At 49.6% G+C, this 57,671-nt stretch carries 50 protein-coding genes (2 of these 50 cut by a window edge); 31 read left to right on the top strand and 19 right to left on the bottom strand.

Going from position 1 to position 57,671, the window contains the following annotated elements; all coding sequences use genetic code 11:
• The 8 genes from K331_RS29115 to K331_RS0108245 all read right to left on the bottom strand — a co-directional run.
• Window positions 1-6,041: part of a non-ribosomal peptide synthetase coding region (locus tag K331_RS29115; RefSeq protein WP_036634407.1), annotated on the bottom strand (this coding region is incomplete at its 3' end). Its footprint begins 11,029 nt before the window's first position; the window shows 6,041 of its 17,070 annotated nt.
• A 76-nt stretch (window positions 6,042-6,117) separates the two neighbouring features.
• Entirely contained in the window at window positions 6,118-6,534 is a 417-nt protein-coding gene (locus K331_RS0108275) for a 3-hydroxyacyl-ACP dehydratase FabZ family protein (RefSeq protein WP_028589926.1), read from the bottom strand.
• A 3-nt stretch (window positions 6,535-6,537) separates the two neighbouring features.
• Window positions 6,538-7,776, bottom strand: a complete 1,239-nt coding sequence (fabF, locus tag K331_RS0108270; protein ID WP_028589925.1) for a beta-ketoacyl-ACP synthase II — start codon at window positions 7,774-7,776, stop codon at window positions 6,538-6,540.
• A 28-nt stretch (window positions 7,777-7,804) separates the two neighbouring features.
• Window positions 7,805-9,499, bottom strand: a complete 1,695-nt coding sequence (locus K331_RS0108265; RefSeq protein WP_028589924.1) for a thiamine pyrophosphate-binding protein — start codon at window positions 9,497-9,499, stop codon at window positions 7,805-7,807.
• A complete protein-coding gene (locus tag K331_RS0108260) occupies window positions 9,496-10,719 on the bottom strand; it encodes an aldehyde dehydrogenase family protein (protein ID WP_028589923.1) in 1,224 nt (407 codons plus the stop codon). The genes K331_RS0108265 and K331_RS0108260 overlap by 4 nt, the downstream gene beginning before the upstream one ends.
• Before the next feature lie 26 nt (window positions 10,720-10,745).
• On the bottom strand, window positions 10,746-12,206 hold the full coding sequence (locus K331_RS0108255; protein ID WP_028589922.1) for a class I adenylate-forming enzyme family protein: 1,461 nt from the start codon (window positions 12,204-12,206) through the stop codon (window positions 10,746-10,748).
• 12 nt (window positions 12,207-12,218) lie between these two features.
• Window positions 12,219-13,001, bottom strand: a complete 783-nt coding sequence (gene fabI / locus K331_RS0108250) for an enoyl-ACP reductase FabI (RefSeq protein WP_036632359.1) — start codon at window positions 12,999-13,001, stop codon at window positions 12,219-12,221.
• A 345-nt stretch (window positions 13,002-13,346) separates the two neighbouring features.
• Window positions 13,347-13,877 (bottom strand): membrane protein, encoded by a 531-nt coding sequence (locus K331_RS0108245; protein WP_028589920.1) that lies wholly within the window; start codon window positions 13,875-13,877, stop codon window positions 13,347-13,349.
• 368 nt (window positions 13,878-14,245) lie between these two features.
• On the opposite strand from K331_RS0108245, the gene K331_RS0108240 reads away from it, so the two are divergent.
• The 3 genes from K331_RS0108240 (at window position 14,246) to K331_RS0108230 (ending at window position 17,373) form a co-directional block, all read left to right on the top strand.
• The gene (locus tag K331_RS0108240; RefSeq protein WP_028589919.1) at window positions 14,246-14,845 is read left to right on the top strand and encodes a TetR/AcrR family transcriptional regulator; all 600 of its coding nucleotides are present in this window, start codon (window positions 14,246-14,248) and stop codon (window positions 14,843-14,845) included.
• A 338-nt stretch (window positions 14,846-15,183) separates the two neighbouring features.
• Window positions 15,184-15,894, top strand: a complete 711-nt coding sequence (locus K331_RS0108235) for an MBL fold metallo-hydrolase (protein ID WP_028589918.1) — start codon at window positions 15,184-15,186, stop codon at window positions 15,892-15,894.
• Between the two features lie 138 nt (window positions 15,895-16,032).
• A complete protein-coding gene (locus tag K331_RS0108230; protein ID WP_028589917.1) occupies window positions 16,033-17,373 on the top strand; it encodes a cryptochrome/photolyase family protein in 1,341 nt (446 codons plus the stop codon).
• 219 nt (window positions 17,374-17,592) lie between these two features.
• Here the strand turns inward: K331_RS0108230 and K331_RS0108225 are convergent, their stop codons facing one another.
• Window positions 17,593-19,044, bottom strand: a complete 1,452-nt coding sequence (locus K331_RS0108225) for an alpha-amylase (protein WP_028589916.1) — start codon at window positions 19,042-19,044, stop codon at window positions 17,593-17,595.
• 492 nt (window positions 19,045-19,536) lie between these two features.
• On the opposite strand from K331_RS0108225, the gene K331_RS29110 reads away from it, so the two are divergent.
• Window positions 19,537-20,349, top strand: coding sequence for an HNH endonuclease (locus K331_RS29110; RefSeq protein WP_036634401.1), 813 nt, complete (start codon window positions 19,537-19,539; stop codon window positions 20,347-20,349).
• Window positions 20,350-20,600: 251 nt separating this feature from the next.
• Here K331_RS29110 and K331_RS0108215 read toward each other — a convergent pair whose 3' ends face one another.
• Window positions 20,601-21,011, bottom strand: coding sequence for a rhodanese-like domain-containing protein (locus K331_RS0108215; RefSeq protein WP_028589914.1), 411 nt, complete (start codon window positions 21,009-21,011; stop codon window positions 20,601-20,603).
• Window positions 21,012-21,618: 607 nt separating this feature from the next.
• Between K331_RS0108215 and K331_RS0108210 the strand changes: the two genes are divergently transcribed.
• The 6 genes from K331_RS0108210 to K331_RS0108185 all read left to right on the top strand — a co-directional run bounded on the left by K331_RS0108210 (window position 21,619) and on the right by K331_RS0108185 (window position 28,347).
• On the top strand, window positions 21,619-22,050 hold the full coding sequence (locus K331_RS0108210) for a DUF1641 domain-containing protein (RefSeq protein ID WP_018883918.1): 432 nt from the start codon (window positions 21,619-21,621) through the stop codon (window positions 22,048-22,050).
• A gap of 36 nt (window positions 22,051-22,086) precedes the next feature.
• The gene (locus K331_RS0108205) at window positions 22,087-23,268 is read left to right on the top strand and encodes an NAD(P)/FAD-dependent oxidoreductase (RefSeq protein ID WP_028589913.1); all 1,182 of its coding nucleotides are present in this window, start codon (window positions 22,087-22,089) and stop codon (window positions 23,266-23,268) included.
• 222 nt (window positions 23,269-23,490) lie between these two features.
• Complete coding sequence (locus tag K331_RS0108200) at window positions 23,491-24,036, top strand: PadR family transcriptional regulator (RefSeq protein ID WP_028589912.1); 546 nt, start codon at window positions 23,491-23,493, stop codon at window positions 24,034-24,036.
• A gap of 594 nt (window positions 24,037-24,630) precedes the next feature.
• The gene (locus tag K331_RS0108195) at window positions 24,631-25,284 is read left to right on the top strand and encodes an HlyD family secretion protein (RefSeq protein WP_028589911.1); all 654 of its coding nucleotides are present in this window, start codon (window positions 24,631-24,633) and stop codon (window positions 25,282-25,284) included.
• Between the two features lie 15 nt (window positions 25,285-25,299).
• Entirely contained in the window at window positions 25,300-26,838 is a 1,539-nt protein-coding gene (locus K331_RS0108190) for a DHA2 family efflux MFS transporter permease subunit (protein WP_028589910.1), read from the top strand.
• A 45-nt stretch (window positions 26,839-26,883) separates the two neighbouring features.
• On the top strand, window positions 26,884-28,347 hold the full coding sequence (locus K331_RS0108185) for an efflux RND transporter periplasmic adaptor subunit (RefSeq protein WP_028589909.1): 1,464 nt from the start codon (window positions 26,884-26,886) through the stop codon (window positions 28,345-28,347).
• A 174-nt stretch (window positions 28,348-28,521) separates the two neighbouring features.
• On the opposite strand, the gene K331_RS0108175 is transcribed toward K331_RS0108185, so the two are convergent.
• Window positions 28,522-29,589: a stalk domain-containing protein gene (locus tag K331_RS0108175; RefSeq protein WP_028589908.1), complete on the bottom strand. Its 1,068-nt coding sequence runs from the start codon at window positions 29,587-29,589 to the stop codon at window positions 28,522-28,524.
• Between the two features lie 496 nt (window positions 29,590-30,085).
• On the bottom strand, window positions 30,086-30,262 hold the full coding sequence (locus K331_RS31410) for a CsbD family protein (RefSeq protein ID WP_081750272.1): 177 nt from the start codon (window positions 30,260-30,262) through the stop codon (window positions 30,086-30,088).
• A gap of 164 nt (window positions 30,263-30,426) precedes the next feature.
• On the opposite strand from K331_RS31410, the gene K331_RS0108165 reads away from it, so the two are divergent.
• Both K331_RS0108165 and K331_RS0108160 read left to right on the top strand, forming a co-directional pair.
• Window positions 30,427-30,942: a DUF2179 domain-containing protein gene (locus K331_RS0108165; RefSeq protein ID WP_018883926.1), complete on the top strand. Its 516-nt coding sequence runs from the start codon at window positions 30,427-30,429 to the stop codon at window positions 30,940-30,942.
• A gap of 242 nt (window positions 30,943-31,184) precedes the next feature.
• Window positions 31,185-31,394, top strand: a complete 210-nt coding sequence (locus K331_RS0108160; RefSeq protein WP_018883927.1) for a cold-shock protein — start codon at window positions 31,185-31,187, stop codon at window positions 31,392-31,394.
• Between the two features lie 83 nt (window positions 31,395-31,477).
• On the opposite strand, the gene K331_RS29105 is transcribed toward K331_RS0108160, so the two are convergent.
• The 3 genes from K331_RS29105 to K331_RS0108145 all read right to left on the bottom strand — a co-directional run bounded on the left by K331_RS29105 (window position 31,478) and on the right by K331_RS0108145 (window position 34,961).
• Window positions 31,478-32,485, bottom strand: a complete 1,008-nt coding sequence (locus K331_RS29105) for a substrate-binding domain-containing protein (RefSeq protein ID WP_084165399.1) — start codon at window positions 32,483-32,485, stop codon at window positions 31,478-31,480.
• A gap of 113 nt (window positions 32,486-32,598) precedes the next feature.
• Entirely contained in the window at window positions 32,599-33,789 is a 1,191-nt protein-coding gene (locus K331_RS0108150; RefSeq protein WP_028589907.1) for a glycoside hydrolase family 130 protein, read from the bottom strand.
• Window positions 33,786-34,961: an AGE family epimerase/isomerase gene (locus K331_RS0108145; RefSeq protein ID WP_028589906.1), complete on the bottom strand. Its 1,176-nt coding sequence runs from the start codon at window positions 34,959-34,961 to the stop codon at window positions 33,786-33,788. Before K331_RS0108145 ends, K331_RS0108150 begins: the two co-directional genes overlap by 4 nt.
• A gap of 201 nt (window positions 34,962-35,162) precedes the next feature.
• Here K331_RS0108145 and K331_RS0108140 point away from each other — a divergent pair, with 201 nt between their 5' ends.
• The 12 genes from K331_RS0108140 to K331_RS0108085 all read left to right on the top strand — a co-directional run bounded on the left by K331_RS0108140 (window position 35,163) and on the right by K331_RS0108085 (window position 48,313).
• Entirely contained in the window at window positions 35,163-36,476 is a 1,314-nt protein-coding gene (locus tag K331_RS0108140) for an ABC transporter substrate-binding protein (RefSeq protein WP_028589905.1), read from the top strand.
• A gap of 42 nt (window positions 36,477-36,518) precedes the next feature.
• A complete protein-coding gene (locus tag K331_RS0108135; RefSeq protein ID WP_028589904.1) occupies window positions 36,519-37,400 on the top strand; it encodes a carbohydrate ABC transporter permease in 882 nt (293 codons plus the stop codon).
• A gap of 2 nt (window positions 37,401-37,402) precedes the next feature.
• Window positions 37,403-38,236: a carbohydrate ABC transporter permease gene (locus K331_RS0108130; RefSeq protein ID WP_028589903.1), complete on the top strand. Its 834-nt coding sequence runs from the start codon at window positions 37,403-37,405 to the stop codon at window positions 38,234-38,236.
• A gap of 47 nt (window positions 38,237-38,283) precedes the next feature.
• Entirely contained in the window at window positions 38,284-39,318 is a 1,035-nt protein-coding gene (locus tag K331_RS0108125) for a glycoside hydrolase family 130 protein (protein ID WP_028589902.1), read from the top strand.
• A 51-nt stretch (window positions 39,319-39,369) separates the two neighbouring features.
• Window positions 39,370-40,335, top strand: coding sequence for an acetylxylan esterase (locus K331_RS0108120; protein ID WP_028589901.1), 966 nt, complete (start codon window positions 39,370-39,372; stop codon window positions 40,333-40,335).
• Between the two features lie 401 nt (window positions 40,336-40,736).
• Window positions 40,737-41,462: a HEAT repeat domain-containing protein gene (locus tag K331_RS0108115; RefSeq protein WP_226383561.1), complete on the top strand. Its 726-nt coding sequence runs from the start codon at window positions 40,737-40,739 to the stop codon at window positions 41,460-41,462.
• A 259-nt stretch (window positions 41,463-41,721) separates the two neighbouring features.
• A complete protein-coding gene (locus K331_RS32175) occupies window positions 41,722-41,895 on the top strand; it encodes an RAxF-45 family protein (RefSeq protein ID WP_169718310.1) in 174 nt (57 codons plus the stop codon).
• Between the two features lie 132 nt (window positions 41,896-42,027).
• Window positions 42,028-44,085, top strand: a complete 2,058-nt coding sequence (abc-f, locus tag K331_RS0108105; protein WP_028589899.1) for a ribosomal protection-like ABC-F family protein — start codon at window positions 42,028-42,030, stop codon at window positions 44,083-44,085.
• Window positions 44,086-44,285: 200 nt separating this feature from the next.
• Window positions 44,286-45,242, top strand: coding sequence for a nucleoside hydrolase (locus K331_RS0108100; RefSeq protein ID WP_018883939.1), 957 nt, complete (start codon window positions 44,286-44,288; stop codon window positions 45,240-45,242).
• A 185-nt stretch (window positions 45,243-45,427) separates the two neighbouring features.
• Window positions 45,428-45,910 carry a signal peptidase II gene (gene lspA, locus K331_RS0108095; protein ID WP_028589898.1) on the top strand — a complete coding sequence of 161 codons (483 nt, stop codon included), beginning with the start codon at window positions 45,428-45,430 and terminating at the stop codon, window positions 45,908-45,910.
• Window positions 45,911-46,276: 366 nt separating this feature from the next.
• Window positions 46,277-46,783, top strand: a complete 507-nt coding sequence (locus tag K331_RS0108090; RefSeq protein ID WP_084165396.1) for a sigma-70 family RNA polymerase sigma factor — start codon at window positions 46,277-46,279, stop codon at window positions 46,781-46,783.
• 24 nt (window positions 46,784-46,807) lie between these two features.
• A complete protein-coding gene (locus tag K331_RS0108085) occupies window positions 46,808-48,313 on the top strand; it encodes a DUF4179 domain-containing protein (RefSeq protein ID WP_028589896.1) in 1,506 nt (501 codons plus the stop codon).
• A 201-nt stretch (window positions 48,314-48,514) separates the two neighbouring features.
• On the opposite strand, the gene K331_RS0108080 is transcribed toward K331_RS0108085, so the two are convergent.
• From K331_RS0108080 to K331_RS0108070, 3 genes are read right to left on the bottom strand one after another with little or no spacing between them, the layout of a single operon-like run.
• Complete coding sequence (locus K331_RS0108080) at window positions 48,515-49,474, bottom strand: hypothetical protein (RefSeq protein ID WP_028589895.1); 960 nt, start codon at window positions 49,472-49,474, stop codon at window positions 48,515-48,517.
• Window positions 49,431-50,024: an RNA polymerase sigma factor gene (locus K331_RS0108075; RefSeq protein WP_028589894.1), complete on the bottom strand. Its 594-nt coding sequence runs from the start codon at window positions 50,022-50,024 to the stop codon at window positions 49,431-49,433. The genes K331_RS0108080 and K331_RS0108075 overlap by 44 nt, the downstream gene beginning before the upstream one ends.
• A 58-nt stretch (window positions 50,025-50,082) precedes the next feature.
• On the bottom strand, window positions 50,083-50,967 hold the full coding sequence (locus tag K331_RS0108070) for a hypothetical protein (RefSeq protein ID WP_028589893.1): 885 nt from the start codon (window positions 50,965-50,967) through the stop codon (window positions 50,083-50,085).
• 186 nt (window positions 50,968-51,153) lie between these two features.
• On the opposite strand from K331_RS0108070, the gene K331_RS0108065 reads away from it, so the two are divergent.
• From K331_RS0108065 to K331_RS0108045, 5 genes are all read left to right on the top strand, one after another.
• On the top strand, window positions 51,154-52,860 hold the full coding sequence (locus K331_RS0108065; protein WP_028589892.1) for a GAF domain-containing sensor histidine kinase: 1,707 nt from the start codon (window positions 51,154-51,156) through the stop codon (window positions 52,858-52,860).
• Between the two features lie 5 nt (window positions 52,861-52,865).
• On the top strand, window positions 52,866-53,567 hold the full coding sequence (locus tag K331_RS0108060; protein ID WP_028589891.1) for a response regulator: 702 nt from the start codon (window positions 52,866-52,868) through the stop codon (window positions 53,565-53,567).
• 361 nt (window positions 53,568-53,928) lie between these two features.
• Window positions 53,929-54,480, top strand: coding sequence for an NADPH-dependent FMN reductase (locus K331_RS0108055; protein ID WP_028589890.1), 552 nt, complete (start codon window positions 53,929-53,931; stop codon window positions 54,478-54,480).
• 36 nt (window positions 54,481-54,516) lie between these two features.
• On the top strand, window positions 54,517-54,972 hold the full coding sequence (locus K331_RS0108050) for a VOC family protein (RefSeq protein WP_028589889.1): 456 nt from the start codon (window positions 54,517-54,519) through the stop codon (window positions 54,970-54,972).
• A 2-nt stretch (window positions 54,973-54,974) separates the two neighbouring features.
• On the top strand, window positions 54,975-55,616 hold the full coding sequence (locus K331_RS0108045) for a VOC family protein (RefSeq protein ID WP_028589888.1): 642 nt from the start codon (window positions 54,975-54,977) through the stop codon (window positions 55,614-55,616).
• 177 nt (window positions 55,617-55,793) lie between these two features.
• Here the strand turns inward: K331_RS0108045 and K331_RS0108040 are convergent, their stop codons facing one another.
• On the bottom strand, window positions 55,794-56,795 hold the full coding sequence (locus K331_RS0108040; RefSeq protein ID WP_028589887.1) for an acrylyl-CoA reductase family protein: 1,002 nt from the start codon (window positions 56,793-56,795) through the stop codon (window positions 55,794-55,796).
• A gap of 200 nt (window positions 56,796-56,995) precedes the next feature.
• On the opposite strand from K331_RS0108040, the gene K331_RS0108035 reads away from it, so the two are divergent.
• Together K331_RS0108035 and K331_RS0108030 are read left to right on the top strand one after the other, a co-directional pair.
• Window positions 56,996-57,541 carry a hypothetical protein gene (locus K331_RS0108035; protein ID WP_028589886.1) on the top strand — a complete coding sequence of 182 codons (546 nt, stop codon included), beginning with the start codon at window positions 56,996-56,998 and terminating at the stop codon, window positions 57,539-57,541.
• A gap of 81 nt (window positions 57,542-57,622) precedes the next feature.
• Window positions 57,623-57,671 carry the beginning of a hypothetical protein gene (locus K331_RS0108030; protein WP_028589885.1) on the top strand. The gene runs 644 nt beyond the window's last position, so the window shows 49 of its 693 coding nt (coding positions 1-49); it begins with the start codon at window positions 57,623-57,625; the stop codon falls past the right edge of the window.

Here is a 57,671-nt window from a genome sequence, read left to right as displayed (position 1 = left end):
GCCAGTGCTTGCTCTACCGCAGTCCGTGGTGCCACATATTCATTTCCGGTATGAACGTTAACCTCAGGAGCAGGCAGCATCCTGCGATCGACCTTCCCATTGGCTGTCAGTGGCAATTGCTCGATCTGCACGAAATAGGATGGAATCATGTAGCTAGGCAGCTTGCTGCCCAATGTGCTCCGTAGCTCACGTGCGTTCAGCCGGCTATCGGCTGCGAAGTAGGCACACAGCTGTTTTTGTCCATGATCGTCTTCACGTGCAATGACGACAGCCTCCTGGATGTCCTCCAGTTGTAGCAGCTGTGCCTCAACTTCGCTTAGCTCAATCCGATAGCCACGAATTTTCACCTGCTCATCTATCCGACCTTTGAATTCAAGCGTGCCGTCAGGCCGCCAGCGCACCAGGTCTCCGGTACGATAGCAGCGTTCGCCTGCTCGAATCGGGTCTTGTAGGAACTTCTCTGCTGTCAGCTCCGGACGATTCAAGTATCCACGTGCTACACCATCCCCGCCGACGATCAGCTCACCCCAGGCCCCAATAGGGACAAGCTTCATCATGCTATCTACAACATAAGCTGTAGAATTGTTAATGGGGTGTCCAATTGGTGCTGATTCCGTGAGCAGGTCAGGGATCTGATAGGTAGTCGAGAAGGTTGTATTCTCAGTCGGGCCGTAGCCGTTCACAATGTGGAGTGCTGGATTGTCCTGGAGTACCCGGTTAATATGTTGCACGGAGAGTACATCCCCGCCGCTAATCAATGTCTTCATAGAACGGAACATCTGGCTGTTCTGCTGCGACAGCTGATTGAAGAGAGGGGAGGTCAGCCACATTGTCGTAATGCCATAATCCTCAATGGTCTGTTGCAGCTTGTAGGCGTCCAGGATGACATCTTTGTTAGTCAGATAGAGCTGACCGCCATTGAGCAAAGCTCCCCATATTTCAAAGGTAGACGCATCAAACGTAATCGCACCTGTCTGCAATATACGTGTGTTGTCATCAAGCACAGCATAATTCGTATTTTTCACCAGACGCACGACATTCCGGTGTTCAATCATGACGCCTTTGGGCTGGCCAGTTGTTCCTGAAGTATAGATTACGTAAGCCAAATCAGTAGGCATATTCACGGAGTCAAGGTTCGATCCGTCTTGTGCGTAGATCTCAGTGTCATTCAAATGAAGTACTTGGCCAACAAAGTTAATATTTGTACAATCCAGATCATGACCAGGGGTAAGCAGAAGCTGTGCTCCCGAATCCTCCAGTATGTAGCTGATACGCTCGGCTGGATAATCAGGATCAATAGCTACATAAGCTCCTCCGGCCTTGAGAATGGCTAGAATACCAACCATCAGCTCAGTCGAGCGATGGGCCGCGATCGCTACAGGCTGATCCCGAACGACGCCATGCTCTCTAAGTGTTCGCGCTAGCTGGTTAGCTTGACTGTTAAGCTCGTGGTATTGAAGCTCTGCACCCTCATATACGAGAGCAACCTGCGTACCATTAAATAAGGTCTGCTCCTCGAATAGCTGGTGAACTGTACTACTGCGTGGATAGTCTGCTGCAGTTGCATTGAACTGCTCCACGATCTGTACCCGTTCCTGAGGTGTAATGATCTCAATCGCTGACAGCTTCGTCTCGGGTCTAGCTATGATAACGTCAATCAACTGCTGCAGGTGCCGCGCCAACCGTTCCACAGTACCTTGCTGGAATAGCGAGGTAGCATATTCCATGCTGCATGCCAGCTCGCTGGCGTCCTCGGTGATCTGGAGTGTCAGATCGAACTTGGCTGTCTGATGTGAATGAGGATAGGGCTTGAATTGTAAGCCATCGAGCTCCTGCGTATCTTGCTCAACATTTTGCAGCACAAATAAAGTATCAAACAGGGGATTACGACTTAGATCGCGCCGGAGATCCAGTTTGTCTACAAGCTCCTCGAACGGATAATCTTGATGCTCAAAGGCTTTTAGTGAGGCTTCCTTTGTTTCCTGTACATACTGAACGAAGGTCTTGTCTGCAGCAGGATAACTACGGATTGCCAGTGTATTCACGAACATTCCGATGATGCCGTCCAGATCAGCATGTGGTCTGCCAGCAATGGGCGTGCCTACTATGATGTCTTCTTGTCTCGTGTATTTATGAAGTAATGCAGTGTAAGCCGAGAGAAGTACCATGAACAAGGTAGAGCCAGTCTGTGTAGCAAGCTGCTGCAATGCCGCCGTACGGGTCTGATCTAATACAAATTCCACTGAGCTCCCGGCGAAGTTCTGGACAGGTGGTCTTGTAAAATCTGTTGGCAGCTCCAACACCGGTAATTCATCCTGGTACAAATTCAGCCAATATGCCTCTTGTGTGCTCATACGGTCAGTGTGTGCCTGCTTCAATTGCCAGCCTGCGTAGTCCTTGTACTGTATTCGTAGCGCAGGCAGACCCAGTCCCTCGTACAGGCGATTGAATTCATCCACCAGAATACGAATGGATACTCCATCGGAAATAATGTGATGCATGTCAAAGAGCAGCAAATGACGGTTCATGTCCAGTTCGACCAATCCTACACGGAGAAGAGGAGCCGTCTGAAGATCGAATGCTCTAATGAAACGATTAATGCAGACTTCTGCGTCTTGCTCCTTCGCTTGAGTGTACTCGACGGCAAATGGAACTTCTGTGTGTACACGCTGTACGGGCTCTCCACCAACTACGTCAAAGCTCGTTCTTAATGTTTCGTGCCGCTGAATCAGCTGTTGGAAGGCCTTCTCCACACGCTTACGGTCCAGGTTACCCTCAACGAGCATCACACCAGGCATGTTATAGCTAATCTCTCCACCCTCAAGCTGGCTCAACAGATACAGCCGCTTTTGAGCCGAAGAGACCGGGTAATACGCCTGTGTCTCAATAACAGGAATAGCTGTGTATACGCTATGCTCTCTTCCTTCCAATAACTGAGCCATTTGCTCAATAGTCGGTGCCTGGAATACCTCTCGCAAAGAGAGGTTCAAGTTCAATTCTTTCTGTATACGGGCGGTCATCAGCGTAGCGCGTAGGGAATGACCCCCAATCTCGAAGAAATTATCCTTCACGCCAACAGCTGTTAACCCCAGAATATCTTCCCAGATCCGTGCAAGCTGTGCCTCACGTTCATTGCGAGGTGCTATATAAGCTTCACCCGTGTTCATATGGCCTTCAGGCGCTGGCAGTGCCCTGCGGTCAATCTTTCCATTGGATGTTAACGGCATGCTCGGAAGCTGTATGAAGTAGCCCGGGAGCATATAGGCTGGTAAATTCTCCGAAAGTCTGTCTTTGAGCTCTCCAACAGTCAGAGGCCGACTTGCCACGAAGTATGCGCATAGCTGCTTTTCTCCGTGAGTATCTTCCTTGGCCAATACAACGGCCTCCTGAATCTCCTCCACTTTGGCGAGCTGCGTCTCCACTTCTCCTAGCTCAATCCGATAGCCACGAATTTTCACCTGATGGTCAATGCGTCCCAGATACTCGATGTTACCGTCCGGCAGCCAGCGAGCCAGGTCACCGCTACGATACATTCGTTCTCCGGGCTCAAAGGGATTGTCCACGAATTTCTCCGCGGTCAATTCCGGGCGGTTCAGGTAACCACGCGCAAGTCCATCTCCAGCTACATACATCTCCCCAGCTACGCCAATCGGCAACAGTCTTCGGTGCTCATCAAGTACGTACACCTTTAGCGTCGGAATAGGACCGCCGATATTGCTCTTTGCCTGCTCAATCTCGACTTCGGTAATTTCTTTGTATGTAACGTGGACCGTTGTCTCTGTAATTCCATACATGTTGATCAGCTGTGTATTCGGATAGGCAGCCCGCCATTCTTTCAAGAGCTGTGGACTCAGGGCCTCGCCTCCGAAGATCACTTGGCGCACCCTCAGCTTTTGCTGCGGAGCAGCCAGCGCCTCGCGCAACAACTGATAGAAATACGTAGGTGTCTGGTTCAGGATCGTGATCTCCTGCTCTTCCAGCAGCTTCAGGAACTGTGCCGGATTCTTGGCAGTAAGGGATGGTACCATGACCAGCTTTCCGCCGTATAGTAGGGCTCCGTACATTTCCCAGACCGAGAAGTCGAAGCAGAAGGAGTGGAACATGGTCCATGAATCGGTTGGTCCGAATGCGAAGCGATTGTGACTGTTAAAGAGAAGACGTACCACATTTTTATGCTCAATAAGCGTACCCTTTGGCTTGCCCGTCGTTCCTGATGTATAGATGACATAAGCAAGGTCGGCTGGAGTGTTGATAGATGGCAGATTGGTATCATCCTCGTTGCTATAGGTCACATCCTCCAGGAATACGATACGTCCGGCAAACTGCACACGATCCTGCAAATGACCCTGCAGCAGCAGCAGCTCTGCCCCGGAATCCTCCAGCATGTAATGGATACGTTCCTCCGGGTATTCTGGGTCAATAGGAACATAAGCTCCGCCAGCCTTCAAAATAGCCAGAATACCTACGATCATATCAAGTGAGCGCTCTGCCATCAGACCAACGAGCTGATCCGCATGGACACCTTGCTGTCTCAGCATACGGGCGAGCTTGTTCGCACGGGCATTCAGCTCCCGGTAGGTGAGGCTGTTGTCGCCGAGTATGACGGCTACTTGCTCCGGGGTCAGCATGACTTGCTCCTCGAATATACGATGAATGGTATGCTCTCTAGGAAAGTCCGCTTGAGTATCATTAAATACCGTCAATATGGTATTGGCTTCTTGCTCATCAATTAGGGATATCTCTGAGATGCTGTGCTCGGGATTGTGCACAATATAGCCAGATATGGACATAAGCTGCCGAATGATGTAGGCAATCTCCTCAGCGTCAAACAGGTGAATGCGATAATCGACATGCAGCACCAATTGATCTTCATCCAGCAGTTCTGCAATATGCAGCACGAGATCATTAACCTCGTCTCCACCAAAATCATAATCTGTATGAATGCGAACATCATCCAGGTCCACCCAGCTCACCGGGCGATATTCCATAGATACTCCGAACAAGCGCTGAATGTCCTTGTGGTGCTGAGAGGATCTTAAATCCTGAATGAGAAGGTTATAAGGATACTTTTGATGGCGTAGCAGAGCCATTTGCTCCTTGGCTACGTTTAATACAAAGCTCATCAAATCGATCCCAGGGTCGACAAGGGATCTAGCAGCGATGGTGCTGACGAACATACCTACCGTATTTTTTTCCTTCTTGGTCGAACGGTTGGCAAAGGAGGTGCCAATGGCGATGTCCTTCTCGCCAGTCGCCTTATGAATATAGATGTACATGGCCGCCATAAAAAATTGAAACAAGCTGACCCTGTTCTCCTGACAGAATTTCTGAATCTGCATATATAATTCACGGTCTACTGTGAAGTGTTCTCTACGGGCAGCGGTACTGAGCAGTAAGGGATTGTACGGCTTCAGTCCTGTCATGTCTGGAAGCTCCGCAAATTTATCGTTCCAGAACGCCTTATCCTTGGCGAAGCGATCAGACTGCACGTATGTATTCTCCGCCTCGATATATTCGATATAGGAGTGCTGCTCGCCCAGGGATGGAGCCATGCCCCGGATGAATTCGATATAATATTCCGTCAGCTGATTGCCGAATAGCACCATCGATATGCCATCCGAAATAATGTGATGCATCTTGACGCTCAACCAGTACTCATCATCACTGATTTTTATGAATAGGAAATGGAAGAGTTCATTCTCCAGAAGCTCAAATGGTGTCTGGATATGACGCTCCAGCCAGGCATTCAGTTCGTCTGCTCCAGCAAAATCGGCTGCATCCAGACAAGTGAACTCCTTATATTCAAAAGGAACGACATATTGCAGAGGTATCCCGTTCTCGGACGTAATGCGGATGCGAAATGCATCGTATTGCTCTATCACCATATTAATGGAGCGCATCAAGGCATCCAGATTCATGTTTCCTTTGAATTTTACAGTCCCTAGAAGTAGAGAGACGGAGGTATTCGGATACAGCAGCTCGGTATACCAAATTCGCTGTTGGGCATTGGTTAACGGGAATAATTGAACATCATCATGCATAAATATTACACCCATCCTCTCGATTGTAAGGTGCCATCATCGTCATGCAGGTATGTGTTATGAATGGAGGTTGCCTTCAGTCTGCTTTTGGCGTGTATGACACGATTTCTTCAGCTTTGACAATAATACGATCTCCTACCGTAGCCAGGCCTTTGCCTACCAAAAATCCTCTTTTTCGCTTCGTTACTTCAAAATAAAGATCCAGTCGGTCTCCAGGAACAGCCTTCTCGTGCATCTCTACTTGGTTCAATGAGGTCAACAGGGATATTCCCGTCTCATCCAGAGAGGCAAAAGCCCCGAGCTGTGCCAGAGCTTCAATGACCATGGTATGGGGCATGTAAGGATTCGCTTCCGTGATGAACCAGTCGTTCCAGGTGACATTCTTATAGCCACGAGCCCATTTCGATAGCTCATAGCCTGTAACGTGATCCAGCATGATAAAAGGGTAACGGTGTGGTAGCACATCAAGTATGCGTACGTTATCCGGGCTCATAGATTATTCCCCCCATTTACGCACAGCCAGACATACGTTATGACCACCGAACCCGAAGGAGTTGCTTATCGCTGCCAGCACCTCGCGCTCCTGATACACGTGCGGTACAAAGTTCAATTCGGGATCTTCAGGGTCGTGACAGTTCAGGGTCGGAGGCACTTTGTTATGAATCATGCTTTGCACAGTGGCTACGAGCTCGACGGCACCTGCTCCACCCATTAAGTGTCCTGTCACAGATTTGATGGAACTGATCGCCAGGGAGGGAGCGTGTGGGCCAAATACGGTCTTGATCGCATTAATCTCCATCTGGTCATTGAAGGGTGTACTGGTACCATGGGCATTAATGTATTGAATGTCGGTCGTGTCCAGGCCTCCATCCCTTAATGCATTACGGATAGCTTCGGCCGGCCCGGAGCCGCTCGGGTCAGGGGCTGTAATGTGAAAGGCATCGGTGGTACAGCCATAGCCAACCAGCTCGGCCAATATGGTAGCACCCCTGTCGAGTGCATGCTGAAGCTCCTCAAGTACTACGATGCCAGCTCCTCCACCAATGACAAAGCCGTCCCGGTTACGGTCAAAAGGACGACTGGCTTGCTGTGGTGCATCGTTTCGTCTGGAGAGGGCATGGATATTAGCGAAGGAGGCCAGATCCAATGTGCTGAAGTTCGCCTCCGAGCCGCCTGCAATCATCACATCTGACGTACCATATTGAATGGTGCGCATCGCCTCGCCTATGGCGTTGCTGCCTGTGGCGCAGGCTGTGACCACTGCGAAGGAGGGGCCTTTGGCTCCTGTCGCAATCGCAATCTCTCCGGGTGCAGAATTAATCATCATCGACGAGACATAGTAAGGGCTGACACGTTTCGGACCATGCTGATTCAGCCGCTTGAAGTTCTCTTCGACAACATCGAGTCCACCAGCTCCTGAACCGACCACAACCCCGATTCGGTGTGCGTTGCTATCATTTACTACAAGGCCGGACTGCTCCATGGCCTGCTTGGTTGCAGCCACGGCAAACTGCGTGAACTGCGCCCATTTACTGGCGTCCTTTTTACTCATATATTGCAATGGATCGAAATCCTTAACCTGTGCACCAATCTTGGTGGGCATATCGGTGGTGTCGAATCCCGAGATAGGGGCAATGCCGCTGTGTCCTTCAATCAGAGAGGTCCAAAAATCGTTAACATTAAGTCCAACCGGAGTTATTACACCTTGGCCTGTAATTACTACTCTTCTCTTCAACGAAACCCCACCTTTTGTCATACTGGAACTACATGATCTGATTTTCAAATACAGGAAAGTCGCCGTATATGTTACGAATCTTCTGATGCACATCCTCAAGTGCAACCTTGACCATGACAATCACCAATTTGTTCATTCGGTATCTCGTAAGTGCCAATGTGAGTTGGGATTCCAGCTCGGACTTCTCTTGAATGTGGATCATCTCGATGAAGTCATGATTGCTCCAATTCATATGCTCAAGTGGGGCATCTGTCACGAACTGAAATGGGCGCCCCTCGAAGTTGTATTGATTGAGTTGATATTGCAGCCATCCGTAGCCGCCGTTATTCATCACGATATAGATGAGCGGAATGTGGTGCTGGATAGCTGTAATCAGGTCTGACTGGAACAAATTGAATGCACCATCTCCTACAAGCGCTACGACAGGGCGGTGATCTGCAAGACTTGCCCCGACGGCAGCAGCGGCTCCGAAGCCAAGGCTGGTCTGATCGCTAGGGACGATTGATAGACTATTGTCCTCAAACTGATAGAAGGGATAAAAATATGACCACATGTCCTGTAGTCCATTCTCTTGTACTAAAATGCATGGCTCCGTTAATTGAGACTGAAGTGTATCAAGTACTTCCGATACATGAACTGATGGGAAGCCCTTAATCTCGTGCAGACAGGCCTCCCGATTGCGGAAGGCTTCGCGCTTACAGTGGGAAATGAGTTCAAGCCAGCTGGAGTCAGCCTGCTGTGCAAGCAGGGATAACCATGCTTGCACAGCTGCGTCACCGTCTCCAAGCAGCTTCATTCCCCGATACTGGTGTGAGAAATCCTCGATACTGACATTCACCTGAATCAAGGGCGTGTGCTCAAGAAAGGTGTCCCACTCGAAGGTGGCCGTCTCCTCCAAACGGCTACCCAGCGTCAGTACGGTATCTGCTTCCTCCCAGATTGTTCTTATGCTGGGATCTGTGTAGAGACCTGCGATACCACAAAACAAAGGATGGCTCTCGTTAATAGCCGTTCTGCCAGAGGCCGTGGCAAATATAGCAGCACCTAATCGCGCTGCCAATGGCTCAATGACTCCTTTAATTCCAGACTTCATTCCTCCGCCAACCACGATAATAGGCTTGTGGGCTTCACGGAGCACCTCAGCTGCCATCTCTAGTTCGTGGGTTGACGGTGCGCAGTTCAATCTCACCAGCTGCTGAAAAGGATGCTGAACCGTCACGGTCTCTTCGGCAATCTGCTCTGGCAGCTCCAGATAGACGGGCCCCCTGCTGCCATTCATGGCAAGGAATGCGGCCCTCTCCAGCGCCCATACCAATCGGCTCGAATGCTCGATTCGATATGCCCATTTGACTAGAGGCTTCACCAGCGTTAGCTGATCGGCTTCCTGAAAGGCTTTGGTACCCAGTTTTTCACTGCTGGTACCAAGAGCAATTAACAGTAGGGGCACCCCTGAATGCTGTGCTTCAAGCAAGCCTGTTAAGGTATTGGTTAATGCAGGACCTTTGCCAACGATGCACACCCCCAGGCGATTCGAGGCGAGCGCATAACCAGAAGCCATGAACATGCAATTTCTTTGATCCCTGCCCATAATGAAGCGTACGGACGAGTTCTGAAGTGCGGTGAGTACCTTCAGATCGTCACTCGGAAGCCCAAAAATATGGTCTGTGCCAATGGACTCGATATAGTGAATAACCGTCTCCCATGCGTGCATGGTCTGTGTCATACTTCTGCCCTCTTTTCGGTGAGAAACTCAGCAACTACTTCTGAGATCAGGATCGGCTTTGAGATCAGCTGCATGTTGTAATAAATATAGTTGGACATGGTTCCATAGCCCCCGAAGGCCTTGTTTCCTTGCTCGACATCCTCCAGCGTCTGATTGATGGTCAAGGTATGCTTTCTTCGCAGGACGTCAGCCAAATGAAGGGAGCCGTAAAGACTGCAGCCCATGGCCCGTTCACTAAAGTAGCTCGAACGAATGCGCTTGAGTAGCTGCTCATCATCCTGATAGCTGACCACGTTGAAGATCGGAGAGAAGTACTCCATAATCTCAAGATCTTCATCCAAGGCGCTGTATAAAATAGTCGGTTCCATTTTCTTTGTCCGGAAATCAATGCCTCCTCCATAAGCAATGTACTTGTCGTTATTGTTCAAATATTCCGATACGGTGATTAAGGTGTCCTTATAATAGATTGGGCAGTAGTTGGCTTCGGGATCGTCATTCGCACCGAAGGATAGCCCTTGTATGGCTTGAGTGAGTTGGTCTCGGAAGGTGTCGCTGATATTCTCGTGCACCAGGATAATATCTGGACCTAGGCAATCCTGTCCTGAGTTGAACAGCCTCATGCGAATCACGTCATTAACCGCAAGTGGGATATCTGCGTCTGGACCAATAATGAACGGATTGATACCTTGTCCGAAGAATATGTAGAGCTGTTCTTTCCTGATTTGTTTCTTGATCTGCTCCGCATTCGTGTAGCTTCCAGTGAACACGACGATGTCAGCAGGATGAACGGATTGCTCCAGGAATTTTTTCTGACTGACCTTCATGTTTTCAACGGGCAATTGATGAACGGCACTGAGCTTCTCATGCAGTAGAGCGACGAATTCGACGACATGTGAGGAAGCCCGGAATTCAATCTTTTCTACATATAAAGAGGGGATTAGCAGGTACAGAGCATAGGAATACAAAATTACGTTAGACGGCATGAACACAGCCATGGATTGCTGCCAGCCAGGTCGGTAGGCCTCAACTTCCCCGAGGGCCCCCTGCAGCGTCGTAATGGTGGAGTCTATCTCGGCATTCGCTGCCCGGCATGATGAGATATTAAGGAGAATACTCATCACTTCATCACGGTTGGTCGTTAAGTAGTCCAGGCATCTGCGAATGGCTTCACACCTTTGCGCGAATACAACGTTTTCTTGCGACAACAGGTTCATATTCATTTGCCTCATCCTCTCTTATTGTGCATTTACCCTACATCATGAATGGTTCTTTGATACGCCAGACGTTCCAATTCCAGTCGGTCTACCTTGCCATTTCGATTCAAAGGGAATGAATCAACGACAAGTAAGGTGTCAGGATACATATAGGTGGGAAGCAAGCGGTTGATATCTTTTCGGAGAGAAGAAAGCTCTTGCCCGTCATTTCTCTCGACAAAGACGATTAGTGAAGCGCCCTTCCTCTCATCATCCAGGGCAATGACGCAAGAGCGATAGCCCAGGCGGCTGATCTGGTTCTCAATATAAACAGGCGAGAAGGTATAACCCATACGGGTGACAGACTTACCTGCGCGTCCAATGACATATAGCATTTCTTCCTTCAGAAAGCCCAGGTCACCTGTCTTGAACCATCCGTCCTGCAACACCTCCTGTGTCAAATCTGGTTGGTGTAAGTAGCCTTCCATACACCCAGGTGTACGAATCCATATTTCGCCAATCCCCTGTTCCAGCTTATCTACTGAATTTCGAGTTTGAATTCTCGCTTCGACTCCGGGCAGAAGGCGACCGCAGCCCATAGGGCTAGCGAGCGTTCCCATAGAAACGTTCCCCAGCTCTGAAAGACCATAACCATTAAGCAGTGGTTGTCCGACAATGTCCATGAAGCTCTCCTCCAAGTCATTCGTAAGAGGAGATCCACCGACGCACCACATGCGAACAGGTGATTGCTTCAATCGTTCGAGAAGCTCGGGCTTTCTTTCTAGCATCCGTAGAATCATATAATAGGCAGATGGATTGGCATCTATGACGGTGGCCTTGTCCTGATCTAGCCAGGTGATGACGCTCCATAGATTTTTAGGCTTGCAAATGAGAATAGAGCATTGGGTGAACCACCAGGAAAAAATAAGCGAGATTCCATAAAAGTGCGAGTAGGGTACAACAGGGAGGAGACAATCGTCAGACTTGTACGTCATAGCTTGGACGGATAGCTTGATATTGTCGATGAATGAACGGCCTGACTTGACAATCCCTTTCGGTTTTCCAGTCGTGCCAGAAGAATAAAGAATCAGTGCATCATTTTTGTGCATCCATGGGTCGAGATTAATAAGGAACGAATGATCCTTACCGTACAGGTATTGGTATAATTCCAATTCCTCTTGCAGGGTGCTGAACAATAACGTGTTGGCCTGTGGAAGTTCCAGCTCATGGTCCGTTACGATACAACAGGCTTCGACCTCGTGATAAATGTTCTCTAATTCATCTGTCTGGATCTGCTCATCAACGACAGTAATCGAGGCAGCGAGCTGACAGAGAGAGAATAGAGATACTATGAACCAGTATGAATTTTCTGCCTTGAGAATAACACGACTCTCTTCATGAATACCGTTGATATGCATCAAGTGCGAGAAGCCCAAGACATCCCTCTGAAACTCTGCCTGGTCTATCAACTTCTGAGAGGTGATGATCTGGCCATGCATTTGAGTTACAGGCATGCTGTTCACTCCTTACATTCCCGTGATATGGTATCCTGCATCTACATGAATCACTTCCCCAGTGATCCCTCTTGCCAGCTGGGATAGTAAAAATAGAGCAGTGTCTCCCACTTCCGAGGTGTCTACCGTCTTGCGCAGCGGGGCAATGTCCTCGATCTTTTTGAGTGCGGTCTGAAAATCCTTAATGCCATAAGCAGCTAATGTCCGGATTGGGCCTGCAGAGATGGCGTTAACCCTGATGCCGTGCTGTCCTAAATCATGTGCCAGATAACGAACACTGGCTTCCAAGGATGCCTTCGCCACGCCCATGACGTTGTAATTTTGAATCGCACGCTCGGCTCCAATGTAAGTCATGGTCACAATACTTCCTCCCTCGCTCATTAACGGGAGGATTCGTTGGGTTACAGCGGCTAGTGAGTATGCGCTAATGTCCTGTGCGATGCGGAATCCCTCGCGAGAGGTCTCGACAAACGTCCCTTCCATATCTTCACTTTGGGCGTAAGCGATGCTGTGAAAGTAACCATGGAGGACCCCGACATGCTCTCTTAGAAAGAGCTGCAAGCGATCAATCTCGGTATCTTCAGCCACATTGCATGGGAACAGCAAAGAACCCGGTAATGTCTCTGCGAGCTTGCTTACTCGTTCTTCTACCCGTTCGTTCTCATACGTGAAAATAAGCCTGGCTCCAGCAGAGGAGAGGGACTGCGCGGTTCCCCAGGCAATGCTCCGGTTATTGGCTACGCCCATAACCAGCACATTTTTTCCATCCAACAAATGATTAGTCAGAAGTATCATCCTTTCCAATGCTTTGGCGATATTATTTATGTTTTGGTTATTATGTAATAAATTGAAATAAAATAAATAATAATAGAATAAAAAGGAATATTTATGTATTTTCGTTCTAGATAATACCATATCATTATACAAAATGTATACTAGGATCTTACATTTTTTTGTACTGATTGTGTAAAAAATACATATATATACTTTGTTTACATGGGTTTATATGTAAAAAGACGCTTCTATCCCATATGAAAGGGAGAAAGCGTCTATGTTGGCAGCTAGTAGCATCTGTAACGGAATATCATTTTATGGTATGGAAGAGTAGATTATAAATTCGGCTATGGATGGATTACAGAACTATCCCTTGTTTTTCCTTGGGAACCAAGTGTAGCTAAAGCAAATGAAGAAGTCGATCACAAGCACCGTACTCCAGATGGACATCACTTCATTTAAGGAGGTTGTTTGCGAAGGGTCGCCAACATACGTAATCATAATCAGCATAATACCGTTACCGATCAGGTACCCCAGCAAGTGTAAGTACCAGCTTTTCCGCTCTTCTCTGGCATGCTCTTTCCCATACTTAGGGACTGGCTTGGGTCCACCAGCGAACCAATAGGAGAAGCGGGTATCCGCCCAATGAATGAGCCGATGACCAAAGGCGACCGTAATACCAATGTAACAAGCAGCAAGAGCGCTGGCGAGTGTGATCTCTCCACCATTCCGCAAATTGACAAAGATAGCAACGAGCAGGATGAGATCAATCAGCGGTGTGACGAGCAGCAGCAGAGCTCCTAATCGCTTTTGCCGAAAGATATATCGGGCAACCAGGCCAGCGACTACAAATACCCAAAATAAAATCTCGCAAGCAATAATTAACCAGACAACCATGATCACATTTCCTTTCTTTATATATGATTCTGGATAGAAATCTGGATAGAAATCATACCTTGCTATTCATCTTCCTATTAAGTACACCTCATTTCCTTCCGACTTTACCAGAATATGCACAGATCATTATAGCGCAGAGAACAAAATATTACCAATTTTAGTATCTGATTGTGTGAGTGTATGTGAATCCAGTAAAGAGATTATTATAGGTTATTCACATGAATAAACCTTTAGTATATAGACAAGATCCTACTAATATAAAGTTTGAATTAACTAATAAGGTTAGTTAGTATGATAATGAACCATTAAATTAATGATCCGAGTGGCAACTGACCACTTCGTGATACTAGCGAGGGATTGAATTCAACATGTCACCAAGACGCGGACTGACTTTAGACGAGATATTACAGGCCACCGAGGAGATGGCCAATGAGCAGGGAATTCATGCCGTCACACTTGCCACGCTGGCTCAGCGCCTCCAGATCCGGCCTCCTTCATTGTACAATCATGTGGATGGGCTGAAAGGACTGCACAAGCTCATGGTGATGAAGAGCACCCAGGAGCTGGAAGCGGCTCTGATGGATGCTGCCGTAGGCAGAGCTGGGGAGCAGGCGATTCGGGCGATGGGTAAAGCTTATGTGGACTTCGCCCGTCAGAGGCCTGGGCTCTATGAAGCAATGGTTTATTCATCCCTACAGCCGGACGAGGAGGTCCAGCAGCTTAACACTAGGGTAGGAGGGCTGATCATGAGGGTCATGAAAAATGGCTTCGGCATGTCTGAACTGGAGACCATTCATGCAACACGAGGTCTGCGCAGCATTCTTCATGGATTTGCCTCTCTGGAACGTAGCCGTGGATTCCGCATGGCCGTTAGCACGGATGAAAGTCTGGAGGTTATTTTGGATATCTTCATTGCAGGTCTGGGAAGCCGTTCATCCGCTGCCGAGGGCTATGAGGGTAAGCATTAGGATGACTTTCGGCGCTTGTGAGTGCTGATATGAGCTTCATATTGTGGGCTGTTCCTGCCGCTTTGCTGTCATGTGATGACAACGGAGCGGCTTTTTTTCTGTAAAAGCATTGCGTTTCATGTGAGATCATAATAAACTAACTATTATAATTTAAAAACTAATTATATTAGTTAAAATTCCTGATATCTCGACGAAACACAATAGTGTGTTCAAATGATCTAAGGGGAGCGAGGTTAGCGGAGTGCTTGCAGCGGCTCTACACTTACATTTAAGTGGTTCGGGATAATTGTTAATTTGCTTGCCAGTATATAACTTACAACAAAGGAGAGAGCCTGCTTATGCGAGTAATTACTAAGGATCGTCTGCACCAGATCACGTTCATGCCCGTCATCTTCCCCGTGAACTGTTATCTAGTGGATGAGGAAGATGGTTTCACCTTGATTGATGCCGCTCTACCCGGAACGGCGCCGGCCATCTTACGTGCTGCTGCGCAGCTCGGAAAGCCGATTCGGCGCATTGTACTTACCCATGCTCATGATGATCATGTCGGAGCACTGGATGCCTTGAAGGAAAGGAACCCCCAGCTTGAGGTGTATATTTCCAGTCGGGATGCACGTCTGCTGAAGGGGGATACCTCATTGCTTCCTGGTGAGCACGATACTCCTATCAAGGGCGGGGTACCGAAGAAGTTAAAGACCCAGGCTGACGTGCTGCTATCAGAGGGGGATCGGATTGGTTCATTAGAGGCAATCAGTGTCCCGGGGCACACCCCGGGCTCAATGGCATTTCTCGATATTCGTACAAGGGCACTGATGGTGGGGGATGCGTTCTGCACGAGAGGAGGGACTACCGTGTCTGGAAAGCTGGTACCGACCTTCCCCTTCCCAGCGCTGGCTACCTGGAGCAAGGCTGAGGCTTGGCGCAGTGCGGATAAGCTACTCGCCTATTCACCCACTCTTTTGTGCGCAGGGCATGGCCCCATGGTGGAGGAGCCTGTTGAGGAGATGAGACGGGCAGTTGCTATGGCGGGCCGCCATTTTTCGAGCTGAAGCGACGCTTGCGAGAGTCTGTACACCCATCTATGCGGATCTATAAAGTATGGCGATGAATTGGAATAAATCTTGTTCGACCCGGCTCCCGATTGGGTATAGGATAGAGTGTAGAAGAGCTGTGAGGAGGACAAGAGGTTGAAATTGTTTATTCACCGTAAAGATTTACGGGTGGAGGATATGATGGCTTTTGAGTACCTGCATCAGCAGGGAGAGGAGAGCATGCATCTGCTCATCCTGGACCCGTTTCTGCTGCGCAATGGGAGAGAGCGTGAGCATAGCGGGCAGAATTTCCTGCGGCATGTCGCTCGTCTGCGTGCACAGTACAGGGAGGTAGGAGCTCCGCTGCATGTGCTGTACGGTGAGCCGTCCAAGGTTGTGGAGCATGCGTTGTCACACTATCCGGTCAGCGAGGTAGTGCTTCATCGGGATTTCACACCCTATGCCCGCAAAAGAGATTGTGAGCTGCAGCAGCTATCAGCAGCGCATGGTGTAAGCTTCACAGCCTTGACGGATCATATGATGATCGATGTAGAGGAGTTTGTGCGTTACGTCAACAAGCTGGGGTACTACAAGGTATTTGCAGCCTTTCACCGCAGATGGCTCGAATATTTGGAGGAGCATGCAACGGCGCCCGGACAGACCCATCTTCGTGATCTCCGAATGTTCTCTCTAGAGGGGTATATGCCTTGGCCAGACTCATTTGATTGCCCGGAGGAGCTACTTCAGGTAGCGGAGGCAGAGGGATATGCTCATCTGCTGCAGGAATTCATTGAAGATCGGCTTACAGGATATGATGAGCGTCGTGATGAATTTGGAGAGGATAACACTAGCCAGCTAAGTCCTCATATGGCTGTAGGTGCTGTATCGATCCGCAAGCTATACCAGACAGCCCGCCCCCTGCCAGGACATGACGGATGGGTGCGACAGCTGGCATTCCGGGATTTCTATCTATATCGCTCCATTTATGAGGAGAACTACTTCCAGTACGAGGACCGGTATGATCTGTCTGCACTGCATGATGAATATTTCGAACGCTGGTGCCGCGCCGAGACGGGGATTCCAATCATTGATGCGGGAATGACGGAGCTGAATACAACGGGACGTATGCCTAACCGGATTCGAATTCTCTGTGCAACGTTTCTGGTCAAGAATCTGCAATGTCCCTTCTATTTGGGAGAGCGCTATTTTCGGCGGAAGCTGCTGGATTATGACAATACCCAAAATCGGGGCAATTGGCTGTTCTGCGCATCCCTGGGTGTCAACGCGGCTCCTTATTTCCGTGTGAACAATCCCGTGACCCAATCAGCCACACTTGACCCGGAGGGCAGTTATATAAGGCGCTGGCTTCCAGCACTAGAGGAGGAGAACGATAAGCAAATACATCTCCCTCGGCCAGATGCGATCGTCGACCTCAAACTTTCCCGCCAGCTGGCTCTGGAGACATATAAGGTCATTGTGAACAGCTTCCAGCCCTGAGTAAGCATTTGCTATCCCTCTATCTATAGTGTAAAAAAAGATTGATAAGAAGAAGTAAGATGCAACAGAGTGCTGCTGTAATTCCGTGGAATCATAGCAGCACTCTGTTTGGTTATGGGTGCAGGATGCATGACGGATATAGTGTAAGGAGAAGGGATGCTTCAGATCAGCCATCTACGCAGTCTACGTGTATCCTGTATCAGCTAGCGACAGGTCGTCTCAGCGTGCTGCCCATACCGATACGCTGCTTGCATTGACGGGAAAAGATGCCCATCCTTCCTTGTCGATGACAATATGGTCCTCGCGGTTACCGGTCAGATCAACCCATTCCTTCCCGGCATGAGCGGGTCCTACACACATTCGCTTCTCACTGTTGCCTTTGTTGGAGATCACGACAGCACAGCCGGATTTCTCAATCTCGGGGGTGCCTTGCCGGACCCAACCGATCGTATTGGGATGGTCGAAATAATCTATCTGCTCTCCGTAGGCTCTATTCATTCGTGCGTAGAGCAGCGGATCAATCTCCGCTTGCTTGCCCGCGACAGGATGGTCCCCTTGTATACCGTAGTAGTCGCCGTAGAACACGCAAGGATAGCCATCCCGGCGTAGTAAAATCAGGGCATACGCGATCTGCTTGAACCAATCCTCTACCCAGGATTCAAGAGCCTCCAATGGCTGTGAATCATGATTGTCCACGAACGTAACAGCATTAAGGGGATGTGTGTTGACCAGTGTATCCTTGAAAATAGTAGACAAATCATAGGAGCTGCCTGCGAGCGAGGCATTGTGCAGATTATAGTGCAGGGATACATCGAACAGGTCGATTTTATAATCAATCGTATCAAGGAATTCCTGGCATGCCTTGAGATCAGGCTTCCAGAACTCGCCCACCATGTAGAAGTCCTGACCGCGTTTGCGGATCATCTCGGTGGCGAATTCATGAACGAATTCATGGTTAATGTGCTTGATGGCGTCCAGGCGAAATCCGTTGCATTGCAGCGTATCCACGAGCCATTTTCCCCACCCGATCATCTCTTGTCTTACGTCCGGGTTATTATAGTCAATGTTAGCGAACATCAGATAATCGTAGTTGCCGAACTCGCTGTCAACATTCTCATTCCACTGCTTGTTCTTTCCGAGAATACGAAATATCCCCGTACGATCCTTGCTCGCATCATAATCTGTTCCGTTAAAGTGCTCGAAATTCCACTTGAAGCTGGAATATTGATTGCCGCGGCCAGGAAAGTTGAACTTGGTCCAGCCTTCAATGTCGAAGGGCTTCGAGATAACCTCGTTTCGATTCTCCGGATTGACCTCGACGACCTTGAAGACCTCCGTCTCATCGGCTCCCGCTTTATGATTCATGACGAGATCGACGTATACGGCCAGTCCGTGCTGTACGCAGGCAGCCACGGCCTCCAGCAGCTCTCCCTTGGTACCGTACTTGGTGCGCACAGCGCCTTTCTGATTGAACTCTCCCAGATCATATAGATCGTAGACACCATAGCCGGTATCGTCGGGGGATTGGCCCTTCGTCACGGGTGGAATCCAGAGGGCATCAATGCCTTTTGACTTCAGCTCAGGAGCCCGCTCAATGAGTCTCTTCCAATGGTTGCCGTCAGCTTCTACATGCCATTCGAAAAATTGCATCATCGTATGATTTCTCTTCATCATCAGGAGTCCCCCTTTGCATATATCCAATTACCCACGATCCTAGCCTGTCTAAACCTGGGCAAAAGCGTAAAGAAGCGCGAAGCAAGTGTGAGACCTAACTGTCTTGTCCATGCTTGTATTGTACACCAATCGAAATAAGCGGTTAAAGTCAAGGTATCGAAGGCGTGGTCTTTCGATTTGAATCAGGATATGCATGGCACACAGTGAATGCTTCGCCTGTAAAGAGGGATAGCGGGTTCAGGGTTCCTCTGTGATACAATAATAACCATCTACAACAAGCATATACTCCCCTGTGATCGTTTCTTGTGAAGATTTCAAGACGGGATGAACGGGTGCGATGATCATACGTTCTAATTTTGATGAATCAAGCGTTCCTTTTCCGAAAAATTATTCGTTCCAAATTAGTTAGAAATGAGCTGAAAATGCATTTCAATATAGTATCCCCCCTACGGAGGTGAACAAGAACGGGCAATCCCGGTTCTGAATAGGATGGACTCACAACAACAGCATGCCCACAAGCAGTGTCCTGGCTGCCAGATCAGCAGGCCTCTGACTGACTTCCGGCGCAGGACAGGCCGCAGGTCCAGTCCCAACTCCCGCCGCGGCCTATGCCGCGAATGTCGTCAGCGGGGAACAGGAGGACATATAGAGCATAATAGGACGGCGAGCCAGAGTGGACAACATAGCCCACCCGCACAGAGCTCGTCTGCTAACAGCAGCATGAAGCATGAACCATCGGATGCAACGGCTGCGGCAGAAAACGTACAGTTAGCCGCGGTTATGAAGAAGCCAGCTATAGCAGGCAGGCCTCGTTCGCAGCAGCGCCGCAAGCCAGCGATTCCCCGCTTTGCGCATGAAGATCCGGGACATATCCCTCTGTCCATCTCCGGCAAGCGAGAGCTTGATCCACGAGATACATCACGGCTGCGAGCGAATGGGAATGGACTTGTGCGCATGAGAGGGAAGACGGATAAGGGGAGAAGATGGCAGCAAGAGATTGAGATGGAGCTGGCCCATACGCTGGTTAGAGAGCATATGGCTGTTATCGTGAACCGTACCACGATTCGCCGATTGTACAGCAACAAGGAATTCAGAAATATGATCATGAAGCGTGACAACTATACCTGCTATTATTGTGGCCAATGCGGGGATACACTCGATCATCTATTGCCCCGGGCGCGCGGAGGACATACGACACCCGTGAATTGTGTATGTGCCTGTAATGAGTGCAACCAATCCAAGGCGGCCCGCGACGTCGACGAGTTCATCGAATCCCGCGAGGCGTCGTTGTCAGAAGAATAGATAAGCAATAGATAGGTCATGGCACGCCATGCAACGCAGTAGGGGCGGGCTGACGCGATAGCAGGACGTCGTGGGCGTGGTCACATTACACCTCGCGCATAGCACGCCAATAGCACCAGAGCATCAGCGGTAAGCCGACGCGTTCTGGTGCAGGGGAAGCTTGAATGCATGCTCTTAAATACTGTTATAGAAAATAGGGGCACGTGGTAGAGCTTGCTGGCGTACTGCTTATTGCTGTACTGCTATAATTCTTACTGCTGCATGTCCGAATAGAGCTCTACTTCAAAGCCGGATTCTTTCCATGCTGTCGTGCCGCCTTGAATATAAGCAACGTTCTCGAAGCCCATCTGTTGAAGAATATAGGCACCGATGGCTGCTTGACCTCCTGCCCCGCAGGTCGTTAAGATCGGGCGGCTCCGGTCGGACAGACGTTCGTCGCGCAATTGCTGCGGCACCTCCAGATCTGCACGAATCGGCAGCATGCCCAGCGAGATATTCTCACTGCTGCGGATGAGCCCGCATGCCCCGGCATCTACTGAATCCTGCACGTCGATGATGAACGTGTTAGGATTGGATTCTATCATCTTTTTGGCTTCCTCGGAGCTTACCCCTTTGACATGAGCCTCAGCCTCTCGTACCATATCTGCGAATGTTTTTGCCACGGTTCATTCCTCCATTTCTGAATACACGGTTAGATTGCTGATTTGAGTTATTTACTGATTTAAGTTGCCCGACTATCTCTTTCTCAATTGTATTACCCAAGGTATATTACCCTCCGCACCGTCGCTTGCCCTCAGTTTCCTGAAAATTCATAGAGATTTATGCAGAAAAATATGTTTAGATTTTGTGACAGACTCAATTTTTCCGACACAGGAATGCCGTTAGATCTCCTTGAGATTGCTGTATTTCCAAGGCCTTTCTGGAGTTTGACGTGAAGTTTTTTATAGTTTTTTCTGAAAATATTAAAATTGTTTCGACGTTAGGCTTGTGAAAGGTGTAATATAGGGGTATAGAGTTCCGTTTCGGCCTGTTTTGATTCTGGATCAGATTCACGATGGCATGGAAGCAGTATGAACACCGGAGACCGTTATTTGCCGATGCATCGGGCTGCTGGAGAACCCGGTGACGCCTAGTTGCGTCCTCAGGGTGGCTTTTTCGTGTGACCGTGTATTTATATCAATCTTCGGGATTATGCAGCCAGTGTACTGCGTGGCAGGTTACAGGAGAGGAATGGACTTCTATCCCAGAGTAAAGGAGGACGTTCGCGTCATGTCAGAAAATCAACAAGAGGTGGCAGTTACTCAAGAGGCTACACAAGAGACTCGCGATGTGCTGGATCAGCTGATGAAGCCAGAGGTTCAACAGTCGTTGACAGTCTTGGTAGAAAATCTGCCGAAATTAACTGAGATGGTTACAGTGATGACCAATGCGTACGATGTAGCGAGAAGCTTGGCGACAGACCCGGTATTCATCGGTGATATGAAAAGCTCCATGGGAGAGTTTGTGAAGCCAGTAACAGAATCGGCCAAAGGCCTTGCATCTGCTGCTATTGAAGCTGGTGATCGTGTGCAGACTGAATCGGGTTCCGTGGGATTGTTTGCATTGCTCAAAATGTTGAAGGACCCTAATGTACAAAAGACGCTTCGCTTCAGCCAGGCTTTCCTGGAAATCCTGAACGAACGCCAACGTGAGAGTAAGTAATACAATCTAGAAGGTAAGAACGAACGGAGGATGGAAATGTCGAAGCAAATTTTGATTCTTGGCGGCGGCTACGGCGGCGTGCTGGCTGCACTGTCAGCTCGTCAGCATATGAGCTCCAGCGAGGCTACAATTACTGTAGTTAACCGCTATGCCACTCATCAGATTATTACAGAGCTGCACCGTCTGGCAGCAGGTACAATTCACGAGAAGGCTGTTGCACTTCCTTTGGAGAAGCTGTTCCGCAACAAGGACATCAATCTGAAGATTGATACCGTGAGCGAGATCAGCACAGAAAACAAGAAGGTGACCTTGGCTAGCGGCGCGACCCTGAGCTATGATGCACTGGTTATCGCATTGGGCAGCCAAACTGCATACTTCGGAATTCCAGGGCTGGAGCAATACAGTCTGACACTGAAATCCGTAGATGAAGCGAACAAGATTCGTGCGCATGTGGAAGCTCGTCTGGATGCTTACAAGCAATCTGGCAACAAAGCAGACGCTACGATTGTCGTTGGCGGTGGCGGTCTGACAGGCATCGAGCTGATTGGCGAATTCGCTGACAAGCTGCCAGAAGTATGCCGTGCTAAAGGTATCAACTATGAAGATATCAGCCTGTACTGTGTGGAAGCAGGTCCTTCCATTCTGGCAGGCTTCGCTCCAGAGCTGATTGACCGTGCGGTTACCAGCCTGGAGAAACGTGGTGTTCAATTCGTGACTGGCGTGCCAATCACGGAGATGAAAGAGAAAGAAGTTCTGCTGAAGGATGGCCGCTCCATTGAGACGAATACGCTCATCTGGACTGGTGGCGTACAAGGCAACGTGCTTGTAGGAGCTTCTGGTATCGAAGTAGACCGCGGACGCGCAACGGTTACAGGTGCGTTGCAATCCACTTCCCATGAGGATGTATTCGTAGCTGGTGACAGTGCTGTAGTATTCCCAGGCGAAGGACAACGTCCTTATCCGCCGACAGCACAGCTGGCATGGCAAATGGGTGAGACGATCGGCTACAACCTGTTCGCATACTTCAATGGTCACACCATGGAGCGCTTCACTCCAGTATTCTCTGGTACACTGGGAAGCCTGGGCAGAACAGATGCGATCGGTTCCGTAGGCGCGAATCAGACCCAATTGAAAGGCGCTGTAGCAACTTTGATGAAGGAAGGCAGCAACATTCGCTACCTGTCCCATATCAAAGGTCTGTTCGCATTGGCCTACTAATCTTTTTAACAATATTCTTTCATACGTATTGTATGGATCTCAACGCGTGCCAGGCTTCTGGTACGCGTTGTTTGCTTTTTGGTAGTATAGAATAGCAATCATCAGGGAATGTGTTTATAATAATTAGGATATTTCCATGGGGAACATAATTCGAAATATGCTGTGCAAGCATAACATGTGAAATTCAGTTTTGTAGCCTGTAAGTAGAGGGGGAGTTCAAGATTGTCGCTACGAATCTATATTCTCGGGTCCTTGTATTATAGAGAGCTGCATCCTTATGAGATTAAGAAGAAAATCATGGAAGCAACAGATAATAAAGTGAACATCACGGATGGTAACCTGTATTATAATTTTGAGGCTTTGCTAAAGAAGGACTACATTCGCAAATCAGAGACGGTTCAATCCGAGAATCGCCCGGAGAAGACGACTTATCGTATTACAGAGGCTGGACAGGATGCACTCAAGGAAGGGATATATGCCGCCTTCAAAAATCCCAAGTCCATTGAATCGCTCTTTGCTCCCATGCTATTCATTGAGCTGGTCGATATCCAGCGGCTGATCTTTTTTATCCAGGAAATCATCACGGAGCTTGAGAAAGACCTTGAGCAGTATGATGATAAATGGCTACACTATTCACAAAGAGTGAATGAGGTCATTCTGACGGATAAGGGACATTATGCCAGCTTCATAGCAGATCATGTATGGAATCGAAAGAAGCTTGAATTGGATTCATACACGAAGCTCCTGAACATTTTGAAGAATTCATAAGGTATCCAAGCTGCAGCTCCATAAGTCATAGAACCACAGATCATAGAACCATAGAGCTACAGAGTCACAAAAGTACAGATTCATTTAATTCATAGAACCCTAGTGATCCGTAGCGTCTCGATAGTGCCAAGATCGACGTTATGGACCCGATCAGCCTTCAGGCTGTGCCCTTGCGAATTCGCAACCGGCATGGCTTGAAGGTTTTTTTTGAAGATAATAGCACTCAAATGAGCATGACATGAACAATCAAACATATTGACAACAATTCAGGAGTTAGCTACAATCATTATCAAATTACTCTGTACAGAGTAATCTATACAGAACGGGTCTTTACTTCTGGTTCGCCATCCTCTTAGCCAAAGAGGTTTTTTTCTGCATGCTGGATGCTTAAAGCTCGAAGGTGCCACATCTATGTAGAACATTTATGCGAAGGGAGAGCCAGGGAGGAAGGTACAAGAAAGACACGAGAAAGGTACAAGAGGTGTGCCTAAGTGGTCGACAGCCCGGATCAGCTCATGACAAGAGGGTAGAGTCCGGCATTTTGAGGCTGAGTACTTGGTTTTTAGAAAAATACAGGCTGTAGAGGTGGATGTAGTGAGTAAAAAGCAACTTTATATCGTGCTTATTGTGCTGGTTATACTGAGTGGCGGTGGCTTAGGATTCTATTATTGGTATCAAGGTACCCACTATGTGACAAGTGATGATGCCAGGATTGCAGCGGAGCAGTACAAGGTTATGCCGCAAATGACGGCCAAAATCAATGAGATTCAGGTTGAGGAAGGCGATGTGCTTAAGCAAAATGAGATGATTGCTGTACAGGATACGGCAGGTCTTGACCCTAGCTCGATTAGTAAATCTGTACTGCGTGCTCCCATTGATGGGACGGTAATCAAGATTTATGCCAGGGAAAAGGAGATTGCCTCTCCCAGCTCTGCCGTGGCGATCATGGTAGATATGAACAATCTGTATGTTGCGACGAACATCGAAGAGACGGAGATTAGCCGGATCAAGCCGGGTGCGCTTGTCGATGTCACGCTGGATGCTGCAGGGAGTCAAGTGATTCAAGGAAAGGTCAGAAGAGTAGGGCAGGCCTCCAATTCAGTATTCTCGGTCATTCCGTCTGTGAACACCAGTGGCAATTTCAACAAAGTTACACAGCGCATTCCTGTAGAGATTGCATTAAATGTACCGGAGGGCTTGAATTTGATTCCGGGTACGAACGTAGAAGTCAAGATTCATACGCCTTAAGGAGGGAAGGTCATAGTGTCCAGTGATACAGTAGCCGTTTCTCCTCCCAATGACTCTCCCAAGGAACGCTGGCTGGCTTTTGTCGCCATTGTTGTAGGGGCTTTTGTGGCAGTGCTGAACAACAGTCTGATTAATGTGGCGATCCCCCAACTGACTACAGATTTAGGGTCTACTACGGCTCGAATACAGTGGGTTGTGACGGGCTATACGCTGGCTTCCGGGATTATCGTACCGATTACGGGCTTTATGGAGCAGCGTGTAGGATATAAGAAATTTTTAATCGGAGCCTTGTCCGTCTTTACCCTGGGGACTGCAATGTGCATATTTGCCTGGAATGATCTGTCCTTGATATTTGCACGTATTCTTGCAGGGCTTGGCGGTGGAGTTATTATTCCGCTCAGTATGACCGTTGTGTATAAAATTATCCCGCGTGAGCAGGTGGGGTTAGCCATCGGAATCTGGGGCATCTCTTCCATGGCGGCACCAGCCATCGGTCCGACACTGAGTGGCTATCTGATCGAGTGGTTCAGCTGGAGGTTTCTCTTCATCGCTTGTGTTCCATTCGGGCTACTCGCCATTCTGCTCGTGTGGTTGCTCATTAAGGAACCGCCCAAAGGGAAGCCGATCAAATTCGATATCGTAGGCTTTGTTCTGGCAGCTACCTGTGCTGGAACCCTGCTATATGCCCTTTCCAGTGCGTCATCCGACGGTTGGACATCCTTCAAGATTGTCGGATTGTTCTTCATTTCCATCTGGTCATTGATATTCCTGATTGTCGTCGAGAGCGGCAAGGAGAATGCTGTAATTGATGTGTCCTTATTTAAAAATTATAGGTTTACCATCAGCGTCATTACGTCCAGCTTTGTCATGATGGGCATGTATGGGGGTACATTTCTGGCACCACTATTCTTGCAAAATATTCAATCCGTATCCCCGATTGAGACAGGGATGATTCTTCTGCCGCAAGCTGTGGCGATGGCCATGGTCATGCCGATTGCCGGTAAGCTGCTGGATAAGGTCGGTATTGTTCCTATAGGTCTATTCGGTCTGACACTAACCAGTGTGATGACCTATCATCTGGTCTCGTTGACACCCCAGACCTCACATACCTGGTTCGAGGTCGTGACCGTATTACGTGGGATCGGGATCGGCCTGTGCCTCATGCCACTGTCGACTATCGGGATGAACGCCGTATCGAGTGATAAGGTCGGGAATGCATCTGCTGCATCCAATCTCATCCGGACTATCGCGGGCTCGATGGCTATTGCCATCCTGACCTTCCTGATGCAGAGTCGTACAGCATTGCACACGCAGCATATTGCAGAATCGATACCTGTGGAATCTGTTCAGGTTCTGCAATCCACCTTGGGTAGCTCGTGGACATCTACGGTATCAGGATTAATTTCGCTGGATGCGTATTCCCGAGGCATTGCAGATACATTTTTACTATCCTCCATTCCTTTGTTTTGTTCGATCCCGCTGATTCTATTGTTCATAGAACGACGGAAATCATCCAAGCGGGCAGCAGTGGAGACGCAGGCATTGAATAGTTGAAGTATATATAAGTTATTGATTCGTCAGAGGGGAAGGGCTGTACAAATGAACAAATGGAGAACGACCGCAGCCGTGCTTTTGACGGGTACGTTGATCTTGTCTGGCTGCTCGACAGGAAATGAAGCAAGTCAAGAATTGAATGTGACCGTGAAGGTGAATCAGGCCCAGACAGGCATGCTGGGCAGCGGAGAAATCTATACAGGTAAGATTACTCCTGCCGAAGCCGTGAATATCACACCCAAAATATCCGGTAAAGTATCCTCCATCTCGGTAGACGTGGGAACTGTAGTGAAGAAGGGACAGCTACTGGTCAAGCTGGAGGATGAGGATCTTCGTAACAAGCTCAAAATTGAAGAAGCCAATGTCTCTGCAGCCGAGACAGCGATTATGTCGGCCAGAGATTCCCGCGAATCGGGTATGGTGTCAGCGAACTCCGGTGTAGTGAATGCCAAAGGCGGGGTAATCTCCTCCCAGAATGCCATTGCACAGGCAGAGTCGGGAATCAATTCGGCAGAAGCAGCCGTGAATCAAGCTCGCACAGCCATTGCAACAGCAAATAATACGGTGAAGCAGTCCAAGGAGCAGCTCGACAAAGCTAAGAAAAATCTGAGCCGTACGGAAACGCTGGTAGCTAGCTCATCAGCCACGCAGGTTCAGCTGGAGGAAGCTCATGCTGCGCTTACGAGTGCCCAAGCGACCTATGACAATGCTCTGAATACCCGATCCAATGCTGAAACGCAGCTCGCGACTGCCCAAAAATCATTGGCGACAGCAAAGGTGGCCTATCAGAATGCCAAGAATAGCTATCAAAATGCAAATAGCGGATATAGTAATGCGGCAAGCCAGCTGAAGGTAGCCCAGAGCACTGCTGGCATTGAAACAAGTCAGCAGAGACTGGAATTGGCAAAGGTGAATCTGGAGATTGCTCGCAATAATCTCGACAATGCAGCCATTGCTTCTCCGATCAGCGGTGTCATTCAGCGACGTAATATCGAGGTGGGTGAGATGGCTTCCCCATCTTCACCGCTGCTCGTCATCCATAATCTTGATTCCGTGAACCTCTTGATCTATGTACCGGCAGATCAAGTGAACACGATCCAGATGGACGATTTGTTGCAGGTTCGGGTACCTTCCTCCAAGGTAATGACTACAGGTAAAGTCAAGAGCATCGGCTCGGATGATGCGAATGGGAATGGTTTTCCCGTCCAGATCACCGTGTCTAATCCCGATGGCAAGCTCAAATCAGGTATGCTGGCAGATGTAAGCTTTATCGGCACAGATGCTCAGGAAGGTGTTATCGTGCCTACCAAAGCCGTGCAGCAGGAAAATGACAAGTCTTATGTATATGTAGCTGAACAAGGTCATGCTGTACGCAAGGAAGTATCCGTCGGCGAACAATCTGGCTCGCAGACACTCATTACAAGCGGTCTGGCGGATGGAGAAGAGATCATTGTGAATAATCTGGCACTGCTTGGTAATGATACTGCGATTACGATTGCACAGTACTAAGAAGTATCAGCTTCGAAGGAAGTAAAAGCTTGTGAAATATGAGGGACTAGAAGCAAAAGTTGAAGTGGAAGGGAAAGCAAACACAGCAAAGCAGCCAATCGTTGGTACCAACGATTGGCTGCTTTTTTGCAATCTTATGCGAATGCAATTCGCTTACTTCATATGACTTCGTAATTAGAACGTGTCCAGACGATCGTTACGGTTGTCAGTGTTGTAGACTGTTCCATACACTTCCTCAGTAGTGTACTCGGACTTCACTTCATCGATCAGCGCGTCGGTGAAGCTTCTCTTCTCGGAGCTGCCCAGTCTTTCGTAGCTTGTTTTGTCAACATAGACAAGAGCTTCTACGCGACGGCTGTTCCCGCTCAGTGTAACCTCAGTAACTGTTACGCTTCTGTACCCATTCATGAAAGAACGGATATCACGAGCAAGCGTAGACAGGCTCACTGTCGAAGTTGTAGTCTTGGTAGTCACAGTTCCGCGGCTGTTCGTCTCGAAGGTCAGCAGCTTGTTGGAGTTGCTGTCATCGTAGATAGTACCCGAAATGTTCGCATTACGATACTCACTACGAATGTCGTCCGCGATGTCTTGCAGGAAGCTCTTTTGCTTGCTGCTGGACAGATCATTCCATCTATCCTTGTCGACATCAATGTTCACTGTCACGTTCCGGTCGTTGCCTTTCAGCGAAATTTCAGCATATGTTCGCTCGTAATCGCCATAATCGTCATTCAGGTCATCTTCCAGATCACGAAGACTTGTGGAGCTGCTGTTATTGTTGTTGTTGTTGCTATTGTTTTTGTTTACTTGCTCTTGCAGAGCAGCTTTATCTTTTTCCAATTGAGCGATCGTAGCGTCCTTGCTAGTCACTTCCGCTTTGGCGGTCGCGAGCTGCTGTGTCAGGTTATTGATCTGTTGGTTCAATGCAACAACAGTAGTGTTGTCTACGGGAACAGCATTGTCCTCGATCACGACACGCTTGTTGTTACCGTCCCAGGATACTTTCTTGTCCAGCGCAGTACCTGCTACACGAAGTGGTACATAAGTAGTGCCGTTAATCATGAACGGCTCAGTGCTGGCATCCGTAGATACTTCGTTACCGTTATATACGATTTTGATATTGTTATAGACGGCTTGAATAGACTTTGTAGCTTGGGCAGCATACGTAGAAGGCAAGAAGAATGCCCCGGATACGGCCAACGCCGATACGGCAGTGATAATGATGGGTTTTTTAATAAATTTCATGCGTTTGTCTGCTCCTTTTCATCATAAAATCTGGGTCTTGCTTGACTCATTCGGACAGACGAAGTCCCCCTCCTGATGTCCTGAACCTAGCAATTGTTGGATTGCAATGCTAATACTAGAGTAACATTAATAGACTTGAATTCCAACAGCACCAAGGAAAATAGGTAAATTCCACCGTTCTTGTATGTTTAGACGCAGAAGCCCCCTGAATGGTTGCTAAATTCATTAATTTTTTTTCGTGAATAAGCCAAGCGAATATGTACAGACTGAATAATTAATGCACCTGCAGCAGAAGCACCCAACAGCCGAAGTACCAACAGCAGAAGTGCTAACGACAGGCATGCTGACAGCGCAGAAATGCCAAGCGGTCTCGCCGCTTGGCCTCTGGACGATCATTCGACCGTCTATGTGTATGACCAACAGAGATTCATAATGAGCTCATGCTGTGTATCCTGCTGTAATCTCTGTTATGAGCTCAGCTACAGAGGCGTACGGTTTATTTACCGTCTTTTATTTTACCTGCAGCTTCCTGCAGATTGCCCTTGATCTTGTCTTTCTTGCCCTCGGCCTGCAGGGAACGATTGTTGGTCGCATTGCCGATCTGATCCTTAATTTCTCCCTTAGCCTTGTTGACAGCACCCTTTACTTTATCACTTGTTCCGTGGTTACTCATGTTTGTCATCTCCTTTGGAATGTGTAATGTGTAACGTGTGATGTGTGTAACCTATATATACCCGCTCAGTAGGATCACAAACATTTTGCTTTCTTGAACATGTTATGATAGTGACTATTATCTCTGCGTAAATGCGCAATCCTACTGTGAAAGGAGTGTCACCGATGGCTCAAATTCTGCTGTTCATCTTCGGAATTCAAATTATATATGTCTCTGCCTACACCTTGCGGATGATTCTGACATTGAAGGGTCAAAAATATGTTGCTGCGCTTATTAGCACCTTCGAGGTCGTGGTGTATGTTCTGGGTCTGAACCTGGTACTGAACTATCTGGATCAGGTGACCAGTCTGATTGTCTATGCTCTGGGCTATGCCTTGGGCATTCTGATCGGTGCATGGATTGAGGAGAAAATCGCCCTTGGGTATGTCACGGTCAAGGTGATTAGCAATGAATTTGATGGCGGGATTGCCAATAAACTGCGGGACAAGGGCTACGGTGTAACGGCCTGGCTAGGCAGTGGCAGGGATGGGGATCGACTGGTCATGGAGATTCTGGCTAAGCGAAAAAATCAAAGCAGGCTGTACAAGTCCATTCTGGAGCTAGACCCGAAGGCCTTCGTCATTACTGTAGAGCCCAAACAATTCCATGGGGGCTTCTGGACCAAGTCTATCCGCAAATAGCGCCTGAGGCCGAGCACGGTCTTATAACGCATTGAAAAAGCGAGTACTTGCTGGGAAATGCTCGTTCATACTTGGGGTATGTACAGTAACACCGGCTGGTTGGCTGTCATATTTGCACACAAAATTGCATACAATGTGTATTATTTCCTGGACAAGGCGCATATTAATACCGGCACAGGGTGATTCATTCACAGGCGAAACGAGCACGTCTTGATTACGCTTAAAGAATAGGGGGAGTATCCATGTACCGACGTCATGTTCCTGAGCCTGTTCCCGAGGAGAATACCCAGATCTGGTCTTGTACCCAAGAGGCATGTAATGGATGGATGAGAGCAGATTATACATTCACAAGCCAGCCTGACTGCCCGTTCTGTTCCTCACAAATGGAACCTGAGACGAGAATGCTGCCGATCCTGAACGCAGCTGGCGGCCAGTATTCAACCCACAGCTAGGATAGCGAATGCGGTTCGGAAGGTGACGGGCAGCAGCCCAGTTCCGAACTGAACTTACAGCAGACAACCCATGAGCACATTGCTCATGGGTTGTCTGGCGTGGAGTGATGGGTGCGAACGGAATCCCGATAGATAATATTGCCTTGTACCTGCACGCGTCCGAAGCGGCGGTTAGGATTGTCGATCTTCTTCAGGATGGACTGCACAGCGACACGAGCCATCTGTTCCATGTCCACCTCGACGGTAGTTAGCTTTGGATCGCAGAGCGTGGCATAGATATCGTTGTCGAAGCCAGTCACAGAGCAATCCTCCGGGATACGAATGCCCATCGAACTGAGCTTCTGTACCAGCAGATGAGCTACCTGATCACAATTACATACAAATGCTGTCGGTAGCTGCTCGGGCAGCTCCATATCGATAAAGCTTCCCCGCTCGTCCCGATCATTCACGATCAGATCCGGAAGGAGCGTCAGACGATGCTCCAACAACGATTTATAATAGCCCAGGAAACGGTCCTGAATGCTGCTTGTGGAATGCAGATTGCCAACATAGGCGATACGTCGGTGTCCCTGTTGAATCAGATAGTTAGTCAACTCGTAGGCCGCATAGAAGTTATCTGTCACGACAGAATCGATCTCGGCATGCTCGTCATAGAAATCCAGAAAAATCTTGGGCACGCTCATCGCCTGTACCATCTCGATATAGGCTTTGCTGACCTGTCCCAGCACAATGAATCCGTCGACCTTATTGTCGCTATACAGCTTGGGCAAGATCAGGGCCTGCTCATCCTCTTCATTGAGAATATGCAGAATTCCGTAGTATCCCTGAGCCTCCAGATGCTTGCTGATATGCTGGAAGACGCGGACGTAGAACGATTGTGTCGGACCTGTAAAGCGTTCAGGAATGATTACACCAACATGGTGAGTTAGTCCTTCCTTCATGGAACGGGCCGCCGCGTTATAGCGGTAGCCCATCTCTACGGCCAGGACCTTGATTCGCTCCTTTAGCTCCTCACTGACGCCTTCTTTGTCGTTCAATGCTTTTGAGACGGTCATACTGCTGACCCCGAGCCGGTCGGCGATGTCCCGCATGGTGATATTGTGTCTCAGCTTGGTCGCCTCCTCAGGCCAGTGTCATCTTGGTATTTACATCATACATCGTTACCTGCCATGAATAAAGGCATTCATAGCGGAAAATGGTCGTCTTAACGTGGGATACCCTCGCTCGTCAGTAGCGCTTCATTGCGTTCGATCAGCTGACGGCGCTGGGCTGCACTACCAAGAGAACGCAGGGGATCCGCGGGCGTGTTGAAAGTATAGTCGACCAGCTTCTCAACTGTCGTCGTGACGACATGAATGCGGGTATCACTGGAGGCATAGTAGATGAACACTTCATCCCGCTCGTTGACGATGGCTCCGTTACAGAAGACTACATTCGATACGTCCCCTGTACGCTCGTCATCATATGGTGCCAGGAAATGTCCGCCTGGCTTGGCAATGACACGTGCAGGATCATGCAAGTCAGTGGCAAAGGCATAGAGCACATAACGCAGCCCAGCCGCCGTGTTCCGAACCCCATGAGCAATATGAATCCAGCCGCGCTCGCTCTTGATCGGGGCAGGGCCCTGCCCGTTCTTCATTTCGGATATGGTATGGTACAGTCGTTCATCCATCACGATCTCCTGCTCTATGACCGGATTCAGGATGTCCTGACATAATCCGAAGGCGATGCCGCCGCCAGAGCCTGTCGAGATGAAGCCGTCCTGAGGACGAGTGTAGAAGGCGTATTGTCCGTTCACGAATTCGGGGTGAAGCACTACGTTCCGCTGCTGTGGAGAGGGGGTCGACAGATTCGGAAGCCGCTCCCATTGCTTGAGATCCTTCGTACGGACAAGTGCTGCTTGGGCTACCGCGCTTGACGTGTCGAAGGGCTCTGCAGCAGGGTCCTTACGCTCCGAGCAATAGATGCCATAGATCCAGCCGTCCGCATGCTGTACAAGTCGCATATCATACATGTTCGTCTCTTCCGGATCGATGTCATCCCAGATGAGGGGGGCATCCATGAATCTGAAGCCGTCGACCCCGTTGTCGCTCACGGCGAGTGAGAAGATGGACTTGCGATCCAGTCCCTCTGTACGGACAACAAGCACATATTGTCCCTTGTAGTAGATGGCGCCAGGATTAAAGGCAGCATTGACACCCAGACGTTCCATAAAATGCGGGTTCGCCTCCCGATTCAGATCGAAGCGCCAGTGCAAGGGGACATGATGACGGGTCAGAACGGGGTATTGATAGCGGTCATAGACTCCGTTATAGAATTCCGTGTTCACTGGATTACGGCGGCTCAGCAGCTCCTCTTGTCTGGCTTGACGAATTGCATATTGCTCGTGGATCATCGCGCACTCATCCTTTCTATAATTTCGATGCACATACGGCTGTTATGATAAGGACACTTCCAGGGCCCGGCAATCTCCAGGCTTGAAGGGGTCCCTGTTGCATCTATAGACCAGTACCATTCACCATGAGGACGTGGGTCAATGAGATGTCCTCTCGTGTATTGCCATAGTTCCTCCACCAGCCTGAGAAAATAGGAATCACCTGTACGCTCAAAGGCATTGAGAAAACCTACCATGCCCTCCGCCTGTACCCACCAGATCCGAGAAAGGTCACGTCTGCTGCCCTCCTGCTCATTGATCAGGGAGCCATCGCTCTGGATGGCACTCTCCGCTACCCTATAGGCCAAGGCGGCAACCATATCTGCATATATTGATTGCTCCAGTCCCAACGTCTTCAGCGTATCGTCGATCAGCCAGCTGGCTTCAATGTCATGCCCGAAGGAAGTCAGGTCCAGCAGAGGGTTCCACTGCTTGTCGAAGAACACACCAAGCCGGCGTTCCTCTGAGTCATAGATGCGTTCGTGCATTACAGTGAGCAGCTGCTCCAGTGCTTGGCGTATAGCGGGGTCAGGCCACACCCGGTAGAGATTGGTATATGCCTCCAGTACGTGAATATGGGTATTCATTGTGATCTCGGCCATGACGCCATTCTCGCTAAGCATCTCGTTAGGCTGCTCTTGCCAGCCTCGGTCAAATTCCTCGCGATAGGCCTGATTCGTGGCGTCATATCCCTTGCGCTCTATGAGCTGGAAGAGCGCCTGTGCCTCCTGCAGAGCTGCCTTCGAGCCTGTAGCGCGAACATACTCACTTAGAGCATAGATCGCAAAGGCTTGAGCATAAATATGCTTGCGGGTATCCGATGGCAATCCGTCATAGCTGCTCATCCAGTAAATCCCTCCATATTCCCGGTCCAGCAAATGCTGTGTGAGATACAGATAAGCATGGTCTGCCAGCTCTCTGTGGGCTTGAAGGCCTGTCGTCCGATAAGCAGCGGAGAACGTCCACAACAGGCGTGATGTAGCGATGCCGCCCTTGGGAGCATCGTGATCTGTCTTCAGGTCCACATGTACCTTCCCATAGAAGCCGCCATGACGTTCATCCTTAAGCCTAGACCAGAACGGCAATATATGCTGCGTCCATTCGCTACGAAGCTCGGCTGTCACATCTTGCAGCATGAAGCACCTCCTTGATTTATATAGTTATCGTTAACTTTACAAGATTATAATAATTAGAGATTATTGAGGTGTCAATTCATTCTATTTAAATAAAAATATATTTATTTATGCAGTAATAATTGACAAGTAAGCGTTGCCATTCTAGAATCTAATTCGTAAGCTTAACGATAACTTCGATTATGGAGAGGGGTCAGGATAATGAAGTGTGTTCAACGAATCATGCCGTTTCTAGCCTTCTTGCTTGTCATCGGATTGCTGGCAGGCTGCTCGGGAAGCCAGGGAGCCGAACAGCCTGAGAGTACCGATCCTCAGGATATGAAGGGTGAGATTACGGTCATTACGCAGCGTACGGATATTGTAGATACGGTGTTCAAGGAATACGCCCAGAAATTCAATGAGCAATATCCGAACGTGAAGGTGAATTTTCAAGCACTCGCAGACTATGAAGGACAGATCAAGATTCGGATGAGTACCGATGATTATGGAGATGTCCTCCTTATTCCTACCAGCATTCCGATTGCTGACATCCCTGATTTCTTCGAGCCCCTCGGCTCATACGATGAAATGAAATCGAAGTATACAGGTATCGAGGAGCGAATGGTGGAGAACAAGGTGTATGGTATTCCGATTGCGATGACCTACTCGGGAGTGATCTATAACAAGAAAGTATTCGAGAACGCGGGAATTACGGAGCTGCCACAGAAGTTCGAGCAATTCCAAGCCGCGCTGCAGCAGGTCAAGGATCGGACAGAGGCTGTACCTTTGTTTACGAATTATGCATCAGGCTGGGCGCTGACCCAATGGGAGGCTGATCTTACCACGGTTGCCGGCGATCCGGACTATGTGAATGTTACGCAGCCGAACAGCGATGATAATTTTGTGCCTGGCCAACCGCATTACCAGCTGTATAAGGTCATGTATGACACCGCCAAGGCTGGTCTCATCGAACGAGATCCCATGACTACCGACTGGGAGCAATCCAAGGCTGACATGGCTCAGGGCAAGATCGCTACGATGATTCTGGGCTCCTGGGCGATTGACCAGATCAAAGGCCTGGCGGATAACCCGGACGACATTGGATTCATGCCGTTCCCTACAGATGCCCCTGAGGTCATCGTGCCATTGGCAGCTGATTATAATCTGGGCGTGAACGTCAATAGCAAGAACAAGGCAGCAGCCAAGGCGTGGGTGGAATGGTTCACGAACGAATCGAACTATGCGACAGAGCAAGCGGGCAGTGTCAGTCCCGTAGTGGGCTCAGAGCTGCCAGCCATTCTGGAGGAGTACGGCAAGACCGGGGTGAAGTTCGAGATGATCACGCCTGCCGATGAAGGACAGGAAGGGCTGGTAGACCAGATTGATAAGGAAGCAGAGATTGGTCTGTGGCAGCCTGATTTCAAGAAGCTTATTATTGAAGCCGCGATCGGCAATCGCAGCGAGTCATTCGACGATATCATGAAGAAGCTGAATGACGATTGGGTGAAGGCACGGGCTAAAGTGATGGCCCAGTAGCATTCAGAGGCTGATTTTAAGAAAGGGCCTTGGAGGTGTGTCATGTTCAAATTTTCTGAATTAAGCTACTCGGCCCAGAGAAGGTTCATTATTGTGTTGTTCTCCCTGGTGCCCATAGCCTTGCTGTTAACCTTTGCCTATCTTCCAGTGTTCAATATGTTCAAATACAGCTTCACCGATTGGAATGGCTTGCGCAAATCCATGAATTTCGTGGGCCTGGACAATTACAAGACCATCTTCACAGACCCGGATTACTTCGTGGTATTCAAGGTCAGTCTGTATTATTTCGTAGCTACCTTCGTACAGATGGGGCTGGCACTCTACTTTGCCACCATACTCACCTTCAGGACGCGTCTCAAAAATTTCTTCAAAGGCGTATTGTTCTTCCCTTATCTGATGAACGGAGTAGCCATCGGCTTCATCTTCCTCTTCTTCTTCAAGCCAGATGGCACGCTGGATACCTTCCTGCAAGCCGTCGGATTAGGGCAGTATGTACAGCTGTGGCTGGGCAATCCGGATATTATCAATATCTCGCTGGCAGGTACCTCGGTGTGGCGGTATATGGGATTTAATTTCATCATCTTCCTGGGTGCGATCTCCTCGATCTCTAGTGATATCTATGAGGCCTCGGATATTGATGGAGCGAGTCGCTGGCATCAGTTCGTGCATATCATTCTGCCCAGCATCAAGCGAATTCTCCAGCTGAATCTGATTCTGGCCATCAGTGGGGCCATCAGTGCCTTTGATATTCCGTACATCATGACGGGAGGCTCCAACGGTAGCAAGACCTTCGTCATTCAGACCGTCGATGTGGCCTTCAAATATGATAAATTCGGGCTGGCCTCAGCCATGGCGGTCGTGCTGCTGTTGATCGTCATCGTCGTCACCTTAATCCAGCGGCTGGCGATCAAGGAGGAGGGATAGAGATGCATAAGCTGAAATACGGGCTTGGGGCTGTGCTCAAATATACTTCATTGCTGCTGGGCGTTTTTGTAGCGATTCTGCCGATCCTCGTTGTGTTCTTTGCGTCGCTCAAGACCAAGGAGGAGTACGCATCCACAGGATTGCTGACACCTCCGTCGAATTGGCTGAACCTGAGCAATTACAGTCAGGCCTTTCTGGAAGGAAACATGATGACAGGCTTCATCAATACGACGTTCATTCTGCTGATCTCGATTCTGGGAGCTACCCTGACCGGTTCGATGATTGCCTATGTGCTGAACCGGTTCAAATTTCGTGGCAGTAAGGTGCTCGTAGGCGCCTTCCTGCTGGCCACGCTCATTCCGGGCGTCACCACACAGGTTGCTACCTTCCAGATCATCAAGGGTCTGGGCCTGTTCAATACGCACTGGGCTGCGATTCTCCTGTACTTAGGGACAGACATTATCGCTGTCTATATTTTTCTGCAATTCCTGGACTCCATAGCGGTCGCACTGGATGAATCGGCAATGCTCGATGGCGCCTCCTACTTCACGATTTATTGGAAGATTATTCTGCCGCTACTGAAGCCTGCCATCGTAACGGTCATTATCGTCAAGGGAGTCAATATTTACAATGATTTCTATACGCCATTCCTGTATATGCCGGGATCGGATCTACAGGTGATCTCCACCGCCTTGTTCAAGTTCAAGGGCCCGTACGGCTCACAATGGGAGGTCATAAGCGCAGGCGTTATTATCGCCATCATACCGACATTGATTGCCTTCCTCGCGCTGCAAAAATACATCTACAACGGATTCTCGCAGGGCTCTGTGAAGTGATGAAGCTATGTAAGTTCAACTTAGGAATGGAAAGGAGTAGATAATACATGATTAACCAGAGCAAGACGGTCCATATTCTAGGGGAGGCGTTGCCCCACATGCCATGGCAGGACAGACCCGAGTCATATCCAGGTCCGGTATGGAGGCACCGGGATAATCCCGTAATTAAGCGCAATCCAGCGCCCGGCATCGCCCGTATATTCAACAGTGCTGTTATGGCATACGAAGGGCGATTTGTAGGTGTCTTTCGCGCAGAGACGGTGAACGGACGTCCGCATCTCCATTTGGGGTGGAGCGATGATGGTCTGAACTGGAGTATTAATGAAGAGCGCATTGAGTTCGTGGACGAGGATGGACGCCCCTATCAGCCGAATTATGCCTACGATCCACGGCTCGTGAAGGTGGAGGATTCGTACTATATTATCTGGTGCACGGATTTCTATGGAGCTGCGATTGGACTGGCGCGTACGGATGACTTTAACAGCTTTGTTCGGCTGGAGAATCCGTTTCTGCCTTTCAACCGCAATGGCGTGCTATTCCCGAAGAAGATCAACGGCAACTATGTTATGCTGTCCCGTCCAAGTGATAGCGGACATACGCCGTTCGGAGATGTCTTCCTTAGCGAAAGCCCGGATCTCGTCTACTGGGGCAAGCATCGGCATGTCATGAGCAAAGGAGGGCAGGGCTGGTGGCAAGCGGTCAAAATTGGTGGTGGTCCTGCACCGATCGAGACGTCGGAGGGCTGGCTCATGTTCTATCATGGAGTCACGGGTACCTGCAATGGCTTCGTGTACAGCATGGGAGCTGTCATTCTGGATCACGATGAGCCCTCCCGGGTCAAATACCGCTCAGCCAATTACGTGCTTACGCCTGAGGAGTGGTATGAGGAGCGGGGCTTCGTGGATAATGTGGTCTTCCCCTGTGCGACACTACACGATGCCAAGACAGGCCGAATCGCCATCTATTATGGAGCGGCTGACACCTATGTCGGCGTGGCCTACACAACTGTCTCCGATATCGTTGAGTATGTGAAGGCTACGGATGAGGTCGTCTCGGACGATCATGAGCTGGGCAGAATGTAGCGTAGTTAATAGGGGTGTAATGTAGCATGACTGAGAGGGGAGTAATGCAATATGCACACTGATTTGCCGCTTGAGGAATTGAAGCAGTATATGGGCAGCAGCCCACGGCCAGCTGACTTTGATGACTATTGGGAGCGGGCCTTGCATGAGCTGGAGCAGCAATCCATGGAGTATGAGCTCGTTCCGGCCGCATTCTCTTCTCCGCTGGCGGATTGCTATCATCTGTACTTCACAGGTGTAGGAGGAGCGAGAGTCCATGCAAAGCTTGTACGTCCCAAAAGCGTCAGCGAGGACGCAGCAGGGCCAGCCCTGGCGATGTTCCACGGATATGCCTGTGACAGTGGGGATTGGTTCGATAAGGTCTCTTATGCTGCGCATGGCATAACGGTGCTGGCGCTGGATTGTCGGGGACAAGGCGGGTTATCCGAGGATAACCTGATGGTGAAGGGCTCGACGGTCCGGGGTCATATTATTCGGGGGATCGATGATCCAGACCCGGATCGACTGTATTACCGCAACGTATTTCTGGACACGGTGCAGATCGTTCGCATTCTGATGAGCATGCCGGGGGTAGATCCGGATCGGATCGGAGCCTATGGTTGCTCGCAGGGAGGTGCTCTGGCCACAGCCTGTGCGGCGCTTGAACCAAGGGTGAAGGCAGCGGTGCCTGTGTATCCTTTCCTGGCTGATTACAGGCGTGCTTGGTCATTGGAGCCTACTACCTCAGCCTACGAGGAGTTGGTCTATTATTTCCGGTTCTTCGATCCTCATCATGAGCGGGAGGAAGCCGTATTCAACAAGCTAGGCTACATTGATATTCAGCATCTAGCGAGTCGAATCAAGGGGCGAGTTCTGTTCGTAACGGGGCTGGTAGATACAATCTGTCCACCCTCCACACAATTTGCCGTCTACAATCGTATTCAAGGGGAGAAGGAGCTACTGGTGTATCATGAATATGGTCATGAGCATCTGCCCTACCTGTCGGACCGTGTGCTGGAGTTTCTTTTGAGACAGTAGGTTCAAGCAGTAGGTGCTACTAGGTGCTACTGTTGATGAAGGATGAAGTAAGTCAGACCTAAGCTCGTAGCTCTGTCATTATGATACAATGGGGCATATGGCATTGGAGGCATGCTCCTCCGCTCAGAAGAAGGTAGGGCTACAGGTGATTCCCAAGTCTGTTCTGCTGAGCTTATATTACTTAATTATTGGATTACACTCATGGAGCAGCCTTGAACGGTGACAACCGGTTTTGGGGTAGCTCCATTATTTTTTTCGGCGAACGACTGAGAATATGCATGGCAGGAGGGGCTGCGGTTGAAGGATAAGGTGCTGTAGAAGAAGCACGAGCGTCTGGTGCGGATAACAAGCCTGACACGGATATGATTGGAATCAAGGAGGGGGGATGACAAGTGAGCCTCATGGACGTCCTGAAGGATGGCAGTATAGTAGAAGTAGATGTTACGAAAGTGGCAGGAATAGTCGATCAGGAGTGGGCCCAAAAAGGCCTGTATACCGAGGGATCGCGGCTTCGTCCCTTAAGCACTGAAGAGATAACGGAGATGATATCCGTTCTACAGGGGATGACGGGCTTTGAAGAGCTGCTCCCGCTATGGACGAACGATCATTCTGATTACATAGGAGTCTATGCGAGTAGGATTTTGCGGGGCAAGGTGTGCCATATTAGTCATGAAGAGACAGATCTATCACCAGGCTTTCGCAGTGTGGAGACCTTTCTTACTGCCGTTCAGCAGTATCCCGAACAGGATTGGGAAGAATTGACCAAGGATTATCCCACGGGCCAAGAGCTGAGCCAACAAGAGGAAGTGGAGGATATTCAGTGCCTGAGCGGGCTACTCCTGCAGATTGAGCGGGAAGAGACAGATGAGGAGGAGCGGTGTATGCTACTCCACTCTGTCATGGCTCTGACTCCGATCTCCCGATTGGATTCGTTGCTTCCGTATTTGGACGATGAGGATATGTATGTGCAGGAGCGAGCATGTGATGTACTGGGTCATCATCGTTATGAACCGGCCAAGGAGAAGCTTGAAGTAGTGGCGAAGCAGGGGACGCATAACGGCAAGTCTGCAGCCGCTAGGGCATTGTCACGTATTCGACAGCAGGAGTGGCGGGGCAGGCAAACTTAGATTCATCCGTAGGCTCTTCAGCGAGAGAAACTGGAGTGCTCACCCGTAGAGCTTGATTTCTACAATGATCATTATAATTCAGTCAAATAATCGGGCTTTAACAGCGATTGTAAGACCCTCCAAGCCCGTAGCAGTGCTTGCGAAGGACAGATGTTGAGCCTTGTTTTTGATGTTGCTGCGGTGTGGCAGAATATTAGATTGTTCGGGTATAGAAAATGTGTTATATTGAACAGTAATTATGAAGAAGGAGGTGAGGTAGGTGAATCAAGAGATGGCGAATAACCGTATTAGCCAGCTGCCTATGGCTATGGCTGGCATCGTTCATGCTTTTCCATACAACGGGAGAAGTCTGTCCATTTTTAACTATACGGTTATGAACTATCGCGAGAAGACGCCTACCTTAACTCGATCGGCTGTCGCAGATATTCTGTAATGGAATGCTGTGGACCATGTGAAAGAGTCGCGGGCTTAGCTCCTGCGGCTCTTTTTCGTGTTGTGTTGCGCTGCAAAGGGTACGGAGAGTAGGGTCTATCGCTTAATACACAAGCCTTAGGGGGACCTTATTATGCATATTGTTAGCGGACAACAACTCATCGCCTATCACGGGGCGAATCTGATATTGAACGGAGTTACTTTTGAAATTCATGAGGGAGAGAAGGTCGGTCTGATCGGTCGCAACGGGAGTGGCAAGACGACCTTGCTGCGCTTGATTGCCAGATTGGGCAAGCCGGATGCGGGCCAGCTCATTCTCAAGAAGGATAGTCGTGTCGGCTATTTACCGCAGATTCCAGTGGAGTATGACGCTCTTACAGTCTATGAGACGCTGGCCTACGAATACCGGCAGTTAATGGAATGCAAAGCGAATATGACGCTACTGGAGCAAGACATGTCCAATCCCGTCATTGCAGAGGATGCTGAACGTCTGGAGCAGCTGTTGAAATCCTATGCGAGCATGCAGGAGCAATTTGAGCACGGTGGCGGCTATGAGATGGATGCACATATTCAGTCGGTGGCGGATGGTCTGCGTATTCCTGTAGCGATGTATGATAGGCCATTCAGCTCCTTGTCTGGCGGGGAGAAGACACGAATTGTGCTCGCATCCCAGCTCATAGGGCGTCCTGATCTGCTGCTGCTGGATGAACCGACGAACCATCTGGATCTGAAGGGCATTGAATGGCTTGAGCAATTTTTGCGCAGCTACACCGGGGCTGTCCTTGTCGTGTCGCATGATCGGTATTTTCTGGACAGGGTAGCAGGTAAAATGTTGGAGCTGGAGGATGGCGAGGCTCACACGTATCTAAGTAATTATAGTGGGTATGTGAGGGAAAAGGAGGAGCGTCTGCTCATCCAGTTCGCCGATTATCAGGAACAGCAGAAGCAGATCAAGAAGATGAAGGAGGCCATCAAGCGCTTCGAAGAGTGGGGGCGCATCGGGGATAATGAGAAATTCTTCAAGAAAGCGGCTTCGATTCGCAAAGCTCTGGAGCGGATGGACAGAATCAAACGCCCTGTACTGGAGCGCCAGAGTGCAGAGTTCGAGCTGAATCCACAGGAACGCTCGGGACGGAGAGTCCTGCAATTTGAAGGAATCGTCAAAGCATACGGAGGTAGGCAGATCCTGCAGGGGGTCGAGGGTGGTCTGGAATTCGGTGAGAAGATTGCGTTGCTGGGGGATAATGGATCGGGAAAATCAACCCTACTGCGCATCCTGCTTGGTGAAGAGTCCCCGGATTTGGGCGATGTGACATGGGGGGCTCGTGTGGAATACGGTTACCTTGCGCAGCAGGAGACGCGTGGGGAGGCAACCGGTACTGTCCTGTCCTACTTCCGGCAAGAGGTCGGTGTAGAGGAGGGGGAAGCACGCCATATTCTGGCTGCATACATGTTCTATGGTGCGGACGTCTTTCGTTCCGTGAGCACGCTATCTGGCGGAGAATGGAGCCGTCTGCGCCTCGCTCTACTCGTCATGCAGAAACCTAATCTGCTGCTGCTGGATGAGCCGACGAATCATCTGGATATTGATTCCCGCGAGGCTCTGGAGGAAGCGCTGGAGTCTTACGGCGGAACTGTATTAGCCATTTCTCATGACCGATACTTCGTCAATAAGCTGGCTGGTCGTGTGTGGGAGCTGGAGCAAGGACAGATTACGTCCTATCTCGGTAATTTTGACGACTTCCGTGCCAAGAAGCAGGAGCTACAGCGGCTGGAAGCCACCAGCAGTGACGCTGCTGCGCTAATGTCGAGGTCAGGAGCTGGATTACCCTCGGCGGGCGCGTCCTTATCCAAAGCGTCCTCCTCCAAAGCATCCTCCAGCGCTTCATCAGTAGCCACTGCTGGTGCTTCATCCAGCAAAGCGAGGAGTAATGCTACAGGGAAAAGGGAGAAGAAGGCAGATTCAGCAAAGGCCGTCGTGTCTCGTGAGCAGCTGGAGCAGCGGATTGCTGATCTGGAGCAAGCCTTGCACACAGCTGATACGGAGCTGGAAGTGTTGGCTTCAGGTGCGGAGACGGGCGGACCATCAGGTGCCAGTGCTGAGGGAAAAAGTCTTCAGCAGCTGTGGGAGGAGCGTGAGCGTCTGCAGCAGGAGCTTGATCAGGTGCTGGAGGCTTGGGTAGAGCTGTAAGAACTGCAAGCTTAGCAGCGGGCGCCAGGGCTCCCCGCTTGCAGCGGCTCTATACGGACATTTGATATAGTTAAGGTAACTAAGGGCTCTGGAACAGTGTTGCCAGGGCAGAACGGCACTTGGAGGAAGGAATTGACTTGCAAAGCCTACCTCCAAGTGCTTCAATAAGTAAAGCTTTGAGTTAACGAGGAGGATTACATATGGCAGACCAACGTAAAGTCATTATTGACACGGACACCGCTGGCGATGATACGATTGCCATTCTGACGGCACTGCATTATTTTCAGGTAGAGGGCATTACGATTACGGGCGGGAATGTACAATTTGACCAGGAGGTTGAGAATGCACTGTATACGGTGCAGGTTGCCGGTCATGGTGGCAAGGTTCCTGTGTACAAGGGCTATGAGCGTCCACTTCTTGCCTATGGTAAGGCGCAGCATCGCACGGTAGAGGATGTGCACGGCGATGACGGCATGGGCGGGGCACATTTTCCCAAGGCTGTGCAGCGTCCAGAGAGTGGACATGCTGTAGATTTTATGATCGACAAGATCCATGCTCATCCAGGAGAAATCTCACTGCTGGCTATTGCACCACTGACCAACATTGCTGCGGCTATCCAGAAGGACCCTACCATTATTCCCGAGATTGCTCACTTGTACATCATGGGCGGTACGAACAATGCACTGGGCAATATTACCCCGGCTGCAGAGTATAACTTCTACGTAGATCCTGAGGCGGCCAAGATTGTCCTGCATTCTGGCATTCCGATCACGATGGTGGGTTGGGAGATGTGTACGCAGTATTCCGTCATGGACGATGATGATCATGCCGAGATTGCGGCGCTTGGCAGTGCGGGTAGTGAATTCTTCATAGCGATCAACAAAGTGGTTATGCAGTTCAACAAATCCGTGCACAAGCTGAATGGAACGACGCATCCCGACACACTGCTGATGGCTGTAGCTGCAGACGAGTCCGCTATGACCAAGTCAGGTCATTACTACGTGGATGTAGAGGCTGCAGGCGAGCTGACGCGCGGCTATAGTGTCGTGGACATTAATGGACGTTTTGGCAAAGAACCTAACGTGCGCGTCTGCGAGGCGATCGACCGACCGAAATTCAAATCCATGCTGCTGGATGTTCTCACGGCTATAAAATAACAAGAGCCCAACCGATTCCGGGAGATACGCCTCAGGGTGCACTTCTGGAGGGGTTGGGTTTTTCTTTTGACCTGTCCTCTTTTGGCTTTCGGCTTTATAGCTATGGTACATTAGTTAGGAAGCGTTACCGTCTGTCCAGATAGGCGTACAGCGGAATAGATTGCTACAGGCAGGAGGAACAACAGATGCTGTTTTATATCATAGCGCTCCTAGTCACTCTGGTTGATCAGGGGACAAAAATAGCCGTGCGGCTGTATATGGAGGTCGGTCAGGTCATACCGCTTGGCGATTCGGGTATGCAGCTCCATCATTACGAGAATAGCGGGATGGCAGGTGGCTTGCTCCAAGGCTACGCACGTCTCTTCGGAGTGATTGCTGTGCTGTTCATTGGTGGTGTGCTCTATTACAGGCGAAAAGGAGAGATTCGCGGCTTCCTTATGGAGTCAGGAGCAGGCTTCATGGTCGGCGGAGCCTTGGGCAATGCGATTGATCGTTTTATGTTCGCCAAGGTTACTGACTTTCTCGTATTTCCATCCGGGCGCGGGATTCTCAATCTGGCCGATGTGGCGATCAACATAGGCGTGGTACTAATCCTATTAGGGATGCTCAAGCATGCCTTCCAGAGCTACCGTGAGAAGCGTCTGCGTAACATGCTCCCCAAAGCATAAGAACGGTATAACAGCGAACGGGCGTGTTCTAACAGTCCTTTTAATGAAGAGAGTGCAACTAATACATATAGATTACAGGATCATTCAATTCCTGAATTGCCTGCTCGTGTGGGTTATTCATGCGGCGGGTGCTCCTTTTTTTATTGCGCAAATCCAATCTTTTTGTGCACTAGCTCCGTCTAACTTAGGATTCATAACGATGCTCATATTCTAGGAAAAAGGATTGCCAGATCGTAGGGTCAACAGGTTCTAGGGCCGGCAGGAGACTGGTAGAACTGGTAGGGGCTGTGCTTATGTATCCGGCGCTATAATCATGACCTTCAAATTCCAAAGCCTACATCATATACAGAAAGGGGGCGGCGAAGGATGGGGGAGCTTGTGAGTAGAGACGACACAATGGACAGTACAGTGATGGATGAGGAAGCCTTTTTCGAACGCCTCTATGCAGAGCGTCACAAGATGTATGCCATAGCCCTTAGTTATCTCCGAAAGGAAAATGATGCTCTTGAGGTCGTGCAGGAGGCATCCTGCCGGGCCTGGATGAAGCGAGACAAACTAAGAGATGAGCAATTCTTCAGCTCCTGGATTATTCGTATTACCTTGAACTGCTGTGTGGACGAGCTTCGACGCAGGAGGCGTATGCTTCCGGTAGATAACATAGACGAAGGGACTGCGCAGGAGATGAGGAGCAATGACCGAATTGACCTGGAGCGTGCGCTAGAGCACATGAAGCCCAAATATCGAGATGTCGTGACGCTGAAATATTATCAGGATCTGACGATTGCCCAGATTGCCCAGGTGCTCAGGAAGCCCGAGGGGACCGTGAAGACCTGGCTGCGAACCGCGCTGAAGCAGCTGCGGGACCATCTGTGAGGATACAAGGGAGGAGTGATGAGTATGTCAGAGCATGAGGAGCGTCTGCTTCGTCAGCGTGCTGGTGAGATCAAGAGGCAGGCAGAGAGTCTGCAAGAAGAGAGGTTGTATGCAGCTATGCGAAATGGAATTAAGCAGGGGCGCCAGCGTGAGCGGAAGCGGGGCTATACACAGGGGATACTCGGGGCCGTGGCAGTCGCTGCTGTAGTATTGCTGGTATTCTCCATGGGAGGGGCTCTGCAGGATAGCAAGGTCAACGATAACATTGTCAAAGGCTCGGTTCAAAGTGACAGCACCAGCGTGTGGGATGACTACCAGATTTACCGTCAGGATGATACTCGTCTGAATCCCACTCTAGCAAGCGCGCTGGAGCAGAACCTGGTGCAGCCCGTTCGTCAGCGTGCAGTGAATGGGGACTACACCTTGGATGTGGCTGGAGCTGTGACGGATGGCCGTCAGGTATTTGTATTGTTCAGTGTTCAGAATCAATCAGATTCGGAAATGATGATTGGTAATTTCTCGCTTCAATTCGGTGACGTGCAGAACACTTATCCGTACCGAGGGGCTTCTCTCGATTTTGTCGGTGGGGGGGGCAATGGCATACCTCCAGGTGACACGGTGAATTATGTATTTTCGAATAAGCTATCGCCAGCTATTTCCTATGATAGTAATGTCAAGCTGGATGTTACGCTGTCACCGACTTATGGGAACGCGGCTTCCAACCATTCGAATCAGGTCACAAGCAAGTTCGGGCTGGAGGTGGCTTTTGGACTGGATCAGAACATGCTCAAGGAGCAAGAGCATACAGTGACCCCCAATCGGATGCTGAAGGTTGGCGAGCAGCAGATCACAGTGGCACGCATACTGTATACACCGCTGGCTGCGTATGTGGATGTAGAGTACGATCCATTGAACTCCAAGCATATTTTCCAGCTACTTAATCCGGTGCTGGTGAACCAAGGCGAGGCAGGTGAGGAGAAGATATTTTATCCAACCTACATTACGTCCAATAATTCCGAGGTCTATACCGATGGTTCAGCCATCACGTTGGTCTTCAACAAGAGCCGCTACAGTCAGCCCGAATCGGCATCCCTTCGCATGGCTGGTATTGTTGCAGTAGACAAGGAGCGCATGAAGATCGTAGTCGATCTGGAGAAAGGGCAGCTACTGGCTGCGCCGGGCGACGACCTTGAGTTGGTGAAGCCAACAGCAGAGACGGGCTGGGAGGAAGGCCAGATTCTGTTCCGACAGCGACAGCAAGATCCTTATCGGAGTGGCTTTGGGATGTGGCTAGGGAGCAGCTTCACCGACGCACAGGGACAAGTGCATGAACGGGCCTCCAAGACAGCAGAAGGAGGCAGCTTTGGCGGATACATGTCCTCCTCGGATGGGAACAATGTCGATGAGAAAAGCTACTTTTTTGGGCCGGAAGCGAAGGATTACCCACAGCCGCTAACGATACCGGTAGAACGCTATTGGAAGCCGATTCTGGATGCACAAGCTGTTCAGCTGTTTTCTGCTTTGGAGTAATAAGCTAGAATGAGTATACGCTACATCCCATGATATACGTGGCTAGCGAGCATAAGGGTTTGTGAGTGCAGATAGATTCAGCAATTCAACTCCAATGAACATAAGACAGGCCCGCACAGCTGGTATGAACCAGTCGTGCGGGCCTGTTCTGAGCTAGACATCCCATGCCTTTGTCATCAAGCCTTCGGGATTGACAGTGGCTTATTTCAAAATGCTCTCAGCAAGCTCGATCAGCTCTGCCTTAGTGATCTTTCTAGTGGCCTCTATATAGTAGCTAATATGATACTCGCTATTCGGGACATCATAGATGAATTGAATGGATCTGTTTTTGCTGCGTTCATCAGCTTCCTTATACAGTACATCCACACCGTGTATCTTCATTCTTTCCTTGGGACCTACATGCTCCTTATTTAAATGGATTGTTAGTTTATCCTTTTTCTTCCATGGTTGTATCACGATCTGACCATCTGCACTCTTGTAGCTAATATACATGTTCCAGTTATCCTTGAGCGTCTCAAGGGGGGCCATGGCATACCCAACATCTGATTCCAAAGCTTGCCGCTTGAGCTTCTCTGTCAGTGCGGTCTCAGCTTCGGCTGTCAGCGGCTTCGGGGTGCGATAGCTCAGATTAGTGCGATCAAAAGAATACACCTGCCTGCTTGTACGGATGCTGCTCGTGAGCTTGATCCCCTGATTCTTCAGCTCCTCTGTCAGTGCATCTGCATCCTCGAAGTACAGGCTTGGGCCAGTGACCAGGTTCAGCATTTGGTGGGGATTGTTCGCGGTAATGTATAGAGCCGCAGATTCACCGGGCTTCAGCAGCTTATAGCTAAGTTGAGTAGCCTCACGATTACGCAATTCGTCTTGAGGGTTCTTCTCCTCCAGAATGGATGGCTCGAAGATCCTTTCCTCATAGACGGTCACACCCTTGCTGTTGGTCAGCGAGTAGAGATGCACGGCAGCGAAGGCTGTAGAAATGCTGAGCAGCATGCAGGCGACTATAATCACACTAACCTTGTATTTCAGGTAGCGTCGCCCGAAGCCTCGCCGCTTAGGTAGTTCACCTTGCAGCATTTTCATTACAGGCCCGGACAGGTCTGCATGGGGCGGCTCTGCTCTATGAAATAGTTCTCGAAGATCCTGATCGTTGCTTGGTTTCATTGTGGCTCGCTCCCTTCACTGGATAATAGTGCTTGCGGAATTTGCCGACCGTTCGTTCATACTTCTTGCGCAGATAAGCGTTGCTTCGCTGGAGAATCGTGCTGATCTCCTCATAGGTCTTGTCCTCCACACATCGCAAAATGAGCAGGCTGCGCTCCTCCGCCGACAGTCTATGCATGGCCTGAAGCACCTGTTCATCAAAATAAATGTCCTCGATTCGCTGGTCTATCGGGCTATAATCCCTGGTGGAATGATATAGAAATGGCAGGTACTTCACGAGCTTGCGTTTGCGCAGAGCATCAATGCACTGATTGTACGCAATGGTATACAGCCAGGCCTCGAATGATTTCTCCGGGTCATACCTACCCATATGTCGAAAGGCCTTGAGGAAGACCTCCTGTCCGCAGTCCTCGGCCTCGGCATAGTTATTCAGCATATGATAACAGTAGAGAAAGATTGGTCTCTGATATTTATGCATGATCCTCTCGAACTGTGTGGTATCGCCGTTCAGGATATCGCTTATGATCTGGCGAAGATCCGTGTCATCCAAGTCTCCACCCCTTTCTTAAGTGTTTTACGAAGGAGACACCTCGAAATGTGCCAGCATCCTACTTCAAATACGATTCAGCCAGCTTGATCAGCTCCTGCTTGCTTAGCTTGCTGCCGATGTCTTCAATATGGTACCGGATATGAAACTCGCTGTCAGGGATGCTGTGCACGAATGTAATGCCTTGACCTGAAGACTTGAAATCCTGAATCTCGGATTCACTGTAAGACGAATAGAGCATTTCCGTCCCGCCGGCCTTGATCAGCTCCCGCTTGACTCCAGTCTCAACGGAAGGCCTATAGAGCGTCATTTTTTCATTGGATTTGGAAACCTGAATCAGCAACTCGCTGCTTCCATTCTTATACGTGCTGAATAGGTTCCAGTGCTTGCCGGTCAGCTTGAGCTTTTGCATGGCATAGCCTTTGCCAGACTGTGCGGCCTGCTGCTCCAGTTGATCGGTCAGCTTGGCTCGCTCGGTATCCGACAGAGTTGGATGATAGGTTACGCTAGCGCTGTCAAATTTGTATTTCTGCTGAATGCTATCCATAATTTTAATCGATTGTCCCTTTAGCTGCTCACGCAGCTTGGTTGCTTCCTTGAAGCTCATCGAGGTTCGCTCCATGTTGGTCTTGCGCTCTGGATTATCCTCGGCAATATAGAACAGGGCGGCTTCCCCCTTCTTGAGCAGCTCGTTAGCCAGACTATGGCTCTTTGAGGAGCGAAGCACATCCTCACGGAAGTATGGCTTCATAGAGGCATCGTAGGGCTTCTCCTCATAGACAACCTCCCCCTTGCTGTTGGTTAACTTAAAGACCTGATCGCTGGGGGTATCCCCGGCAAAGGCTGTGGCTGGAATAAGCAGCATAGCTGCTGTCAAAGCAATTAGACTGCTCTTGTACCTCATGTTCCGTTTCGTGTTCATGTTCACGTTCTGTTTCTGTTTCATGTGGAAGCTCTCCTTTGAACTGCTGTATTTATAAAATACTACGTTTTAGATGTGCCGGAATGTGACAGTCATTGATCTTTTTATGAGACAATTACGCGGATGGGGCCAGATGAGGCCAAGTGGATGTAGTCGCTGCCGAGTATGCTACAATAAATAGACAGGTGTAGGGTGAAGGAGAGAGGCAACATGCCAGATCAAGTCGGAATGCGTGAGATGACCATACTGAAGACCATTGCAGAGACGCTGAACAGCTCCAATGATCTGTCAGGCATGCTCGATACGGTGATGGAGAAGCTGCTGGAGCTGACTGGTCTGGCGGCAGGGTGGATCTTCTTCAGTGACGGGAAGCCAGAGTATAGCTGTGCTATTGATCGGAATCTTCCGCCAGCGCTGCGGATTAATAATAAGGAGCCCATGCATCAAGGCACCTGCTGGTGTCTGAACCGTCTGTGGGACGGGCGACTCAAGGTCGCGGTGAATATTCTGAACTGCAAGCGTCTGGAGGATGCGTTGGAATATCAGTGGGGGGATACCGGAGGAATTACCCATCATGCTTCCATACCACTGCGCTCTGGCGAGCAGGTCATCGGTCTGCTCAATGTGGCTGCGCCGGGGAAGACACTCTTCACAGACAGCGAGCTGGCACTGCTGCAATCTGTGGCCTACCAGATCGGTAGTGCTGTGGATCGCATGCGGCTGTACCGTCTGGAGCAGTACCGGGCAGAGCTGTATGCACAGTTGGGCGAGCTTAGCGTGGAGTTAGGCACCATGGTAAATGAATGCAGCAGGGATATGAGGGAATTGTCCGAGTGGGTGGTCTTGCTGGCCCAAAAATATTTTCACTGGCCCTTCACGGTGCTCATCTATCGTGAGAATGGAGTGTACTCCGTTCAGGCTGCTGGGAAGCAAGGAACGGCGTTCAACTGTAATACGGAGGCACCCGCTGTCTTGCAGGAGCTGGAGCAGATCTGTCGGCAGGAAGTGAGGCGTTCAGTTCAGGTGTCAGCCGAACAGCTTGAGGCTGTGGCAGCGCATATGGGAAGCGATTCATTACCAGATGCCTCCTATCCGCGACTGTCGGCAGGAATGCTGGTGCAGATTCCTTTCAGTCTACCCGAAGAGAGCGGCATGCTGCTGATTGGCAAGTCGGACTCGGCTTGGTATACCTCCGCTGAGCAGGAGATCATCGAAGTGCTGGCTGAGCACATCGCAGCAGCCTGGGAGAGTCTTCGACTGGTGGAGCAGCGACGCGAGCTGGCTCGGCTGGAGGAACGGAATCGATTGGCGCGTGATCTTCATGACTCGGTGAATCAGATGCTATTCTCGTTGTCACTTACCGCCAAGGGCGTGGAGAGTATGCTGGAGCGTGAGTCTACTCCTCATCCTGCCGCTGAATCTGTGAAGGATATGCGGCTGCTTGCGCAGCAGGCATTACAGGAAATGAGAGCTTTGATCCTGCAGTTGCGCCCGATAGCGCTGAACTCTGGTCTGCTGGCAGCTTTACAGGAATATGGAGCAAGACAAGGACTGCAGGTACACATGATGAGTGAGGGGCAGGAGCAGCTGCCACCTAGTATAGAAGAGGGCCTATGGAGGGTTGGGCAGGAGGCGCTTAATAATGTGCGTAAGCATGCGGGTGTGACGCAAGTAAGCGTGACTTTGCGAAATACAGGCCAGGAGGTAGAGTTAAGCATCTCCGACCGCGGTCAAGGCGGCGCTAAGCGGCGGGGGCGGGACTCCTCCTCGCGTTCTCTGGGCTTGTCCATTATGAAGGAACGGGTAGAATCGCTGCGGGGGCGCTTTGAGCTGACCAGCTCAGCCCGTAGGGGGACGACAGTTACAGCTATTATCCCACTGCCGTCCTCTAACCATGCCGTTCAACGACAGGAGTAACGAAGATGACTATACGATTATTGATAGCGGATGATCATGCGATGGTCCGCAAGGGCCTGCAGGTCTTCCTGGCGACTCAACCGGATCTGGAGGTAGTCGGGGAGGCATCCAATGGCCAGGAGGCGCTGGATCAGGCCGAGCTGCTGCAGCCGCATGTCATATTGATGGATCTGCATATGCCCCTACTGAGTGGCATTGAGACGGCAAGCCGTCTGCGCATATTGCATCCTGAGACGAAGGTGATCGTATTGACCTCGTTCGCGGATCAGGAGCATGTCGTCCCGGCTATTCGAGCTGGTGTGAAGGGATATCTACTGAAGGAGATTGAGCCTGACGAGTTGACGCGAGCAATCCGCCGTGTGCATGCAGGACAGGTAGAGCTTCACCCTGCTGCTGCCGAACAAATAATGCAGGCCATGGCTGATCCCGATGCTGCTGTGAATTCTGTTCCTCATGTGGGGGAGGAGAGGAAAGAAGTGGCCCCAGCGCAAGGCTTGGAGCAGCTAACCAAGCGGGAGCGTGAAGTGCTCGGACTGATTGCCCAGGGAATGAGCAATAAGGATATTGCGCAGCAATTGATCATTACGGAAAAGACGGTCAAGACGCATGTCAGTCATATTTTGGACAAATTAGAGCTGGCTGACCGCACGCAAGCAGCTATATATGCCGTAAAAAGTGGCTGGATGTCTGATCAGGAGCTGAACTAGAAGCCGAACACAAAACGAGCAGAAGTAGAACCGGAAATCGAACTATATATCGAACTATAAACGAACTATAAATTGAATTAGAAGCTGAGGGATTAGTCGATATGCACGCTCATCTCAGTCTAAAGTCGTAGAGAAGTCCAAGCGAACTCAACCGGAGGGTTGAGTTTTTTTGTGTTGAAATTTCATCCTGACTACTGACGATTCGAGTACAGGAATGAATTAAGATGGAGGCAGAAGCAAGGCATGAGAGACGGAAGCCGAGTGAAGGGTACATTCATCGGTGTTAACGGGATCAAAACTCAGTGGTGTTCGTGCGTGCCTGCTAGAATGCGATACATTAATTTCATCAGGAGGAATGGTTATGAACATTATGATTTTGAACGGCAGCAATCGAAACACCGCCACTAGCACAAGGCTTGGACAATATGCAGCAGAGCGAATTGCTAATCACGGGCATGAGGTTCAGATATTCGATCTCCATGAGCGGCCACTTCCGTGGTACACACCAGATGCAGTTGGGGAGGAGGATGCAAATGTGGCAGAGCTCAAGAAAAGCATGCTGGCCGCGGATGCGATCATCCTGACCACACCGGAATATCACGGCAGTATCAGTGGAGTCCTCAAGAATGCTCTGGATTATCTGGGACAAACGTATATGGGGGGGAAGCCAGTCCTGTCGATCAGCTCCGCTGGAGGCGCCGTCGGAGTGAGTGCTCTCCTGCAGCTTCAGGCGATTGTAAGGAATATGCATGGGATTAATGCCCCTGAATGGATATCGATTGGCGGAATGCAGAGACGACGGTTTGAAGAAGGCTATGATGAATACGAGGGTGGGCCGGAGGTTGAGGATCGGGTTCACCGTGTACTCAGTTCCTTTCTGGCTCTGGCTGATGCAGTTACTAAGGTGCGTTGATTGTTATATACAACTAGTGGAACGGGAGGCCATACGATGATTGATGGTATTTTTGAGACGCATCTGAATGTGAGAGATCTGGAGAAATCAGTGCACTTTTACAAGGACATACTGGGTCTGACACTTGCCTATACGCAACCGGAACGAAATAGGGCGTTTTTCTGGGTCGGCGGAGAGGGGAAGGCTATGCTCGGGCTATGGCAAAAAGAACCGTCACAGGTGCTAAGGCAGCATTTCGCATTTCAGGTCTCATTACAGAATATGCGCAAGGCCGTCTCCTATCTGCAGGAGAAGGGGATACAGACTCATAATTTCCTGAACGATGATAGCGCTGAGTTATATGTATTCGGCTGGATGCCAGCGGTGTCGGTCTATTTCACAGACCCGGATGGTCACACATTAGAATTTATCTCCATGCTGTCAGACAGACCGAGAGCTGATCTGGGTATGGTGTCATGGAATACTTGGGAGCAGCTGCAAGGGAGGGCGTAACTATGCATATCGAGCAAGTAAAGCTGTTCACCGCTAAGCTGAATGAGACGCGGCATTTCTATGAGCATACGTTGGGATTAAAGGTAGTAGAGGAGGATGAGACCTCCTTCGCGGTGCAGCTTGGGTCGACCTGCTTGACGCTCGCGGCGAGCGAGCCGGGGACAGAACCCTTCTATCACCTTGCCATGATGATTCCGAACAATCTATTTCAGCAGGCCAAAGTCTGGGCCAGAGAGCGCCTCCAGCTTACGAGGCTTGATGGGGATCAAGATGAAGTGTTCTTTCAGAACTGGAATGCCTATTCCATGTATTTCGATGACCCGGCGGGCAATATTCTGGAGCTCATTGGGCATCCGGATCTTCGTCATAACGTGGACGGACCGTTCTCAGCGCGGCAGCTACTATGGATCTGCGAGGTGGGAATTGTGACTGACGATGTACTCGCTCTCGTCGAGCGACTTCGTGAGGAGCATGGGCTGGAGTGCTGGCGTGAACCGAGTGAATGGTTCTCACCTGTCGGAGACCGATACGGGTTACTTATTGCGGTCAAGCAGGGCCGAATATGGTTCGCATCGGATCGCCCGGCACAGCGCTTCCCACTGGAGCTGACGATTCGAGATATCGGGCCGCTAAGATTCGGATAGAACAAGAAGTATATCTGGTAGAACAAGAAGTATATCGGATAAAACAAAAAGTAAGTAAATAAGGCACAATAAATAGTAAAAAAGAGTGGAAAAGTAGAAAAACCCACTGCACAGGACTTCGAGCAATATAAGTTCTGCACAGTGGGTTAAGTTCGATAGAGCAGTCTCTATAGAGGCTTAGAGGCGGACGAGAGTTCTTCCCGTCGCTTGGCCTTGAAGAATCTTGCTCAATGCCTGTGGCAGCTCGTCCAGAGCGATCTCCTGCTCGACAAGCAGCTCGGTTTGTGGGGGCATCAGGTCAGTGGCCATCCGATTCCATAGCAGCCGTCTTAGTTCAGTCGGGCAGAATACGGAGTCGATCCCAAGCAGGGAGATACCGCGTAGGATGAATGGATGCACGCTTGTTGGTACGGCTGTTCCACCTGTTAGCCCGCTCACCGCTACAGCCCCGCCGTAGGTAATTTTGCTGAGCACAGCAGCAAGTGCATGACCACCTACAGGGTCCACGGCAGCCTGCCACAGTTGCTTATCCAGGGCTTTGATTTTCCCGCCTTCATACACCTCTTCGCGAGTTAACAGGTGCTGCGCTCCCAGTGATTGCAGATATGAATGCGATGAGGACTTGCCGGTGCTCGCGCTTACCTCATAGCCTCTATGAGCCAGCATGGCCACAGCCGTGCTTCCGACCCCTCCGGTAGCCCCTGTCACTAGCACAGGGCCTGCCTCAGGTCTCATGCCATGCTGCTCCAGCTTGTGAATGGATAGTGCTGCTGTGAAGCCAGCAGTACCGAAGATCATAGCGTCCCGTAGTGACAGACCCTCCGGTAAAGGCACGACCCATTCCTTAGGCACGCGCACATATTCACTGAACCCACCATATTGAGACACTCCCAACCCGTACCCGGTCGCCAGCACGGCTTGTCCTTCACGGAAGTGGTCATCGGTGGAGGATACAACGGTGCCGGAGCAGTCGATGCCTGGTACGAACGGATAGGACTTGACGATCCCGCCATTGGCTTTGCTGGCCAGGCCGTCTTTATAGTTGACACTGGAGTAAGAGACGCGGATCAGTATGTCGCCTGGTGGCAGCTGATCTTGAGTCAGAGTTCCCACATGCGCAGTAACCTCTGCATCTGCCCCTGTCTGGTCAACTACCAGCGCTCGAAAAGAAGCTGTCATTTGAGAAATCTCCCCTCTCTGCACAATAGTCTTAGTCCCTTTCACTTATAAAGGAAAACGGAGCTCAGGTCAAAGAGCTATGTCACTAACATAATTGTAAACCTCAAATGAAGCACCTGTTCAAGTAATCTAGGGATTTCATTGAGAGAACAAATATTCCGTTATATAATAAAAGAACCAAAAAAAGGGGGATATGGATTGTGATCATAGTTTTAAGAAAACGTATTGCCTTTGTTCTGACACTGTTGCTGGTGTTACTGGTGGGTTGTGATACAGACTATGAGGCATCTCAAAATAATTATCGCTCCAATCTTGACACAGGCAACCTTAATATTGCGTTGGTTGGAGATAAAGGAATTAAAAATATCGAGGGAGTAAACTTTGTGGAGACAAATCTCCAGAGCTTAATACAGGAGAAGCATACAACGTATGATGGGATACTCATCTATAGAAATAGCTTTCAGGAAGCTATTAAAATGGAGTACAAAGATTTCTTCAGGGAAACTGAAGTACCCATTTTTTTTATTGATGCAGAGGATATTTTAGTAGCTAGCTTTCGTGAAAAGGTCTATTCATTGGAAGAAGCAAAAATCAGTTGGTCAGGGGCCTACGCTGCGGGATTTTTAAGCACAGAAGATGGGTATAAAGAATGGTCTCTTCATTTGCCGAATCAGCCTACGAAGGTAGATAAAGAAGAAAAAATCATCATGAGGATAATTGACATAATAAATAAAAATAAACAATAAATACATTATTTCAATAAAAATGTTTGCATTATCCATGTAATTTACTATTATAATTGTATAAAAAATAGTAGGAATAGTTATATGGAAAAGAAAACAAAATTTTTAGAGTTGTTGTTTGTGTTTACCTTAG

It is taken from the genome of Paenibacillus massiliensis subsp. panacisoli DSM 21345 (assembly GCF_000426545.1).
GTDB classification, from domain to species: domain Bacteria; phylum Bacillota; class Bacilli; order Paenibacillales; family Paenibacillaceae; genus Paenibacillus; species Paenibacillus panacisoli.
Note: the sequence above shows the minus strand (reverse complement) of the source record. Positions and strands in the feature narration are given on the sequence as shown.

Bases quoted from the DNA above. Each gene is read 5' to 3' on its own strand.
- K331_RS0108275 (WP_028589926.1), bottom strand. From the start codon at position 6,534: ATGAGCCCGGATAACGTACGCATACTTGATGTGCTACCACACCGTTAC.
- K331_RS0108265 (WP_028589924.1), bottom strand. From the start codon at position 9,499: ATGACACAGACCATGCACGCATGGGAGACGGTTATTCACTATATCGAG.
- K331_RS0108260 (WP_028589923.1), bottom strand. From the start codon at position 10,719: ATGAATATGAACCTGTTGTCGCAAGAAAACGTTGTATTCGCGCAAAGG.
- K331_RS0108255 (WP_028589922.1), bottom strand. From the start codon at position 12,206: ATGCCTGTAACTCAAATGCATGGCCAGATCATCACCTCTCAGAAGTTG.
- fabI (WP_036632359.1), bottom strand. From the start codon at position 13,001: ATGATACTTCTGACTAATCATTTGTTGGATGGAAAAAATGTGCTGGTT.
- K331_RS0108245 (WP_028589920.1), bottom strand. From the start codon at position 13,877: ATGGTTGTCTGGTTAATTATTGCTTGCGAGATTTTATTTTGGGTATTT.
- K331_RS0108240 (WP_028589919.1), top strand. From the start codon at position 14,246: ATGTCACCAAGACGCGGACTGACTTTAGACGAGATATTACAGGCCACC.
- K331_RS0108235 (WP_028589918.1), top strand. From the start codon at position 15,184: ATGCGAGTAATTACTAAGGATCGTCTGCACCAGATCACGTTCATGCCC.
- K331_RS0108225 (WP_028589916.1), bottom strand. From the start codon at position 19,044: ATGAAGAGAAATCATACGATGATGCAATTTTTCGAATGGCATGTAGAA.
- K331_RS29110 (WP_036634401.1), top strand. From the start codon at position 19,537: ATGGACTCACAACAACAGCATGCCCACAAGCAGTGTCCTGGCTGCCAG.
- K331_RS0108210 (WP_018883918.1), top strand. From the start codon at position 21,619: ATGTCAGAAAATCAACAAGAGGTGGCAGTTACTCAAGAGGCTACACAA.
- K331_RS0108205 (WP_028589913.1), top strand. From the start codon at position 22,087: ATGTCGAAGCAAATTTTGATTCTTGGCGGCGGCTACGGCGGCGTGCTG.
- K331_RS0108185 (WP_028589909.1), top strand. From the start codon at position 26,884: ATGAACAAATGGAGAACGACCGCAGCCGTGCTTTTGACGGGTACGTTG.
- K331_RS0108175 (WP_028589908.1), bottom strand. From the start codon at position 29,589: ATGAAATTTATTAAAAAACCCATCATTATCACTGCCGTATCGGCGTTG.
- K331_RS31410 (WP_081750272.1), bottom strand. From the start codon at position 30,262: ATGAGTAACCACGGAACAAGTGATAAAGTAAAGGGTGCTGTCAACAAG.
- K331_RS0108165 (WP_018883926.1), top strand. From the start codon at position 30,427: ATGGCTCAAATTCTGCTGTTCATCTTCGGAATTCAAATTATATATGTC.
- K331_RS0108160 (WP_018883927.1), top strand. From the start codon at position 31,185: ATGTACCGACGTCATGTTCCTGAGCCTGTTCCCGAGGAGAATACCCAG.
- K331_RS29105 (WP_084165399.1), bottom strand. From the start codon at position 32,485: ATGCGGGACATCGCCGACCGGCTCGGGGTCAGCAGTATGACCGTCTCA.
- K331_RS0108150 (WP_028589907.1), bottom strand. From the start codon at position 33,789: ATGATCCACGAGCAATATGCAATTCGTCAAGCCAGACAAGAGGAGCTG.
- K331_RS0108140 (WP_028589905.1), top strand. From the start codon at position 35,163: ATGAAGTGTGTTCAACGAATCATGCCGTTTCTAGCCTTCTTGCTTGTC.
- K331_RS0108135 (WP_028589904.1), top strand. From the start codon at position 36,519: ATGTTCAAATTTTCTGAATTAAGCTACTCGGCCCAGAGAAGGTTCATT.
- K331_RS0108130 (WP_028589903.1), top strand. From the start codon at position 37,403: ATGCATAAGCTGAAATACGGGCTTGGGGCTGTGCTCAAATATACTTCA.
- K331_RS0108125 (WP_028589902.1), top strand. From the start codon at position 38,284: ATGATTAACCAGAGCAAGACGGTCCATATTCTAGGGGAGGCGTTGCCC.
- K331_RS0108120 (WP_028589901.1), top strand. From the start codon at position 39,370: ATGCACACTGATTTGCCGCTTGAGGAATTGAAGCAGTATATGGGCAGC.
- K331_RS0108115 (WP_226383561.1), top strand. From the start codon at position 40,737: ATGGACGTCCTGAAGGATGGCAGTATAGTAGAAGTAGATGTTACGAAA.
- abc-f (WP_028589899.1), top strand. From the start codon at position 42,028: ATGCATATTGTTAGCGGACAACAACTCATCGCCTATCACGGGGCGAAT.
- K331_RS0108100 (WP_018883939.1), top strand. From the start codon at position 44,286: ATGGCAGACCAACGTAAAGTCATTATTGACACGGACACCGCTGGCGAT.
- lspA (WP_028589898.1), top strand. From the start codon at position 45,428: ATGCTGTTTTATATCATAGCGCTCCTAGTCACTCTGGTTGATCAGGGG.
- K331_RS0108090 (WP_084165396.1), top strand. From the start codon at position 46,277: ATGGGGGAGCTTGTGAGTAGAGACGACACAATGGACAGTACAGTGATG.
- K331_RS0108085 (WP_028589896.1), top strand. From the start codon at position 46,808: ATGTCAGAGCATGAGGAGCGTCTGCTTCGTCAGCGTGCTGGTGAGATC.
- K331_RS0108080 (WP_028589895.1), bottom strand. From the start codon at position 49,474: ATGAAACCAAGCAACGATCAGGATCTTCGAGAACTATTTCATAGAGCA.
- K331_RS0108070 (WP_028589893.1), bottom strand. From the start codon at position 50,967: ATGAAACAGAAACAGAACGTGAACATGAACACGAAACGGAACATGAGG.
- K331_RS0108065 (WP_028589892.1), top strand. From the start codon at position 51,154: ATGCCAGATCAAGTCGGAATGCGTGAGATGACCATACTGAAGACCATT.
- K331_RS0108060 (WP_028589891.1), top strand. From the start codon at position 52,866: ATGACTATACGATTATTGATAGCGGATGATCATGCGATGGTCCGCAAG.
- K331_RS0108055 (WP_028589890.1), top strand. From the start codon at position 53,929: ATGAACATTATGATTTTGAACGGCAGCAATCGAAACACCGCCACTAGC.
- K331_RS0108050 (WP_028589889.1), top strand. From the start codon at position 54,517: ATGATTGATGGTATTTTTGAGACGCATCTGAATGTGAGAGATCTGGAG.
- K331_RS0108045 (WP_028589888.1), top strand. From the start codon at position 54,975: ATGCATATCGAGCAAGTAAAGCTGTTCACCGCTAAGCTGAATGAGACG.
- K331_RS0108040 (WP_028589887.1), bottom strand. From the start codon at position 56,795: ATGACAGCTTCTTTTCGAGCGCTGGTAGTTGACCAGACAGGGGCAGAT.